General features: G+C 67.7%; 50 protein-coding genes, 2 tRNA genes and 2 pseudogenes (1 of these 54 only partly in view). 27 read left to right on the top strand and 27 right to left on the bottom strand.

From position 1 onward, the window contains the following. Positions 1-93: 93 nt before the first annotated feature. The 6 genes and pseudogenes from AC5Y7D_RS11650 to AC5Y7D_RS11675 all read right to left on the bottom strand — a co-directional run bounded on the left by AC5Y7D_RS11650 (position 94) and on the right by AC5Y7D_RS11675 (position 7,145). Positions 94-732, bottom strand: a pseudogene (locus tag AC5Y7D_RS11650) (NAD(P)H-dependent oxidoreductase). Positions 733-787: 55 nt separating this feature from the next. Continuing rightward, a complete protein-coding gene (locus AC5Y7D_RS11655; RefSeq protein WP_499924059.1) occupies positions 788-3,568 on the bottom strand; it encodes a PE family protein in 2,781 nt (926 codons plus the stop codon). A 333-nt stretch (positions 3,569-3,901) separates the two neighbouring features. Further along, positions 3,902-5,332 carry a phytoene desaturase family protein gene (locus AC5Y7D_RS11660; RefSeq protein ID WP_499924063.1) on the bottom strand — a complete coding sequence of 477 codons (1,431 nt, stop codon included), beginning with the start codon at positions 5,330-5,332 and terminating at the stop codon, positions 3,902-3,904. 43 nt (positions 5,333-5,375) lie between these two features. Further along, the gene (locus AC5Y7D_RS11665) at positions 5,376-5,678 is read right to left on the bottom strand and encodes a hypothetical protein (protein WP_499924066.1); all 303 of its coding nucleotides are present in this window, start codon (positions 5,676-5,678) and stop codon (positions 5,376-5,378) included. A 39-nt stretch (positions 5,679-5,717) separates the two neighbouring features. Beyond that, positions 5,718-5,987 carry a hypothetical protein gene (locus AC5Y7D_RS11670; protein ID WP_499924068.1) on the bottom strand — a complete coding sequence of 90 codons (270 nt, stop codon included), beginning with the start codon at positions 5,985-5,987 and terminating at the stop codon, positions 5,718-5,720. A 51-nt stretch (positions 5,988-6,038) separates the two neighbouring features. Continuing rightward, complete coding sequence (locus tag AC5Y7D_RS11675; protein WP_499924069.1) at positions 6,039-7,145, bottom strand: tetratricopeptide repeat-containing glycosyltransferase; 1,107 nt, start codon at positions 7,143-7,145, stop codon at positions 6,039-6,041. Between the two features lie 304 nt (positions 7,146-7,449). On the opposite strand from AC5Y7D_RS11675, the gene serA reads away from it, so the two are divergent. Both serA and AC5Y7D_RS11685 read left to right on the top strand, forming a co-directional pair. Further along, entirely contained in the window at positions 7,450-9,036 is a 1,587-nt protein-coding gene (gene serA, locus AC5Y7D_RS11680; protein ID WP_499924070.1) for a phosphoglycerate dehydrogenase, read from the top strand. Then, on the top strand, positions 9,033-10,043 hold the full coding sequence (locus tag AC5Y7D_RS11685) for a 3-isopropylmalate dehydrogenase (protein ID WP_499924073.1): 1,011 nt from the start codon (positions 9,033-9,035) through the stop codon (positions 10,041-10,043). The genes serA and AC5Y7D_RS11685 overlap by 4 nt, the downstream gene beginning before the upstream one ends. On the opposite strand, the gene AC5Y7D_RS11690 is transcribed toward AC5Y7D_RS11685, so the two are convergent. Beyond that, entirely contained in the window at positions 10,040-11,278 is a 1,239-nt protein-coding gene (locus AC5Y7D_RS11690; protein ID WP_499924077.1) for an MFS transporter, read from the bottom strand. The two genes, AC5Y7D_RS11685 and AC5Y7D_RS11690, sit on opposite strands and share 4 nt — an antisense overlap. Positions 11,279-11,360: 82 nt before the next feature. Then, positions 11,361-12,680 carry an MFS transporter gene (locus AC5Y7D_RS11695; protein WP_499924078.1) on the bottom strand — a complete coding sequence of 440 codons (1,320 nt, stop codon included), beginning with the start codon at positions 12,678-12,680 and terminating at the stop codon, positions 11,361-11,363. 431 nt (positions 12,681-13,111) lie between these two features. Here AC5Y7D_RS11695 and AC5Y7D_RS11700 point away from each other — a divergent pair, with 431 nt between their 5' ends. From AC5Y7D_RS11700 to AC5Y7D_RS11715, 4 genes are all read left to right on the top strand, one after another. Beyond that, positions 13,112-13,906, top strand: coding sequence for a fumarylacetoacetate hydrolase family protein (locus tag AC5Y7D_RS11700; protein ID WP_499924079.1), 795 nt, complete (start codon positions 13,112-13,114; stop codon positions 13,904-13,906). After that, positions 13,906-15,378: a glutamate--tRNA ligase gene (gltX, locus tag AC5Y7D_RS11705; RefSeq protein WP_499924081.1), complete on the top strand. Its 1,473-nt coding sequence runs from the start codon at positions 13,906-13,908 to the stop codon at positions 15,376-15,378. Before AC5Y7D_RS11700 ends, gltX begins: the two co-directional genes overlap by 1 nt. A gap of 136 nt (positions 15,379-15,514) precedes the next feature. Beyond that, positions 15,515-15,589, top strand: a tRNA-Gln gene (locus AC5Y7D_RS11710). A 69-nt stretch (positions 15,590-15,658) separates the two neighbouring features. After that, positions 15,659-15,731: transfer RNA gene (locus AC5Y7D_RS11715), tRNA-Glu, on the top strand. 18 nt (positions 15,732-15,749) lie between these two features. Here the strand turns inward: AC5Y7D_RS11715 and AC5Y7D_RS11720 are convergent. Both AC5Y7D_RS11720 and AC5Y7D_RS11725 read right to left on the bottom strand, forming a co-directional pair. Next, positions 15,750-16,262, bottom strand: a complete 513-nt coding sequence (locus AC5Y7D_RS11720; protein ID WP_499924082.1) for a PPOX class F420-dependent oxidoreductase — start codon at positions 16,260-16,262, stop codon at positions 15,750-15,752. Between the two features lie 120 nt (positions 16,263-16,382). Then, positions 16,383-17,084: an IclR family transcriptional regulator gene (locus AC5Y7D_RS11725; RefSeq protein ID WP_499924083.1), complete on the bottom strand. Its 702-nt coding sequence runs from the start codon at positions 17,082-17,084 to the stop codon at positions 16,383-16,385. A gap of 80 nt (positions 17,085-17,164) precedes the next feature. Here AC5Y7D_RS11725 and leuC point away from each other — a divergent pair, with 80 nt between their 5' ends. From leuC to AC5Y7D_RS11740, 3 genes are all read left to right on the top strand, one after another. Then, a complete protein-coding gene (gene leuC / locus AC5Y7D_RS11730; protein ID WP_499924085.1) occupies positions 17,165-18,592 on the top strand; it encodes a 3-isopropylmalate dehydratase large subunit in 1,428 nt (475 codons plus the stop codon). Positions 18,593-18,628: 36 nt separating this feature from the next. Continuing rightward, positions 18,629-19,225 (top strand): 3-isopropylmalate dehydratase small subunit, encoded by a 597-nt coding sequence (gene leuD, locus AC5Y7D_RS11735; RefSeq protein ID WP_499924087.1) that lies wholly within the window; start codon positions 18,629-18,631, stop codon positions 19,223-19,225. Positions 19,226-19,437: 212 nt separating this feature from the next. After that, a complete protein-coding gene (locus tag AC5Y7D_RS11740) occupies positions 19,438-20,094 on the top strand; it encodes an HU family DNA-binding protein (protein WP_499924088.1) in 657 nt (218 codons plus the stop codon). Positions 20,095-20,151: 57 nt separating this feature from the next. Here the strand turns inward: AC5Y7D_RS11740 and mutT1 are convergent, their stop codons facing one another. From mutT1 to cofC, 3 genes are all read right to left on the bottom strand, one after another. After that, positions 20,152-21,108 (bottom strand): 8-oxo-(d)GTP phosphatase MutT1, encoded by a 957-nt coding sequence (gene mutT1, locus AC5Y7D_RS11745; protein WP_499924090.1) that lies wholly within the window; start codon positions 21,106-21,108, stop codon positions 20,152-20,154. 72 nt (positions 21,109-21,180) lie between these two features. Further along, positions 21,181-23,379 carry an RNA degradosome polyphosphate kinase gene (locus AC5Y7D_RS11750; RefSeq protein ID WP_499924180.1) on the bottom strand — a complete coding sequence of 733 codons (2,199 nt, stop codon included), beginning with the start codon at positions 23,377-23,379 and terminating at the stop codon, positions 21,181-21,183. A gap of 80 nt (positions 23,380-23,459) precedes the next feature. Then, on the bottom strand, positions 23,460-24,107 hold the full coding sequence (cofC, locus tag AC5Y7D_RS11755; RefSeq protein WP_499924092.1) for a 2-phospho-L-lactate guanylyltransferase: 648 nt from the start codon (positions 24,105-24,107) through the stop codon (positions 23,460-23,462). Positions 24,108-24,219: 112 nt separating this feature from the next. On the opposite strand from cofC, the gene AC5Y7D_RS11760 reads away from it, so the two are divergent. From AC5Y7D_RS11760 to AC5Y7D_RS11770, 3 genes and pseudogenes are all read left to right on the top strand, one after another. Next, entirely contained in the window at positions 24,220-25,227 is a 1,008-nt protein-coding gene (locus tag AC5Y7D_RS11760; protein ID WP_499924093.1) for an NAD(P)H-dependent glycerol-3-phosphate dehydrogenase, read from the top strand. 94 nt (positions 25,228-25,321) lie between these two features. Next, positions 25,322-26,431: a D-alanine--D-alanine ligase family protein gene (locus AC5Y7D_RS11765; RefSeq protein ID WP_499924095.1), complete on the top strand. Its 1,110-nt coding sequence runs from the start codon at positions 25,322-25,324 to the stop codon at positions 26,429-26,431. 328 nt (positions 26,432-26,759) lie between these two features. Next, positions 26,760-28,259: pseudogene (locus tag AC5Y7D_RS11770) on the top strand (hypothetical protein); the annotation flags it as partial. A gap of 44 nt (positions 28,260-28,303) precedes the next feature. On the opposite strand, the gene AC5Y7D_RS11775 reads toward AC5Y7D_RS11770, so the two are convergent. Then, complete coding sequence (locus AC5Y7D_RS11775; protein ID WP_499924096.1) at positions 28,304-28,846, bottom strand: DUF3515 domain-containing protein; 543 nt, start codon at positions 28,844-28,846, stop codon at positions 28,304-28,306. Positions 28,847-28,931: 85 nt separating this feature from the next. Here AC5Y7D_RS11775 and AC5Y7D_RS11780 point away from each other — a divergent pair, with 85 nt between their 5' ends. From AC5Y7D_RS11780 to AC5Y7D_RS11795, 4 genes are read left to right on the top strand one after another with little or no spacing between them, the layout of a single operon-like run. Then, positions 28,932-29,903 carry a thiamine-phosphate kinase gene (locus tag AC5Y7D_RS11780; RefSeq protein ID WP_499924097.1) on the top strand — a complete coding sequence of 324 codons (972 nt, stop codon included), beginning with the start codon at positions 28,932-28,934 and terminating at the stop codon, positions 29,901-29,903. A gap of 7 nt (positions 29,904-29,910) precedes the next feature. Further along, a complete protein-coding gene (locus AC5Y7D_RS11785) occupies positions 29,911-30,201 on the top strand; it encodes a DUF1330 domain-containing protein (RefSeq protein WP_499924099.1) in 291 nt (96 codons plus the stop codon). Then, on the top strand, positions 30,198-30,881 hold the full coding sequence (locus AC5Y7D_RS11790; protein ID WP_499924102.1) for a uracil-DNA glycosylase: 684 nt from the start codon (positions 30,198-30,200) through the stop codon (positions 30,879-30,881). Before AC5Y7D_RS11785 ends, AC5Y7D_RS11790 begins: the two co-directional genes overlap by 4 nt. A gap of 5 nt (positions 30,882-30,886) precedes the next feature. Next, complete coding sequence (locus tag AC5Y7D_RS11795) at positions 30,887-31,819, top strand: NADP-dependent oxidoreductase (RefSeq protein ID WP_499924181.1); 933 nt, start codon at positions 30,887-30,889, stop codon at positions 31,817-31,819. A 182-nt stretch (positions 31,820-32,001) separates the two neighbouring features. Here the strand turns inward: AC5Y7D_RS11795 and AC5Y7D_RS11800 are convergent, their stop codons facing one another. From AC5Y7D_RS11800 to rpmB, 6 genes are all read right to left on the bottom strand, one after another. Continuing rightward, complete coding sequence (locus AC5Y7D_RS11800) at positions 32,002-32,172, bottom strand: hypothetical protein (RefSeq protein ID WP_499924103.1); 171 nt, start codon at positions 32,170-32,172, stop codon at positions 32,002-32,004. Positions 32,173-32,286: 114 nt separating this feature from the next. Next, positions 32,287-33,117, bottom strand: a complete 831-nt coding sequence (locus tag AC5Y7D_RS11805; protein ID WP_499924104.1) for an oxidoreductase — start codon at positions 33,115-33,117, stop codon at positions 32,287-32,289. Between the two features lies 1 nt (position 33,118). Continuing rightward, a complete protein-coding gene (locus AC5Y7D_RS11810) occupies positions 33,119-34,363 on the bottom strand; it encodes a DUF1214 domain-containing protein (protein WP_499924106.1) in 1,245 nt (414 codons plus the stop codon). Continuing rightward, positions 34,360-35,526: a sulfotransferase family protein gene (locus AC5Y7D_RS11815; RefSeq protein WP_499924107.1), complete on the bottom strand. Its 1,167-nt coding sequence runs from the start codon at positions 35,524-35,526 to the stop codon at positions 34,360-34,362. Before AC5Y7D_RS11815 ends, AC5Y7D_RS11810 begins: the two co-directional genes overlap by 4 nt. Next, on the bottom strand, positions 35,526-35,969 hold the full coding sequence (locus AC5Y7D_RS11820; protein ID WP_499924109.1) for a nuclear transport factor 2 family protein: 444 nt from the start codon (positions 35,967-35,969) through the stop codon (positions 35,526-35,528). The genes AC5Y7D_RS11815 and AC5Y7D_RS11820 overlap by 1 nt, the downstream gene beginning before the upstream one ends. Before the next feature lie 186 nt (positions 35,970-36,155). Then, the gene (gene rpmB, locus AC5Y7D_RS11825; protein WP_036354526.1) at positions 36,156-36,350 is read right to left on the bottom strand and encodes a 50S ribosomal protein L28; all 195 of its coding nucleotides are present in this window, start codon (positions 36,348-36,350) and stop codon (positions 36,156-36,158) included. 261 nt (positions 36,351-36,611) lie between these two features. Between rpmB and AC5Y7D_RS11830 the strand changes: the two genes are divergently transcribed. The 3 genes from AC5Y7D_RS11830 to AC5Y7D_RS11840 are packed head-to-tail and all read left to right on the top strand — an operon-like array spanning position 36,612 to position 41,187. Further along, positions 36,612-38,261, top strand: a complete 1,650-nt coding sequence (locus AC5Y7D_RS11830) for a DAK2 domain-containing protein (protein ID WP_499924111.1) — start codon at positions 36,612-36,614, stop codon at positions 38,259-38,261. After that, positions 38,261-40,477, top strand: a complete 2,217-nt coding sequence (gene recG / locus AC5Y7D_RS11835; protein ID WP_499924113.1) for an ATP-dependent DNA helicase RecG — start codon at positions 38,261-38,263, stop codon at positions 40,475-40,477. The genes AC5Y7D_RS11830 and recG overlap by 1 nt, the downstream gene beginning before the upstream one ends. After that, positions 40,474-41,187, top strand: a complete 714-nt coding sequence (locus AC5Y7D_RS11840) for an HNH endonuclease family protein (RefSeq protein WP_499924115.1) — start codon at positions 40,474-40,476, stop codon at positions 41,185-41,187. The genes recG and AC5Y7D_RS11840 overlap by 4 nt, the downstream gene beginning before the upstream one ends. A gap of 69 nt (positions 41,188-41,256) precedes the next feature. Here AC5Y7D_RS11840 and AC5Y7D_RS11845 read toward each other — a convergent pair whose 3' ends face one another. Continuing rightward, entirely contained in the window at positions 41,257-42,105 is an 849-nt protein-coding gene (locus AC5Y7D_RS11845) for an aldo/keto reductase (RefSeq protein ID WP_499924117.1), read from the bottom strand. A 314-nt stretch (positions 42,106-42,419) separates the two neighbouring features. On the opposite strand from AC5Y7D_RS11845, the gene AC5Y7D_RS11850 reads away from it, so the two are divergent. From AC5Y7D_RS11850 to coaD, 6 genes are all read left to right on the top strand, one after another. Beyond that, complete coding sequence (locus tag AC5Y7D_RS11850) at positions 42,420-43,538, top strand: alpha/beta hydrolase (protein ID WP_499924119.1); 1,119 nt, start codon at positions 42,420-42,422, stop codon at positions 43,536-43,538. Between the two features lie 74 nt (positions 43,539-43,612). Next, positions 43,613-44,380 carry a DsbA family protein gene (locus AC5Y7D_RS11855; protein ID WP_499924120.1) on the top strand — a complete coding sequence of 256 codons (768 nt, stop codon included), beginning with the start codon at positions 43,613-43,615 and terminating at the stop codon, positions 44,378-44,380. 4 nt (positions 44,381-44,384) lie between these two features. Further along, positions 44,385-45,008 carry a vitamin K epoxide reductase family protein gene (locus AC5Y7D_RS11860; protein ID WP_499924121.1) on the top strand — a complete coding sequence of 208 codons (624 nt, stop codon included), beginning with the start codon at positions 44,385-44,387 and terminating at the stop codon, positions 45,006-45,008. 13 nt (positions 45,009-45,021) lie between these two features. After that, the gene (locus tag AC5Y7D_RS11865) at positions 45,022-48,417 is read left to right on the top strand and encodes a pyruvate carboxylase (RefSeq protein ID WP_499924122.1); all 3,396 of its coding nucleotides are present in this window, start codon (positions 45,022-45,024) and stop codon (positions 48,415-48,417) included. After that, on the top strand, positions 48,414-48,968 hold the full coding sequence (gene rsmD / locus AC5Y7D_RS11870; RefSeq protein ID WP_499924182.1) for a 16S rRNA (guanine(966)-N(2))-methyltransferase RsmD: 555 nt from the start codon (positions 48,414-48,416) through the stop codon (positions 48,966-48,968). The genes AC5Y7D_RS11865 and rsmD overlap by 4 nt, the downstream gene beginning before the upstream one ends. Positions 48,969-48,991: 23 nt before the next feature. Beyond that, complete coding sequence (gene coaD / locus AC5Y7D_RS11875; protein WP_499924124.1) at positions 48,992-49,471, top strand: pantetheine-phosphate adenylyltransferase; 480 nt, start codon at positions 48,992-48,994, stop codon at positions 49,469-49,471. Here the strand turns inward: coaD and AC5Y7D_RS11880 are convergent. Continuing rightward, the gene (locus AC5Y7D_RS11880) at positions 49,468-50,421 is read right to left on the bottom strand and encodes a metallophosphoesterase (RefSeq protein ID WP_499924125.1); all 954 of its coding nucleotides are present in this window, start codon (positions 50,419-50,421) and stop codon (positions 49,468-49,470) included. The genes coaD and AC5Y7D_RS11880 overlap by 4 nt on opposite strands. Positions 50,422-50,446: 25 nt before the next feature. After that, positions 50,447-50,632, bottom strand: a complete 186-nt coding sequence (locus AC5Y7D_RS11885; protein ID WP_499924126.1) for a hypothetical protein — start codon at positions 50,630-50,632, stop codon at positions 50,447-50,449. 183 nt (positions 50,633-50,815) lie between these two features. On the opposite strand from AC5Y7D_RS11885, the gene AC5Y7D_RS11890 reads away from it, so the two are divergent. Then, entirely contained in the window at positions 50,816-51,877 is a 1,062-nt protein-coding gene (locus tag AC5Y7D_RS11890; protein ID WP_499924127.1) for an NAD-dependent epimerase/dehydratase family protein, read from the top strand. A gap of 4 nt (positions 51,878-51,881) precedes the next feature. Here the strand turns inward: AC5Y7D_RS11890 and purU are convergent, their stop codons facing one another. The 3 genes from purU to AC5Y7D_RS11905 form a co-directional block, all read right to left on the bottom strand. After that, positions 51,882-52,754, bottom strand: coding sequence for a formyltetrahydrofolate deformylase (gene purU, locus AC5Y7D_RS11895; protein WP_499924128.1), 873 nt, complete (start codon positions 52,752-52,754; stop codon positions 51,882-51,884). A gap of 67 nt (positions 52,755-52,821) precedes the next feature. Next, on the bottom strand, positions 52,822-54,150 hold the full coding sequence (locus AC5Y7D_RS11900) for an HNH endonuclease signature motif containing protein (protein WP_499924129.1): 1,329 nt from the start codon (positions 54,148-54,150) through the stop codon (positions 52,822-52,824). A gap of 125 nt (positions 54,151-54,275) precedes the next feature. Continuing rightward, positions 54,276-55,463: a permease gene (locus AC5Y7D_RS11905; protein ID WP_499924131.1), complete on the bottom strand. Its 1,188-nt coding sequence runs from the start codon at positions 55,461-55,463 to the stop codon at positions 54,276-54,278. A gap of 225 nt (positions 55,464-55,688) precedes the next feature. Here AC5Y7D_RS11905 and AC5Y7D_RS11910 point away from each other — a divergent pair, with 225 nt between their 5' ends. After that, a complete protein-coding gene (locus AC5Y7D_RS11910) occupies positions 55,689-56,387 on the top strand; it encodes an LppX_LprAFG lipoprotein (protein WP_499924132.1) in 699 nt (232 codons plus the stop codon). Here the strand turns inward: AC5Y7D_RS11910 and AC5Y7D_RS11915 are convergent. Then, positions 56,295-57,671, bottom strand: the 3' portion of a protein-coding gene (locus tag AC5Y7D_RS11915) for an MMPL family transporter (protein WP_499924134.1). It continues 1,215 nt past the right edge of the window; the window shows 1,377 of its 2,592 coding nt (coding positions 1,216-2,592); its start codon lies off the right edge, out of view; it ends in the stop codon at positions 56,295-56,297. The two genes, AC5Y7D_RS11910 and AC5Y7D_RS11915, sit on opposite strands and share 93 nt — an antisense overlap.

A 57,671-nucleotide genomic window follows, 5' to 3' on the forward strand; every position in this document is an offset into this window, starting at 1 on the left:
TGTGACGGGTCGGTTTTGTTCGATCACGCCGGTCAGCGGTCACGCAATTGCGAGGTTTGTGGGTTGTCCGACAAGGAATTCTCGACGCTGACGTCAAGTAATTCCCCTCCCCGGGCGGCGTGGCTGCCGGGCGCCGGCCCCGCACATATGTTCGCTCTTGATCGGTGGAAAACGGCGGACGAAAGGGCGCCAACTAGCGGTCGCGTCGTCGAATGCGGTGATGTTGTCGTGAGTGGAGACCAGGCTTACTCCGTAGGGATTGCCGTCGACGAACGTCAGCGGGTCGGTGTAGCCCGGTGGCACGATGATGCTGCCGAAATGCATCAGCGTGACGTACGGGGTGAGCAGGGTGGTCTGCTGGTCGCCGTGCAGGGTGTTGCTTGTGTATGCCGCATACACCTTGTCGGCAAGCGTGCCCGCTGCCCACAGCCCGCCTAGCGAGTCGAGGAAGTCCCGCAACTGCGAGGCAACCGAACCGAAGCGGGTGGGGGAGCCGAAGATCACCGCGTCGGCTCAGACGATGACGTCGCCGGTGGCCACGGGCAGGTCTTTGGCCGCTTCGTAATTCGCTGTCCAAGCCGGGTTGCTCGCGAACGACGCGGGGTCACGCGTCTCAGCAACCGGTCGCACGCGGACTTCGGCGCCCGCGGATTCGGCCGCCGCGGCGACGCGTTTCGCCATCGAGGTGTTATGCCAGGTTGCCGAGTAGTAGCTGATCGCGAGTTTCGTCATGGGTCAGCCTCGGTACGTTGCCGACGGCGAACTCGCGGGCGCAGTGCCCGGGCGGTCAGGGCAACCCGGTCAGGCCGTTCTGGCCGAGCAGCGGCCCGCCGGTGCCGCCGGTGCCGGCCGTGCCCGCGGGCGTGCCGGTTCCGCCGTTGCCGCCGTTGCCGCCGTTGCCGATCAGCACGGCGCCGCCGCCAATCCCGCCGCTACCGCCGGTGTTGCCGACGCTATCCCCGCCGGCGCCACCATCACCGCCAGTGCCGATCGGTCCTGACTTGCCGCCGGTGCCGCCGTTGCCTCCGTTCCCGGAGATGTCGCCGCCAGCCCCGCCAGCGCCTCCTGCCCCCCCTGATCCGGTGAGCATGCCGGCATTGCCGCCAGCCCCCCCTTGCCCCCCGTGACCGCCGAGTAGGTTGGCGCCACCAGCGCCTCCCGCGCCGCCGAAGCCGAAGAGCAGGCCGGCGTTGCCGCCGGCCCCGCCAGCCCCGGCGGTATTGCCGCCGCCGCCGGCGTTGCCGCCGGGGCCGCCGGCGCCTCCGGTGGCCCCGAGGGCGAGCATGCCCGCGTTGCCGCCGGCTCCTCCTTGTCCGCTGGCGTTGTTAAAGGTGAAGCCGCCGGCGCCGCCGGTGCCGCCGGCGCCGAACAATCCGCCGCCGCCGCCGGCCCCGCCGGTGCCGCCGGCGCTCCCGTTGCCGGCGCCGCCGGTGCCGCCGGCACCGCCGGCGCCGAACAGCCCGCCGGTTCCGCCGGCCCCGCCCGCCCCACTGTTGTCGCCACCAGCTCCGCCGCTCGAACCGCCGACTCCGCCCGCCCCGCCGCTGGCGAACAGCCCGCCGGCCCCGCCGCTGCCACCGGCCCCGCCCGAGCCGCCGCCGCCGAATCCGGGCGTGCCTGAGCCGCCAGCCCCGCCGGCTCCGCCGCTGTTGAACAATCCACCGGCGCCGCCGGCACCGCCGGTTCCGCCGGTAGTACCGGGCATCAGTACGGCCCCGCCGGCCCCGCCGACGCCGGCGGGGCCGAAGAGCAACGCCGCCCCGCCCACGCCGCCAGCCCCGCCGCTACCGGCCGTTGAGCCTCCGCCGGCCCCGCCGGAGCCGCCGGCGCCGAACAACATCCCGCCGGCCCCGCCCGCCCCGCCGCTGGCGCCGGCCGCTCCAGACCCGCCGTTCCCGCCGTTGCCGAATAGCCACCCGCCGGCCCCGCCGTCAGCCCCGGTCCCCGGAGTCCCGTTGAGGCCGTTGCCGATCAGCGGGCGCCCGGTCAAGGTCTGGGTGGGCGCGTTGATCGCGGTGAGCACTTGTTGCTGCAGGGTGTGCAGCGGCGAACTACTGGCCGGAGCGTTGGAGCCGTCGAGTCCCAACAGCAGTCCGCTGACGCCGCCAGCGCCGATGCCGCCTAGGGTCGTTCCCGTCCCGCCGTTGCCTCCGTTGCCGCCGTTGCCGATGAGCACGCCGTTGCCGCCGACCCCGCCCGCACCGCCGGTACCGGTCGCCGACCCGGCCCCGCCGGTGCCGCCGTTGCCTCCGTTGCCGATCAGCCCGGCCTTGCCGCCGACTCCGCCGTTACCACCGGATGTGGCTCCCAAGAGGCCGCCAGCGCCGCCGGTTCCGCCGGAGCCGCCGGAGCCGAACAGCAGACCAGCGTTGCCGCCTGCCCCCCCGCCGCCGCCCCCTCCAACAAAAGGGTTGCCGGCCGCCGCGCCGGCTCCGCCGGAGCCGCCGGAGCCGAACAGCAGACCGGCGTTGCCGCCTGCCCCGCCCGTCCCGCCGGTTCTTCCGGCTCCGCCAGCGCCCCCGGCGCCGCCGTCACCGAGGCCGAGCATGCCGGCGTTGCCACCCGCCCCGCCGACTCCGCCGGTCACGTTGCCGGCCCCGCCGGTGCCGCCGTTGCCGCCGGCCCCGAACAGCCCGCCCGCCCCGCCGGCTCCGCCTGTCCCGCCAGGGTCGGCACCGTTGGTCAACCCGCCGGCTCCGCCGTCGCCGCCGGCGCTGAATAGTCCACCAACACCGCCAGCCCCGCCCGCCCCGCCGGGGGCACCAGTGCCCTGCCCGCCGATCCCGCCGGTCCCCCCGGAGCTGAAGAGCCCACCGGCGCCGCCGGCACCACCGGCCCCGCCGGCGCCACCGAGGAACGATGTCATCCCGCCGCCTCCGCCGGTCCCTGCGGCCCCGGCCAGCAAGCCGGCGGCCCCGCCGGCGCCGCCAGCCCCGCCAGCACCGGCCGAGGAAACCCCGCCGGCCCCGCCCGCCCCGCCGGAGCCATACAGCCAGCCGGCCCCGCCGGCCCCGCCGGCCCCGCCGACGCCGACTGTGGATGACCCGCCGGCCCCGCCGGCCCCGCCGGCACCGATCAACCCGGCCGCACCCCCGGCACCGCCGGCCCCGCCGGTACCGGCCGCTCCCGATCCGCCGGCTCCGCCGTTGCCGATCAGCCATCCACCCGCTCCGCCAGCCGCCCCAGAACCGGGTGCCCCGTTGGCACCGTTGCCGATCAGCGGGCGCCCGGTCAGTGCCTGCACCGGCGCATTGACTGCGTCCAGCAGGCTCTGCAACGGCGAGGCCGCCGCGGACTCGGCGGCCGCATACGACCCCGCGCCCGCCGACAGCGCCGCCACAAATTGGGAATTAAAGGTCGACGCCTTCGCACTGATTGCCTGAAAGCCCTGCCCGTGGGCAGAAAACAACGCCGCGATGGCCGCCGAGACTTCATCCTGGGCGGCGGCCAACACCCCCGTCGTGGAGGCCGCCGCGGCCACCCCGGCTGCGTCCAGCATCGAACCCACACTGGCCAAGTCCGCCGCCGCAGCACCCAGCACCTCTGGCAGCACGATCACAAACGACATTTCCGACCTCCCGATAGGTCCCGACGATCCGGCTTCGGAGCGTATCGGATCGTGCCATTCGCAGAGCGGTTTTTGCGCAATTGATCGACCAAACTGGAGTCGAAGTTCCCTGATAGCCGATAAAGGCCAGATGAATGATTACCCTGAATTACAAACTTGTTCAAAGCACCAGCGCTGCAGAAGATTTCGTACATTTTGAACGTACGCGCCGACCCCGTTAGCATGGCAGAAGAATTGAACGTTTCCGCTCTGGTGTCGAACGGCTTTACAGGGTGTCGAATGTGTCGTAGCCGTTGGTTCCACAATGGCGTAATCGGGACCTCTGCGCCCCAGCTATGGCGCCAGCGAGGGCATCTCCCTGATGCCGAACTCGCGGCGCAGCAGTGTGCGCGCGGCGTAGTAGCCGGCCATCCCATGCACGCCCGCACCCGGCGGGGTGGCCGCCGAACACAGATACACCTTGGGAATCGGTGTACTCCAAGGGTTTACCCGCGGAGTGGGGCCGGCGAGTGCGCGCAAAGCCGAGTTGCCGCCCACGCTGATGTCTCCGCCGACGTAATTGGCGTTGTGGTCGGTCATCCGCGCGGCGGGAACGCTGCGTGCCGCCACCACGATGTCGCGGAAGCCCGGCGCGAATCCTTCCACTACGCGGGTTATCGCTTCGGTTGCGTCATCTGTCGATCCGGGGGGCACATGCGCGTAGGTCCAGAACGGCCGTCGCCCTTGGTCGTCGATCCGGCCGGGGTCGGTGATGTGCGGCAGTGCGCCGAGGATCATTGGTGCGGCGGCGTGACGTCCCGCCGCGATGTCCGCCTCCGCCTGCACCATCTGCTGGCGCGTGCCGCCGAGATGGAGGGTTGGCGCTTGGTTGAGCCGCGGATCCGACCACGGTATGTCCTCGCTCAGGACGAAATCCACCTTGGCTGCTCCGGAGCCAAATCGATAGCGGCGCAACGCATTAGCGTACCGGTCTGGAATCGAGTGACGGTAAACGTCTAGCAGGGTGGTCGGCGCGGTGTCGTAGACAGCGACGCCGTCGGGCGCCTCGGTGACTTCCACGCCTGCCGTTATATCACCGCCGTGCGCGCGCAGGTCGGCGACGAGCGCGTCGGAGATCATCTGAGTGCCACCCACCGGAATCGGCCAGCCCACCGCGTGGGCGAGCGTCGCCAGCATCAGTCCCGCACCTGCCGAGGCCAGCGAGGGCAGCGGTGTAATCGCATGCGCCGCAACGCCGGTGAACAAGGCGCGGGCATCCTCGCCGGTCAGTGCGCCCCATGCCGGGGTGCCCTGCGTCAGCATCCGCAACCCGAGACGGACAACCGTCGGCAAATCTCTGGGCAACGATCGTTTGTCGCCGAGCAGGAAGGCCACGACCGCGTCCGCGTGGGACACGAGCGGCCCGAGAAAGCGCCGCCATGGCTCGCCGGCGTCCAGTTCAGCGCAGGTTCGTTCTAAATCTCGGTACGCGATGGCCGCCGGTCGTCCCGGCAACGGGTTCGCGTAGGAGATCTCGGGCACGGCCAGCTGGATCCCGCGTGCGGTGAGGTTGAATTCGGCGAAGAACGGTGACGCCAGTGCCAGCGGGTGCACGGCCGAGCAGACGTCGTGCAGAATCCCGGGGAATTCGGAATCGGCCGCGCTGCGTGCGCCCCCGCCAAACGTGGGCTGGGCCTCAAGGACCTGCACTTTCAATCCCGCGCGGGCACAAGTGACGGCCGCGGCGAGCCCGTTGGGTCCGCTGCCGACGACGGTGACGTCCATCTGTGAATTACAGCCGACGACGTCGTCGAAGGGAACTCCGCACCTAGTTCAGGCCGGACGTGATGCACAGCACCTCGTCGAGGCTGGCGGTCGCGAGCCCGGCCCCGGCGGCCCGCCGGCCCAGCTCGGCGAGGGGATCGGGCGCGTTGGCATGAATACCCCCGACGCGATCGAGTAGGGCGGTCTCGAACATTGCCGGGCCGTGCGCCACTTGCCCGCTACGTACGTAGCGTCCGGCGCCGGGCGCGCGTGAGGCCATCTCGTCGGTCGCACTCGTACCGATCAGCCCGTCCGCGTCGGCGAAGTTGACCGCCACCTGGTAGACGTTCTGCTCAGCCTCGAACACGCTCGTCAGGCGGGTGATCAAGCGCTCCTGGGCATAGAATTACCCGCCGCGCCCCAGGTGCAGCCAGAACCGTCCGTAGATCTGGTCGCGGATCTGAGACAAAAGGGCTCCCGCAGACTCTCTGTCGGTGATCGGACAGAACTCCAGAAATGGATACCGTTCCAGCATTTCCGCGCGATCGGCCGCAGGCAGGCCCGCATCGACCACCAGATAGCGGCCGATCCGCCAGAAGTCGTTGCAGCAGTTCAGAAATGAGTTCAGCGTCACCTCGGTGCGGTCGCGATCCGGCCCGGCGACCAGGCTGAGCACCACCTCGGCGTCGCGGCGGTGGCCTGCCAGGTGCAGCGCCAGCTCACCGGGTTAAGAAGCGGCGGTTTCGAAAGTCCTCGGCGCGCTGTTGTCGCAGTTGGCGGCGATCCGTTGCCGATCCTCGGCGGGCAGGCCGGGCCGGGCCAGGGCTCGCCGCCAGAGCGCGACCGCCTCGGCGTGCTCGCCGATCCACGATGCGCAGACGGCAGCCTCATAGAGCGCGCCCCAGGTGTAGGTATCCGCACTGACAAGAAATGTGTCCTCAGTGGGAAACGGGATCTCGGCGGCGTGCTTGGCGAACAGATAGCCGAGCCGGTATCGCTCGTCGAGACGGTAGCGATAGGCGATGGCGTACAACGGTTCCGCGCGGGTCGGCCGGAACTCCCAGGCCCTCAGATAGGCGCTCTCTACCTCCGGCCAGGGCGCACCCATCGACCACATCGACTCCGCGACGCGGTACATCGATTGGTAGGTCTCCTCGGCCCACCCGCCCATGTCGACGCGGCGCTGATACCACCTGCGGGCGTTCTCGAAATCGCCTAAGTCGAAGTAACTTTGCGCCAGATAGAACACCGACCGCGGATCATCAGGATTGCGTTCGATCTCGGCCAGGAGCAGGTCGCGGTCGCTCTCGTATTTCTGCTGCGGATTCCGGTTGCGCGCTCCGAGGCGGCGGGAATCGATGTAGTACTCACCGCCGAGTCGGTCATGACTGAAATCGGTGTCGACGACGACGTCTTCATGGACCACGCCTTCGTAGCGGACCGGTAACCCGTCGCGGAAGAGGTTCGGCCGCCAGAAAACGTTAGAAGTTTGGCGATAACGGAGCTGGTAGAGATCTTTGTCCAACTGGCCGAAATCGAGGTTGCCCACGACCTTGTCGTCGGCGTCGAGGACCCAGATGTAGTCGCCGTGGCCCTGTGCGAGGGTCAACGCCTCGGACCGGTTGTGCCCGAAATCGCGCCATTGGCGCTCGTGCAGCTCCCCGTGAATGCCAAGGCGGGCCATGTGATCGCGGATGACGGCCTGGGTCCCGTCGTCGGAGCCGGTGTCCACGATCACCCAAGCACTGATGTACCGCGCGATGTCGTTGAGGGTCTCCTGGATGATCGCCGCCGCGTTGCGGACGATCATGTTGACGCAGATCGCCGGGCGCACGAGGGAGGACACGGCCGGATCGTACTCAGCGGCGCCGGTTGTGGCTAAGGGATTGCCCCGAGTGATGGGTGCCCGCGCTGCGGGACGTGGCAGCGCCCGGCTCCGCCGCGCTCGCGATCCCCGCGGGCCCTGATGGCGGGGACCCGCTTCGCCCGGCTCCGCCGCGTTCGCGATCCCCGCGGGCCCTGATGGCGGGGACCCGCTTCGCCCGGCTCCGCCGCGTTCGCGATCCCCGCGGGCCCTGACGGCGGAGCTCCTCAGCGGGCCCGAACGGCCCGCATCGTCGCACCGCTAGGCTGTCCGCGTGAACTTGCCTGTTGTATTGATCGCCGACAAACTCGCCCAATCAACCGTCGCTGCCCTGGGAGACCAGGTCGAGGTGCGCTGGGTAGATGGGCCGGACCGGGAAAAGCTGCTCGCCGCGGTGCCCGAGGCCGACGCGTTGCTGGTCCGGTCGGCCACGACGGTCGACGCCGAGGTACTGGCCGCGGCGCCCAAGCTCAAGATCGTCGCCCGCGCCGGCGTCGGGCTGGACAACGTCGACGTCGACGCCGCGACCGCGCGCGGCGTGCTCGTCGTCAACGCCCCTACCTCCAACATCCACAGTGCCGCCGAGCACGCGATCGCCCTGCTGCTGGCCGCATCCCGCCAGATCCCGGCCGCCGACGCCACGCTGCGCGAACACACCTGGAAGCGGTCGGCGTTCTCCGGCACCGAGATATTCGGCAAGACCGTCGGGGTGGTCGGACTGGGACGGATCGGGCAACTGGTCGCCCAGCGCATCGCCGCCTTCGGCGCTCACCTCGTCGCCTACGACCCGTATGTGTCGCACGCCCGCGCCGCCCAGCTCGGCATCGAACTGCTGCCCCTTGACGAACTGCTGGCCCGTGCCGACTTCATTTCGGTGCACCTGCCCAAGACGCCGGAGACGGCTGGGCTGATCGGCAAGGAGGCGCTGGCCAAGACCAAACCCGGCGTCATCATCGTCAACGCCGCCCGCGGCGGCCTCATCGACGAGGCCGCGCTGGCCGAGGCCATCACCAGCGGTCATGTGCGCGCAGCGGGCCTGGACGTGTTTGCCACCGAACCGTGCACCGACAGCCCGCTGTTCGAACTTCCCCAGGTGGTCGTCACCCCGCACCTGGGAGCGTCGACGACTGAGGCGCAGGACCGGGCCGGCACCGACGTTGCCGAGAGCGTGCGGCTGGCGTTGGCCGGCGAGTTCGTGCCGGACGCGGTCAACGTCGGCGGCGGTGTGGTCAACGAAGAGGTTGCGCCATGGCTGGACCTGGTACGCAAGCTCGGTGTGCTGGCAGCCGCACTGTCCGACGAGTTCCCGGCATCGCTGTCGGTGCAGGTGCGCGGTGAACTGGCCGCCGAAGACGTCGAGGTGCTGAAGCTGTCGGCGCTGCGCGGATTGTTCTCCGCGGTCATCGAGGAGACGGTCACCTTCGTCAACGCCCCGGCGCTGGCGGCCGAACGAGGGGTCTCCGCTGAAATCAGCAAGGCCACCGAGAGCCCCAACCACCGCAGCGTGGTGGACGTGCGGGCCGTCGGTCCGGACGGCTCGGTCGTCAATGTCGCGGGCACCCTGACGGGGCCGCAGCTGGTCGAGAAGATCGTCCAGATCAACGGCCGCAGCTACGACCTGCGCGCCCAGGGCATCAACTTGGTGATCCACTACGCCGATCAGCCCGGCGCACTCGGCAAGATCGGCACCCTGCTCGGTGCGGCCGGGGTGAACATCCAGGCGGCGCAGTTGTCCGAGGACACTGAGGGCCCGAGCGCCACCGTCGTGCTGCGGCTGGACCAGGACGTCCCCGCCGAGGTGCGGTCGGCGATCACCCAGTCGGTGGGCGCCAACAAGCTCGAAGTGGTTGATTTTTCGTGAAGCTCGCCGTTATTGCCGGCGACGGGATCGGACCGGAGGTCATCGCAGAGGCGATCAGGGTCCTCGACGTCGTGCTACCCGGGGTCGAGAAAACCGAATACGACCTGGGCGCCCGACGATTCCATGCGACCGGCGAAGTGCTGCCGGAATCGGTGGTGCCCGAACTGCGCCAACACGACGCCATCCTGCTCGGCGCGATCGGCGACCCCTCGGTGCCCAGCGGTGTGCTGGAACGAGGCCTGTTGCTGCGCATGCGTTTCGAGCTCGACCACCACGTCAATCTCCGCCCTGCCCGCCTCTATCCGGGGGTGACCAGCCCACTCGCCGGCAACCCCGAGATCGACTTCGTCGTGGTGCGCGAGGGAACCGAGGGTCCCTACACCGGAAACGGTGGCGCAATCCGCGTCGGGACGTTGCACGAGGTGGCCACCGAGGTCAGCGTCAACACCGCCTTCGGGGTACGCCGCGTGGTCACCGACGCGTTCGAGCGCGCCATGAAGCGCCGCAAGCATCTAACGCTGGTGCACAAGACCAATGTGCTGACGTTCGCCGGGGGACTCTGGCTGCGGACCGTGCAGGAGATCGGCGAGCAGTACCCCGACGTCGAGGTCGCCTACCAGCACGTCGACGCGGCGACGATCTTCCTGGCCACCGACCCCGGACGGTTCGACGTGATCGTCACCGACAACCTGTTCGGTGACATCATCACCGACCTGGCCGCGGCCGTGTGCGGCGGTATCGGCCTGGCCGCCAGCGGCAATATCGACGCGACGCGGACCAACCCGTCGATGTTCGAACCGGTGCACGGCAGCGCGCCCGATATTGCCGGACAGGGCCTCGCCGATCCGACCGCGGCGATCATGTCGGTGGCGTTGCTGCTGGCCCATCTTGGCGAGGACGAGGCGGCTGCGCGGGTAGACCGGGCGGTTGCCGCTTACCTGGCGACTCGCGGGGACGAACGGCCTGCCACCAGCGTTGTCGGCGAACGGATTGCAGCCGGGCTCTAGGCTGCTTGGGGGTCCAGGTCGGGCCGGTGGGCCGGCGCGTCGCGCGGCGGATTGTCGGCGACACGGTGAGCAAGGATGTGTGCCGGCACGATGGGCAATGCCAACAAGGGGAGCAGCCCGCACAACGAGAACGCCAGCGGATACCCGGCGAGCTCAATCACCTCGCCGAACACCGGGGGTCCGGCCGCCGCGGCAATAGTTTGCGTGGTGTTCTGCGTAGCCATCGCCCGTCCACTCCAGAAGCGACCGGCGAATTCCGCAATGGCGGTGAATGCCAATCCGTTGTCGAGAACCGTGATGACGGATGCAGCCACCATGAGCGCAATCGCAACAGGCGAGTGCAGCCGATCCATGAGTGCCATCAACAAGATAACAATGGCCGCCGCCGCGGCGATCCTGCGTATCGGCGTGGTACGCGAGCCCAATCGATCAGACCACCGGCCCACGACGATGCGGCCGAGAGCCCCGACCAGCTGCGACACACTCACCAGGGCGCCCGCCGCCGCGACTGACCAACCCCGGGCCTCGATCAGCCACACCAGCATGAAAGTGAAGACCACCGTCTGCGGCACCATCAGCAGTGCTGACGCGAGGTGTATGCGCCAGAGCACGGACGTACCCCGGTAGGGGCTTACGCCGTCGCCCTGAGGTAGGCCCAACGTCTCCGGCCAGGATGGGTTCCGCACCGCGACGGCGCACAGCAGTGCGGCCGAACCGCACAGCGCGCCGCAGAACATGAGTGCCCTCGATATACCCTGCTCACCGAGCTCAGGAAGCGCGAACGCAGCGAGGGCCACCCCCAGCGGCGGAGCAGTTTGGCGGATCCCCATCGCCAGGCCGCGCTGGTGCGGCGGAAACCAGCCCGTCACCAGCGGACCGCTGGCTGTGTATGTACTGGCCGCCGACATCCCGCCGAGGAATAGACATAACCCCTGCGCAAACATTGTGGGCGGCACGAGTGCGGAGCCGGATGCGGCGGCTGCGGTCAACGCCAGACCCACCGTCAGTACGGTTCGCTCGCCGATTCGGTCCAGCAGATAACCCCAGCCGAGATGAGTAAGCAGCATTCCGGCCGCAGGCATCGCCGACAGCAATGCAGCTCCGGCGAGCGAAACATCGTGCTCGTGGTCCAAAACTGGGATAAGGAAGGCGATGCCCTTAACGAACACGGTGGCACTCAACGTAGCTGTGAGCGCGACGCCGAGCATCACCCACCGCCTCGTGGTAACGCTCATCTCGGCCGACACTGGCTGATGGTTACAGCAATCCTCTTAAGGGATGGTTTACAGAGCGCAAACAGGCGTCTACCGACTCCCCTCAACCTGGCGGCGCCGGTGCAGCATTACCGTCTTGACGCGGATGAGCCATACCGGGCTTGCGGTGCCTCTCGCGGGGACGAATGGCCTGCCACAGGCGTTGGCGGCGAACGGAGTGCAGCCGGGCTCTGGTCTCCAGTCCAGGCGGCAGCACCCGTGTGGGCACCAGCGGTGCCGCGGCGAGCGGGAACAAGCCACACAACCCCCAGGCCAGCGGGTAGGCGGCGGTACTGATCAACGCCCCGAACAACGGTGGACCGGCCGCCGCCATCAACCGCTGGGTGGTGTTTTGGATGCCGAGCGCACGTCCGCTCCAATACGGGCCGGCGAATTCCGTGATGGCCGTGGCCTCCAGCCCGTTGTCGAGCACCGCCAGCACCGAGACGGTGATCATCAGCAACACGTCGTAGCGCGAACCGACTCTGTCACTGAAGGCCAGCAGAAACAAGGCCAGCGCGGCCGCGACGGCGATGATGCGCACCGGTCGCATGCGTGAGCCGACACGATCTGACCAGCGGCCGACCAGGACGCGGCCCCCGGCGCCGATCAGCTGCGAAATGGTCACCAAACCACCGGCCGCGGCCACCGACCAACCATGGTGGTTGATCAGCCACACCAGCATGAAGGTGACCGTCACCGTCTGGGGCATCATCAGCAACCCCGACGCCGCATGGATTCGCCACAAGGTCGATGAATCGCGATAGGGATTGGCCAGTTCCTCGTCGGTAGCCGCCCACCGGGATTTGCGGGGCGGGTCGACCACGCCGATGAGGCTGACAACCGCCGCGGTTCCGCACATCACCGCGGGAAACATCAAACCCGCGTGTACACCATCTTCGGCCAGCTCGGGTATCACCAACGCACCCAACGCGATCCCGAGTGGTTGTGCGGTTTGGCGGATACCCATCGCCAGACCGCGCTGCTCCGGCGGAAACCATCCCGAAACCAATCGGCCGCCAGCCGCGTTGCAGCTGGCGGCGGCCATCCCGCCCAGAAACAGCAAGACGCCCATCATCAGCAGTGAATGAACCGAGGCGGCACCGTATGCCGCGGCGGCCGTCAACGCCGAACCGGCCGTCAACACGATGCGCTCGCCGACGCGGTCCAGGACATAACCCCAGGCGACCAGCGTGATCACCATGCCCCAACTCGGCATCGACGCCAAAAGACCAGCCTCGGCCAGCGGAGTTCCGCGCGCCGCTACCAACCGGGGGATGAGGAAAGCGGTGCCGTTGATGAAGAGGAAGGAACTCGTCGTCGCGACCAGCGATACCGCGACGATCGACCAGCGCCCCAGCGCACTGGTCGGGTTCCTGAGCACTTAGTCATGCTCGCACAGGGCCGGAGGTGCGCGGGGCGGCGAACAACGGCTCACCGGCCGCGTTGGCGTCGTCGAGCCTGTATTTTCGGAGGCCGTTACTCGCACTTTGGCTGCAGACTTACAGGCTGGGCGCGAGGGGATTGGCTGGATTGCTCGGGCCCGCAGCGCCCGGCTGCGCCGGGCTCGCGACCCTCGCGGTGCTGGATTGCTCGGGCCCGCAGCGCCCGGCTGCGCCGGGCTCGCGACCCTCGCGGTGCTGGATTGCTCGGGCCCGCAGCGCCCGGCTGCGCCGGGCTCGCGACCCTCGCGGTGCTGATTGCTCGGGCCCGCAGCGCCCGGCTGCGCCGGGCTCGCGACCCTCGCGGTGCTGATTGCTCGGGCCCGCAGCGCCCGGCTGCGCCGGGCTCGCGACCCTCGCTAGGCTGATCCAAATGCGCCTTGGACGAATCGCCAGCCCGGACGGAGTCGCTTTTGTCAGCATCGAAGGAGATCTTGACGACCCCGACGGCATGACGGTCCGCGAGATCGCCGAGCATCCGTTCGGCACCCCGAGTTTCACCGGCCGCTCCTGGCCGTTGGCCGACGTCCGGCTGCTGGCCCCGATACTTGCCAGCAAAGTCGTCTGCATCGGCAAGAACTACGCCGACCACATCGCCGAGATGGGCGGTCAAGCGCCGGCCGACCCGGTGATCTTCCTCAAGCCCAACACCGCGATCATCGGGCCCAACGTGCCGATTCGCCTGCCCGCCAACGCATCCCCGGTCCACTTTGAGGGAGAGCTGGCAGTGGTGATCGGCCGGGCGTGCAAGGACGTCGACGCGACCCAAGCCGCCGACAACATCCTCGGCTACACCATCGGCAATGACGTGTCGGCGCGCGATCAGCAGAAATCCGACGGCCAGTGGACCAGGGCCAAGGGACACGACACCTTCTGCCCGGTCGGGCCCTGGATCGTCACCGACTTGAGTCCTCTAGATCCGTCCGATCTGGCCTTGCGCACCGAAGTCAACGGCGAAGTCAAACAGAATGCCCGCACCTCGCTGATGATCCACGACGTCGGCGCCATCATCGAATGGATCTCGGCGGTAATGACCCTGCTGCCAGGCGATCTCATTCTTACCGGCACTCCGGCCGGCGTCGGTCCGATCGAGCACGGAGACACCGTCTCGGTCACCGTCGAGGGCATCGGCACCCTAACCAACCCCGTTGTCCGCAAAGGAAAGTAGTGACTACCGCAGATCATGTTCGGGTTCGGTTCTGCCCGTCTCCCACCGGCATACCCCACGTCGGGATGGTTCGCACCGCCCTGTTCAACTGGGCCTACGCCCGGCACACCGGCGGCACCTTCGTCTTCCGCATCGAGGACACCGACGCCGAACGGGACAGCGAGGAAAGCTATCTGGCTCTGCTCGACGCCCTGCGCTGGCTTGGCCTGGACTGGGATGAGGGTCCCGAAGTGGGCGGTCCGTACGGCCCGTACCGGCAATCCCAACGCCGTGATCGCTACCGCGATGTCGTGGCCCGGTTACTGGAGGCGGGTGAGGCCTACTACGCGTTCTCCACACCGGAGGAGGTCGAGGCCCGGCATGTCGCCGCCGGCCGCAATCCCAAACTGGGGTACGACAACTTCGACCGCCAGCTCACCGACTCGCAGCGCGCGGCGTACCTGGCCGAGGGACGACGTCCCGTGGTGCGGCTGCGCATGCCGGACGAGGATCTCACCTGGCAAGACCTCGTGCGCGGCCCGATGACGTTCGCGGTCGGCACGGTACCGGATTTCGCCTTGACGCGCGCCAACGGAGATCCGTTGTACACGTTGGTCAATCCGTGCGACGACGCGTTGATGAAGATCACCCACGTGCTGCGCGGTGAAGACCTGCTGCCCTCAACGCCTCGCCAGCTCGCGCTGTATCAGGCATTGATTCGGATCGGGGTAGCGGAGCGCATCCCGGAATTCGGTCACTTCCCGCCCGTGCTGGGGGAGGGCACCAAGAAACTGTCCAAGCGCGATCCCCAGTCGAATCTGTTCCTGCACCGCGACCGCGGCTTCATCCCCGAAGGCCTGCTGAATTACCTTGCCCTGCTTGGCTGGTCGATTGCCGACGACCACGATCTGTTCAGTCTCGACGAGATGGTCGCCGCCTTCGACGTCGTCAACGTCACCTCCAATCCCGCCCGCTTCGACCAGAAGAAGGCCGATGCGATCAACGCCGAACACATCCGGAGACTGACCGTCGACGACTTCACCCGCCGGCTGCACGACTACCTCGCGGCGCACGGCCATCAACTCGACTTGGACGACGCGGGGTTCGCCGCGGTCGCCGAGCTGGTACAGACCCGGATCGTGGTGCTCGGTGACGCGTGGGACCTGCTGAAGTTCCTCAACGACGACGACTACGCGCTCGACCCCAGGGCCGCCGCCAAGGAACTCGGGGCCGATTCGGCTGCGGTACTGGACGCCGCCATCGCCGCGCTGGACGGCATCTCGGACTGGACGACGGAGCACATCGAGATCGCGCTCAAAGGCGCCCTGATCGAGGGCCTGGCGCTGAAACCACGCCGGGCCTTCGGTCCCATCCGGGTGGCCGCCACGGGCACCACCATCAGCCCGCCGTTGTTCGAGTCGCTTGAGCTGTTGGGCCGTGATCGCAGCCTGGGCCGGCTGCGCTCGGCCCGGGAGCAGGTGGGGTCGGCGTAGGCGTGCGTGGGGCGCCGGAAGTCTTTGGTAGTCTGCACTGCGGCTTTGAAAGGCTTACAGCGGCTGACCTCAGCGGCGCCAGGACGCGGGTGCTAACCCGGGAAATGCGTGCTGACCAGCTGTTTTAGGTCGTCAATGGGGTATGGTGTAATTGGCAACACAGCTGATTCTGGTTCAGCCATTCTAGGTTCGAGTCCTGGTACCCCAGCCAAGCTCCACCTGATTTAGCGATTAGGCGGGGTATCCGGGTTGAGCTATGCTGACTGCTCGGATCGTTTCTGGCCCCGTCGTCTAGCGGCCTAGGACGCCGCCCTCTCACGGCGGTAGCGTGGGTTCGAATCCCATCGGGGCTACAAAAACGAATTCTGCGGCTACTGGCCGCCGCCTTTCGCGGCCGGCGCAGTGGTACCCCCCACCGGCATGCTCGGCAGGCCGAGCTTGCGGTGGTCCCAGGACCGAGACCGCCGGCTGACGATGCGGACGCCGACGCGCTTGTTCATCATCTGGTCGACGAAAGGCTTCATGTCGTCGCTGTAAGGGCCGGTATAGCGCTCCCACACGCTGACTCCGACCCGGTGCAGCGCGTCGGGGTCGTCCACGATCTCGGCCACGCCCTCGAACGAGACTCCGCGCAGGGTGTCGTACGTGTCGCCGTCTTCGAGCAGGAAGCTGACCCGCGGGTCGCGTTTGAGGTTGACCGCCTTCTGGGACTTGGCCTTGGTTTCCAGCCAGATCTCGCCGTCCACCACCGCGTACCACATGGCCGTCAGGTGCGGCTGTCCGTCCGGCCCGATGGTGGCCAGCGTCCCGGTCCGACTGTTGTTGACGAAGTCGGTGATCTCGTCCTCCGACATGACGATGCTCGCGCGCTGATTCGTTCCCATGGCGTCAGTGTGTCAGGCCCCGAAATCGGGTCTGCACCGGCGGCGCTGAGCCTGTGCTCAGTGCGCGAGAGTGCCGTGGTCGCTGGCCCTGGATGCAGCCTGGGCGCGGCAGGCGAGTCCCTACAGCCTCCGCGTCAGCGCATCGGCGGCGGCCAGAAGGTCAGCGGCCCAACGCGCGCCGGGTCGCCGTCCCATCCGATCGATCGGACCGGACACCGAGATCGCCGCCACCACAACGCCGCGTCCGTCGCGCACCGGCGCCGACACGCTTGCCACGCCCGGTTCCCGCTCGGCGACGCTCTGCGCCCATCCTCGCTTGCGCACCTCGGCCAGCACCCGGTCGGTGAACATCGCCTTGGGCAGCACCGCCTTCTGGGTGGCTGGGTCGCTGTGGGCCAGCAGCACCTTGGCCCCCGAGCCCGCGGTCATCGGTAGCCGCGCGCCTACCGGAACCGTATCGCGAAGCCCCGCAGGTGGTTCCAGTGCGGCGATACAGACCCTGGAGGTGCCCTCGCGCCGGTACAACTGGACGCTTTCGCCGGTGGTCTCTCGCAGTTGGGGAAGCACCGCGGCGCTCGCGGCCAGTAGCGGGTCGCTGACGTGGGCCGCGAGTTCGGTGACCGCGGGCCCGAGCCGCCAGCGGCCGTCCTCGTCGCGGCCGGCCAAGCGGTGCACCTCGAGCGCGGCCGCCAGGCGGTAGGCGGTGGCCCTGGGCAGCCCGGTGCGTTCGCACAGTTCTGCCAGCCCACAGGGTGATTGCGCGATCGCGTGCAGTATGCCGACGGCTTTGTCCAGGACGCCGATGCCGCTATGCTGTCTCACAGAGAGATACTAGCGTCTCGTATAGTGAGATTCCAGCCCGGATCGAGCGGCGAGCCGTAGATGAGCGAATCGAGGCAAGGATGTCAGTCGACACAGATGCCGCCCGGCCGCGGACCATGGCCGAGAAGGTGTGGGACGACCATGTTGTGGTGTCCGGCGGCAGCGAAGCACCGGACCTGATCTACATCGATCTGCATCTGGTGCACGAGGTCACCAGTCCGCAGGCATTCGACGGTCTACGGTTGGCCGGCCGGCCGGTACGGCGCACCGATCTGACGATCGCCACCGAAGACCACAACGTCCCGACCATCGACATCGACAAGCCGATCGCCGACCCGGTGTCACGCACGCAGGTCGAGACCTTGCGGCGCAATTGCGCGGAATTCGGTGTCCGGCTGCACCCGATGGGCGATATCGACCAGGGCATCGTGCACGTCGTCGGACCGCAATTGGGCCTCACCCAACCGGGGATGACGATTGTGTGTGGCGACAGCCACACCTCTACCCACGGTGCATTCGGTGCCATTGCAATGGGTATCGGCACCTCTGAGGTCGAACATGTGCTTGCCACCCAGACGCTGCCGCTGCGCCCGTTCAAGACGATGGCGGTCAACGTCGACGGTGAACTGCCTGCCGGCGTGACCGCCAAAGACGTCATTCTTGCGTTGATCGCCAAGATCGGCACCGGCGGCGGGCAGGGGCACGTCATCGAATACCGGGGCAGTGCCATCGAATCGCTGTCCATGGAAGGCCGGATGACGATCTGCAACATGAGTATCGAGGCCGGCGCACGGGCCGGCATGGTGGCGCCGGACGAGACGACGTTTGAATTCTTGCGTGGCCGTCCGCACGCGCCCACTGGCGCGGACTGGGACGCCGCTGTGGCGTACTGGCGGCAGCTGCGCACCGATCCCGGAGCGGTTTTCGACACCGAGGTATACCTGGATGCGGCCTCGCTGAGCCCGTTCGTCACCTGGGGCACCAATCCGGGCCAGGGTGTGCCGTTGAGCGCCGCCGTGCCCGACCCGGAGCTGATGACCGACGACGCGCAGCGCCAGGCCGCCGAGAAAGCGTTGGCATACATGGACCTTCGGCCCGGAATGGCGATGCGCGACGTTGCGGTCGACACCGTGTTCGTCGGGTCCTGCACCAATGGCCGGATCGAGGACCTGCGCGTGGTGGCCGATATTCTGCGTGGTCGCAAGGTGGCTCCGGGTGTGCGGATGCTCGTGGTGCCCGGCTCCATGCGGGTTCGGGCGCAGGCTGAAGCAGAGGGGCTCGGTGACATCTTCACCGCCGCGGGCGCGCAGTGGCGGCAGGCCGGGTGCTCGATGTGCCTGGGGATGAACCCCGATCAGCTTGCGCCCGGGGAGCGGTGTGCCGCGACATCCAACCGCAATTTCGAAGGGCGGCAGGGCAAGGGCGGTCGCACGCACCTGGTTTCTCCGGCGGTCGCTGCCGCCACCGCGGTGCGCGGCAAGCTTTCCGCGCCGACGGATTTGAACTAGCCGAGATGAATTCACATCCAGAATTAGGGGAAGAGCATGAAAGCCTTTGACACCCACACCGGAATCGGCGTGCCGCTGCGGCGGTCCAATGTCGACACCGATCAGATCATTCCCGCGGTCTACCTGAAGCGGGTCACCCGAACCGGTTTCGAGGACGGCTTGTTTGCGAGCTGGCGCTCGGATCCGTCTTTCGTGCTCAATATGAGCCCCTTTGATCGTGGCTCAGTCCTGGTTGCCGGACCGGATTTCGGCACGGGATCCTCGCGCGAGCATGCGGTCTGGGCGCTGATGGACTACGGATTCCGGGTGGTTATCTCGTCTCGGTTCGGTGACATTTTTCGCGGCAACGCCGGCAAGGCCGGGCTGTTGGCGGCCGAAGTTGACCAGGACGGTGTCGAACTTCTCTGGAAGCTCATCGAGCAGAGTCCGGGGCTGGAAATCACTGTCAATCTTCAGGATCGAAATATCACCGCGGGAACGACGGTGTTGCCGTTCAGGATTGACGATCACACCGCTTACCGATTGCTTAACGGACTGGACGATATAGGCCTTACGCTGCGGAAACTCGACGAAATCGAAGCATTCGAGGTGGCTCGTCCGGCTTGGAAACCGCGCACAGTGCCGACCTCCTGAAGGGTCGGACGGCGCCGAATTCGTGCGCCAAACCGGGGCCATTTCGCGTCGGCACCACGGGCCAAGGGCGGCAATCGGATTGCGAGAATGGCGGCCTACGGACGGCCATTGCGGTCTGAAATTGCGCGTGGCTCTTGGCAATTTGCCAGCCTAGGGTTTACCGTAGAGCACTAGTCGGTTCCAAACGAGGACCACTGGCTTCGGAGGGTTGGATGAATAAAGCAGAGCTCATAGATGTGCTCACACAGAAATTGGGCTCAGATCGTCGGCAGGCGACCGCCGCAGTCGAGAATGTCGTCGACACGATTGTGCGCGCGGTCCACAAGGGTGACAGCGTCACCATTACCGGTTTCGGTGTCTTCGAACAGCGTCGGCGCGCGGCTCGCGTAGCCCGCAACCCGCGCACCGGTGAGACGGTGAAAGTGAAGCCCACGTCTGTCCCGGCGTTCCGTCCAGGAGCTCAATTCAAGGCGGTTGTGGCTGGCGCACAAAAGCTCCCGGCCGAGGGCCCTGCGGTGAAGCGCGGCGTGGTGGCGAGTGCGGCCAAGAAGGCTGCGGCCAAGAAGTCGCCGGCCAAGAAGGCGGCGACCAAGGCGCCGGCCAAGAAGGCCGCGACCAAGGCGCCGGCCAAGAAGGCTGCGACCAAGGCGCCGGCCAAGAAGGCTGCGACCAAGGCGCCGGCCAAGAAGGCTGCGACCAAGGCGCCGGCCAAGAAGGCCGTCACCAAGGCTCCGGCCAAGAAGGCCGTCACCAAGGCTCCGGCCAAGAAGGCCGTCACCAAGGCTCCGGCCAAGAAGGCTGCGACCAAGGCTCCGGCCAAGAAGGCTCCGGCCAAGAAGGCTGCGAGCACACGGCGCGGCCGCAAGTAGTTCCCCTACGCAGATACCCTCCGGCGGGCAGCACTGCCCACGGAGGGTATTCGCTTGTCAGGCGCGTACATTCGCGGCCAGCGCACCGCCGATGTGGTCGGCGGCGATAAGCCGGCCCGACGAGAGCGACAGCACCCAGGTGCTGCCCTTGAGGTTGCGCGACTTGTCGGGACGCACTCCGTCGCGGTCGCACCACCAAGCGATGAGGTCCGGAATAACCTTGCCCTGCGTGCAGATCACGGGTGTGCCGGCCCGTTCGGCGATTTGCAACATCCGCTGCCGACCACGCTTGGCGTTCTTGGCGTAGGCCTCTTCAGTCAGGTTGGGTTCGTTACGAATATCGACGCCCAGCTCCGCGGCCAACGGCTCAACCGTCTGATGGCATCGCACCCGGTCGGCCGCGTATACGCGGTCGGCGCCGAACGCCAGCAACTGGGCCACCAGTGCCTCGGCCTGCGCGCGTCCCTTCTTGTCCAACGGGCGTTTGGTGTCGTCACCGCGGTAGCGTGACTTGCTGCCCGCGGTGCCGTGTCGCACCACCAGCACCGTCTTGGTGTCCGGAGGCTGTTTGACAAACCGCCGCAGCACCTTTCGGTCCTGCCCATAGTCCAGCTTCTTCATGGCCTCGGCGACCGGCAGCCAGGTGAGCTCGTCGACCTCGTGCCCGGGTGCGAATTGGCCACCGGTGCTGCGTGCCGCCCAGTAGTGCACTCGCTTGACGCCTTGGTCGACCGGGTAGGTGATGGTGGACAGGCGCCTGCCCAGATGACTGTGGTGCCCGGTCTCTTCCAGCACCTCGCGCACGGCAGCGACCGGTGACGTCTCGCCCGGGTCGACTTTGCCTTTGGGCAGCGACCAGTCGTCGTAGCGGGGCCGGTGGATCACGGCGACCTCAACCGGTCTGGATCCCGATTTCGCCCGTGTTCCCCGACCGGGCCGCCACAACACCGCGCCGGCCGCGTACACGACCCGGTTTCCCGGGCGTCGACGGTCCGACGAGTTCTGGATCGGCACCTTCACTCCTGCAGGTCAATTCGGCCAGGCCGCTCGTGCTGGTGGATGTGGTTCCGCGGAGACGCCAGAGTGTTATGGGCTGCGATGCCGCTCCATCAGAGAAGCCTGGTGGTCGCGTACGCTCTCGCCTTCCTGCGGCGCCGCCGTCCACTGTCCGTCGGAACCGAGTTCCCAGCACCGGGTGGACGGGTCGAGCGCCGACTCGAACAGATCACCCAATTGTGCGGTCAACCGCGGGTCTTTGACCTGAGCCATGACCTCGACGCGCCTGTCCAGATTGCGGTGCATCATGTCGGCACTGCCGATCCAGAACTCGTCGATGGCCTTGAAATGCAGAATTCGCGAATGTTCCAGGAAACGGCCCAGAATGGAGCGGACGAAGATGTTCTCGGAAAGACCTTCGGCACCCGGGCGCAGGGCACAGATGCCGCGCACCACCACCTCCACCCGCACCCCGGCCTGCGACGCACGGTAGAGCGCGTCGATGACCTGTTCGTCGACGAGGGCGTTCATCTTCAGCCGGATTCGGCCGTCGTTGCCCCGGCGGTGCGCTTCGATCTCGCGTTCGACCCGCTCGATGATGCCGGTGCGGATGCCGTGCGGCGCCACTAACAGGTTGCGGTACGTCAATTTTCGGGAGTAGCCGGTCAACGTGTTGAACAGGTCGGTCAGGTCGGCACCGATGTTGGGGTCGGCGGTCAGCAGCCCCACGTCCTCGTAAAGCCGTGCCGTCTTGCCGTTGTAGTTGCCCGTTCCCACGTGGCAGTAACGCCGAATATGGGGTCCTTCGCGACGGACCACCAGGCAGGTCTTGCAGTGTGTCTTGAGCCCGACGAACCCGTACACGACATGCACGCCCGCCTGCTCAAGGGTCCGCGCCCAGCGGATGTTGGCCTGCTCGTCGAACCGCGCCTTGATCTCAACCATTGCCACTACTTGCTTTCCGGCTTCGGCGGCGTCGATCAGTGCCCGCACGATCGGGGAATCCCCGGAGGTGCGGTACAGCGTCTGCTTGATCGCGAGCACGTTCGGATCGGCTGCGGCCTGTTCGATGAACCGCTGCACGCTCGTGGAGAACGAGTCGTAGGGGTGGTGCACCAGCACATCGCCTTCGCGCAGGGTGGCGAAGATGCTCTTGGGGGTCTCGCGGTCGGCGAAGGCCGGGTGGGTGGCGGGTACGAAGGCCCGGTCCTTGAGCGCGGGCCGGTCGACGCCGTAGATCTGCCACAACGACGACAGATCCAGCAGCCCAGGAACTTCGATGACATCACCGGGATGGACGTCGAGCTCGCGTAGCAACAGCTCCAGCATGCCTTCGGTCATGTCGTCGGCCACTTCCAGCCGCACCGGTGAACCGAACCGCCGCCTGGCCAATTCACGCTCGAGCGCCTGCAACAGGTCCTCGTCGCGATCCTCTTCCACCTCGAAATCGGCATTGCGGGTGATCCGAAACGCGTGGTGCTCCACGATTTCCATACCCGGGAAGAGCACCGGCAGGAAAGCCGCGATCAGCTCCTCCATCGGCAGGAAGCGGACGGCCACCTGATCCTCATCCTCGTCGCCGTCGGGTTCGAGTTCGACGAACCGGCCCACGTTGTCGGGCACCTTGACGCGCGCGAAGTGCCGGGTGCCGTCCTCGGGTTGCTTCACCGTGATCGCCAGGTTCAGGCTCAGTCCGCTCACGAAAGGGAAGGGGTGGGCGGGGTCGACGGCCAGCGGCGTCAGGACGGGAAAGACCTGTTCGTGGAAATAGGTCGATAAATGCTCTCGCTCAGCCTCGTCCAGGTCGGCCCACGTGACGATATAGATGCCTTCTTCCTCGAGTGCGGGAACGACCGAATCGAGGAACACGCGCGCGTGCCGGCTGGCGAGGTGTTGGGTCTGCTCACCGATGCGGCGCAGCTGTTCGCGCGGCGTCAACCCGTCTGCTGAGCGGACCGACAGCCCCATCTCGTCGCGGCGTTTCAGGCCGGCGACTCGAACCATGTAGAACTCATCGAGATTGGAGGCGAAGATCGCCAGGAATTTGGCGCGCTCGAGCAGCGGCATCGAGTTGTCGTCGGCGAGCGCGAGAACCCGCGCGTTGAAATCGAGCCAGCTCAGCTCCCGGTTGAGGTAGCGCTCTTCGGGCAACGCATTCTTGATCGCGGCGGGGGTCGCTGCGGGCGGCGCCGTCAGAGCCGAGTCCCCAGCGTGCCAAATGTGGTCGTCGGGACGGGCCTCTGCCTCTGGGGTGGCTTCGATTTCGGTCACCCTGCGATCATTGCCTATTGCGTGGCGATGCTGCCAGCGGTCGGCGCAGATCTATCTGGCGTTGGCACGCCATTCACCGCCCGGTCGCCTTAGATCCCTCACCTCGCGTAGCGGTTCGCGATGGCGCGTGCGGTCGCAGGTCCCACGCCGAGCCGGCGGGCGGCCGCCAGGTCGGCCGGTGTGTCGACATCGCAGCGCAGGCCCGGCCAGGCTCCGGTCAGCTCGATAGCGCCCGAACGCCGGTGTCGTGCGGCTGAATCCGACCCGAATCGGGGGTCGAGCGCGGTGCCGAACGCGCACAGCACCGAGGTGCCGGTGCCCAGTCTGTCCGCGACGAAGCTGCGCTGGTGGTGACGGGCGGCCGAGATCGCCTCGGTGAGTTCTTGCGTCTGCAGGGCGGGCAAATCTCCTTGCAAGACAACGATATTCGGGACCGAATCGGTCACCGCCCGGGCTGCGGAGGCGATGGCGCTGTTGAGCGGATCGGGGTCGTCCGCCGGTGTGGGGTCCGGCATGACCTGCGCTCCGAGGTCGCCGGCCGCCGCCGCCGCCGTTTCGTCGGGGGTGATGACGGTGATCGAGCGCAGCGAACTCACCCGCGTTGCCGCGCTGAGCGTGTCGATCAGCATCGCCAGCACCACACTCTCTCGCGCCGGCGCGGAAAACACCGGAGCCAGCCTGGTCTTGGCGGCGGCCAGTCGCTTGACGGCGATGATCAGTCCGACATCCCCGCGTGCGCCGCCCATGCGCTCATCCTGCCAGCGTCGCTTCAGCGCGGACACGCGGACGTGACGGCGGCCGGTGGCTGGGTCTAATGTTTATCGGCTGCAGTTGCCGCAACGACAGTGGGGGTGGTGGATGGCCGGTACGGGGACCGTCGCGGTGATGGGTGCCGGTGCATGGGGCACGGTGCTGGCAAAGGTGCTCGCCGACGCCGGTGGCGAGGTCACGCTGTGGGCGCGGCGCAAGGACGTCGCCGACAAGATCAATTCCACCCGGTACAACCCCGACTACCTTCCCGGTACGTTGCTTCCGGCCGGCATCCGCGCGACCAACGACGCGGAGGAGGCCCTCTCCGGCGCGACGACGGTGCTGCTGGGGGTGCCGGCCCAGACCATGCGGGCCAATCTCGAACAGTGGAACGGCATGTGGGCGGACGGGGCGACGCTGGTCAGCCTGGCCAAGGGCATCGAGCTGGACACGTTGATGCGAATGAGTCAGGTGATCGTGTCGGTCACCGGAGCGGACACCTCTCAGGTTGCGGTGATCTCGGGGCCGAATCTGGCCAGTGAGATCGCGCAGAGCCAGCCCGCCGCCACCGTCATCGCCTGCAGCGACTCCGGACGCGCCGTGGCGCTGCAACGGTTCTTGAACAGTGGCTACTTCCGCCCCTATACCAACTCCGACGTGGTGGGCACCGAGATCGGCGGGGCATGCAAGAACGTCATCGCGCTGGCGTGCGGCATGGCGGTGGGCGTCGGTCTGGGGGAGAACACCGCGGCGGCCATCATCACCCGCGGTCTGGCGGAGATCATGCGACTGGGGCTGGCGCTGGGTGCCAAGGGGACCACGCTGGCGGGCCTGGCCGGAGTCGGCGACCTGGTTGCAACCTGCACGTCTCCGTATTCGCGCAACCGGTCGCTGGGCGAGCGGCTGGGCCGCGGCGACACCATGGAAACGGCCCTGCACGGCAAGGACGGTCACGTCGTCGAAGGTGTGACGTCGTGCGAGTCGGTGCTGGCGCTGGCGTCCAGCTACGACGTCGAAATGCCGCTCACCGACGCCGTGCACCGCGTCTGTCACAAGGGGCTGTCGGTGAACGAGGCGATCGCCCTGCTGCTGGGCCGTAGTCCCAAACCTGAGTGATCTGCGACGCCGGACCCTGCGACGGCACCGAATGCCGCCGCTCGAGGTCGCCGAACCGGCCGTCGCGCCCCCGACCCGGTAGCCTCTCTAGGTTGTGACTGCCAGCAACCGTGTTCGCGTCGCCGTTGTTTTCGGCGGGCGCAGTAACGAGCACGCCATCTCGTGCGTGTCAGCGGGCAGCATACTGCGCAACCTGGATCCGCATCGGTTCGACGTCGTCGCGATCGGCATCACGCCGGAAGGCTCCTGGGTGCTGACCGACGGCGATCCCGCCGCGCTGGCCATCACCGACCGTCGATTGCCCGCAGTGAGCGCCGATTCGGGGACCGAGCTGGCGTTGCCGGCCAGCCCCCAGCGGGGCGGGCAGCTGATCTCGTTGGCCCCCGGCGCCTCCGAGATATTGGACTCCGTCGACGTGGTGTTCCCGGTGCTGCACGGCCCCTATGGTGAGGACGGCACCATTCAGGGGCTGCTCGAACTCGCCGGTGTCCCGTATGTGGGCGCCGGCGTACTGGCCAGTGCCGCCGGGATGGACAAGGAGTTCACCAAGAAACTGCTCGTCGCCGAGGGACTTCCGGTCGGCGCGTACACGGTTCTGCGGCGCTCCCAATCAACGCTGCACCCCGAGGAACGCGAACGGTTGGGCCTGCCGGTGTTCGTCAAGCCCGCGCGGGGCGGATCGTCGATCGGCGTGAGCCGGGTGGCGGCCTGGGATGATCTGCCTGCCGCGCTCGCCGCGGCCCGTCGCCACGACCCCAAGGTCATCGTCGAGGCGGCCGTCCACGGCCGTGAGCTGGAATGCGGTGTCCTCGAAATGCCGGACGGCGCCATCGAAGCCAGCACGCTCGGGGAGATCCGGGTGGCCGGCGTACGCGGGCGCGAAGACTCCTTCTATGACTTCGAGACCAAATATCTGGACGACGCGGCCGAATTGGACGTGCCCGCCAAGGTCGACGACGACGTCGCGGATACGGTGCGCCAGTTGGCAATTCGTGCGTTCGGCGCCATCGACTGCCAGGGTCTGGCCCGCGTCGACTTCTTCCTCACCGATGCCGGCCCGGTGATCAACGAGATCAACACGATGCCGGGGTTCACCACCATCTCGATGTACCCGCGGATGTGGGCGGCCAGCGGCGTGGATTACCCGACGCTGCTGGCAACGATGGTGGAGACCGCCCTGGCCCGCGGCGTGGGTCTGCGCTAGTAGTTCGCTGGCAGGCGGTCCGCAGCCGATCGGCAACGCCGCGATGGTGCCATCGACGACCGGGAGAACTCCTGACGCCTGACCGCGCTGATTTTCTTGTGGCATCGGCGATTTGCGTTTTGGGTGTGGTGGGTGAGCGCGGGGCGTAGGGTCCACGTATCGAGTAATCGGGCTGTACCTTCTCCCGCTAATTCGCCGCTCATTTGTTGCAGGCACTTTGCTGGGAGTTGATCATGTCGTCTTTTGTTGTAGTGGCACCGGAATTCTTGTCGGCGGCGGCCTCGGACTTGCGTGGGATCGGGTCCGAGGTGAGTGCTGCCGGGTCGGTTCGATCTCGGGTGACGGCGGCGACGGCGGCAACGGCGGCGACGCCGGGGCCGGCGGCAACGGCGGGGCGATCGGCAACGGCGGCAACGGCGGCCGCGGCGGCAACGGCGCGACCGGTACTGCCGGCGGTCAAGGCAGCGATGGGGCCGGCACCGTCGGCGGCGCCGGCACCTCGGGCGGCGCCGCCGGCGTAGGCGGGTCCGGCGGCGACGGCGGCATCGGTGGCCAAGCCGGCGGTCTTTCCCTCCAAGGCCTCGGCGGTACAGGCGGTGTCGGAGGCAACGCCGGTGATGGCGGCCTCGGCGGCCTTGGCGGCGCCGGCGGCGCCGCCCTGAACTCAGGCAACGGTGGGCTCGGCGGGACCGGCGGAGTCGCCGGTGACGGCGGCAACAGCGGTCATGGCGGCACCGGCGGGGGCGCCGGCGGAGGCAATGCTGGATTCGGCGGGGGCGCCGGCAACGCCGGCCATGGCGGCGCAGGCGGCGCCGGCGGGATCGGCGGCGCGGCCAACGGGTCAGGCAACGGCGGTGACGGCGGCGCCGCCGGCCGCGGCGGGATCGGTGGCAACGCCGCCAATGGTGGTGACGGTGGCGATGCCCAGGCCGGCAAAGGCGGCGATGGGGGTAAAGGCGGTGCCGGCGGCAACGCCGGTGCCGGCGGTGCCGGCGGTGGCGGCGGCGCGGCGCTGGGGTCGGGCAATGGCGGTGTCGGCGGGGCCGCCGGTGACGGCGGCTACGGCGGTGCCGGAGGCAATGGCGGTGTCGGCACTTACTCCGGCGACCAAACCGGCGATAACGGCGGTAGTGGCGGTAAGGGCGGTTCCGGCGCCGCCGGTGGCAATGGCGGTGTCGGCGGTAGCGCCACCACGGGCTCCGGCGGCAACGGCGGAGCGGCCGGTGACGGCGGTTATGGCGGTGCGGGTGGTGCCGGCGCAACCGGGGGCTCGCCCTTCGGTGCGGCCGGCAACGGTGGCGATGGCGGTTCCGGAGCCGCGGGTGGCAACGGTGGTGCCGGCGGTGCCGCTATCTCCGGCTCCGGCGGAGATGGTGCGACCGGGGGCAACGCCGGGGCCGGTGGTGAAGGCGGCAAGGCTGGAGACGGCTCCGGCAGCACGATCGGCGGTGTCAATGGCGGGTTTGGCGGTAACGGCGGTGCCGGCGCCGCCGGTGGCAGCGGTGGTACCGGCGGCAGCGCCAGCGCCCTCTCCGGCTCGGGCGGCAACGGCGGCAACGGCAGCATCGGCGGTGCCGGTGGCATCGGCGGCGCCGGAGGATTCACCGACCCCTTCTATGGGGACCCCGCAGGCAACGGTGGCAATGGCGGCAACGGTGGTGCGGGTGGCATGCACGGCGACGGCGGCCCTGGTGGGGACCCCGACGGTACTCCCGGGGATCCCGGTACGCCTGGTGACGGCGGCGTCGGCGCTGCCGGCGGCCCGGGTGGCACCGGCGGCGCCGGCACGCCGGGCGCCCACGGCCAGAATGGCCCTGACGGCACGTGATGTCCGGCTCGGCCGCCAGCTTCAGCGCCGGATCCAGCCAAACTTCACCGAACCGGCGCCGGGTCGATCGGTACCGCGGCGATTGTGCGGTCGATGACAGCGGAAAGTTCTTGAATCGGTTCGGGGCCTGATCCCGCCGGCAACGTCAGGGCGACGTACACCGAACGATCCACCGTGTACCAGGTGGACGTGCCCGCGTCACCGGCCGACTGCGAAGCCACCCTGAACCACTGCACCCGGTCGACGCCCTGGATCGGCGACCCCACCACGAATTCGTCCGGCCGTTTCATCCCGCAGCGCATGATTAACGGCTCTTTGTCGGCCGCCGACCGCCAGGCGAACGCACCTTCGGGCACCGGTTGCGCCACCGCGGCGCGCTCGAAGTCCCCCAGTCGTTGCGGCAAAGCCGCGATCAGCGCCTGGCAGGCCGGGTTGGCGGCCTGCGGCGCGGGCTGAGCGGGCACGACAACCGGTTGCCGCGGTGACTGGCGGGCGACCGCGAAGACCAGAATTCCTCCGATTGCGGCCACGGCCAGCCCAAGCGCCGCGATCAGTACCGAGCGGGGCGGGCCGTCCGGGTCGGACACCTGCCACCTCCCATCTCATACACTGGCGCGGGCAGGGACCAACTTATCGCAGGCCGGACGACCCGACTGCGGCCTTGGAGGTGGCGTGCGCGACGACGCGTCGGGGGAATCGCCAACCCTGGAGCAATCCGGTGAGTTCGCAGTGATCGAGCGTTTGGTACGGGACCGTCGGCAACCCGCAGCAGTCACACTCGGCCCCGGCGACGACGGCGCGGTGGTGTCGGGCAGCGACGAACGCACCGTGGTGTCGATCGATATGTTGGTGCAGGATCGGCACTTTCGGCTGGACTGGTCGACCCCATACGACGTCGGACGCAAAGCGATCGCCCAGAATGCCGCCGACATCGAAGCGATGGGTGCCCGGCCCACCGCCTTCGTGGTGGGGTTCGGGGCGCCCGGCGCCACGCCGACCGATCAGGCGATCGCGCTGGCCGACGGCATGTGGGACGAAGCGGAAAGGGTCGGTGCCGGTATCGCCGGGGGTGATCTGGTCAGCTGTCCGCAGTGGGTCGTGTCCGTCACGGTGCTCGGCGATCTCGAGGGTCGGGCGCCGGTGTTGCGGTCCGGTGCGCGGCCCGGCTCGGTGGTTGCCGTGGCCGGTGAGCTGGGGCGCTCTGCTGCTGGATATGCCCTGTGGCACAAAGAAATCGACGATTTCCAGGGGCTTCGCCACCGGCACCTGGTGCCATTGCCGCCGTACGGCGAGGGGGCGGTGGCCGCCGCCGGCGGGGCGATGGCGATGATCGACGTCTCCGACGGGCTGGTGGCCGACCTGCGACACGTCGCCGAAGCGTCCGGGGTGGGAATCGACCTGTCCACCGAGGCACTGGCTCTTGACCGCGACGCGGTGGCACAGGCTGCCGACGCCGTCGGCGCGGACCCCTGGGCGTGGGTGCTCGGCGGCGGCGAAGATCACGCCTTGGTGGCATGTTTCGCCGATACGGTTCCGCCCGGTTGGCGGACGATCGGTCAGGTCCTCGACGGTCCGGCCCGAGTGCTCATCGACGGTCGGGATTGGGAAGGATACGCGGGTTGGCAGTCGTTCGAGGGAGGGTAAGCCGACGATGACCGTCTACGCGATCGCTCAGCTTCGATTCACCGATCGAGCGGCCTACGACCGGTATCAGGCAGGATTCATGGGCGTCTTCCGCCGTTACTCCGGAACGGTGCTGGCCGCCGACGAGGCACCCCAGGTGGTCGAAGGGGACTGGGGCCGCGAGAAGGTGGTGCTCATGTCCTTTCCCGACGAGGCGGCCTTCCGGGCGTGGGCGCAATCGCCGGAATACCAGGAGATTTCGAAGGACCGGCGGGCCGGCGCCGATAGCGTAGTGCTGCTGGTGAAGGGACTGCAATGACCGCGCGCCCGTTGAGCGAACTCGTCGAACAGGGCTGGGCGACGGCGCTGGCGCCGGTGTCCGAGCAGGTGGGCCAGATGGGACAGTTCCTGCGCGACGAGATCGCGGCCGGCCGACGGTACCTGCCGGCCGGGCCGAACGTATTGCGCGCTTTCACTTTTCCGTTCGACAACGTCAGGGTGCTCATCGTCGGACAGGATCCCTATCCCACACCCGGTCACGCCGTCGGCCTGAGCTTCTCGGTGGCGCCCGAGGTCCGTCCGTTGCCGCGCAGCCTGTCCAACATTTTCGACGAGTACGCCACAGACCTCGGGTTCCCGCAGCCTTCCTGCGGTGACCTGACGCCCTGGGCGCAGCGCGGCGTGATGCTGCTCAACCGAGTGCTCACGGTGCGGCCCGGCACTCCGGCGTCGCATCGGGGCAAGGGCTGGGAAGCGGTGACGGAGTGCGCGATTCGGGCGCTGGCGGCGCGCGAGCAGCCGCTGGTGGCGATTCTGTGGGGGCGCGACGCGTCTACTCTCAAACCGATGCTGGCGGACGGAAACTGTGTTGCCATCGAATCGCCGCACCCCTCGCCGCTGTCGGCTTCGCGCGGCTTCTTCGGGTCGCGGCCGTTCAGTCGCGCGAACGAACTGCTCGTCGACATGGGCGCCGATCCGGTCGATTGGCGGCTCGCGTGACCCAGATGACGGCGCTGCGCGCACAACATCGCGGTGGCCCGGAGGTGCTGACCGTGGACACGGTGCCGGTGCCGGTGCCGGCAGCGGGCGAAGTGTTGGTGGCCGTGCATGCCGCTGCCATCACGTTCGACGAATTGACCTGGGAGGAGACCTGGACGCGGGATGGTCTGAGTCGGGCGCCGTCCATCGTGTCGCACGAGGTATCGGGCGTGGTCGCCCAGACGGCACCGGACGTCACGGATCTGCGGGCCGGTGACGAGGTCTACGGGCTGGTCGGGTTCGAGCGTGACGGCGCCGCAGCAGAATTCGTTGCGATGCCGGCGGCCGATCTTGCCGCCAAACCGTCCACCGTGACCCACGCCGTCGCGGCGGCGTTGCCGTTGGCGGGGTTGACCGCGCTGCAGGCTCTGGTCGAGCACGCGGCGGTGCGGCCCGGGGAGGCAGTGCTGGTGCACGGCGGGGCCGGTGGCGTCGGGGCCCTGACCGTGCAGCTTGCGGCGCGACTCGGCGCCGACGTCACCGCCACCGTGCGCAGTGACACCGCAGGACTGGTCGGAGAACTTGGCGCCGGCCGTGTCATCGATACGCGCACAGCGGCATTCGACGACGCGGGGGCCGGCTACGACGTCGTGATCGACACCGTCGGCGGCCAGACCCTGGACCGCTCCTACGGAGTCCTGCGCCGGGGTGGACGGCTGGTGACCCTGAGCGCGCCACCGCCACCCGGCAAGGCCGACGAATTCGGCGTGATCGCAACGTTCTTCATCGTCACAGCCGATCGGGGCCAGCTCACCGAACTCGCTGCCCTCGTCGACGGCGGCCGACTGCGCGTCGAGATCGCCCGGACCTTTCCGCTCGCGCAGGGACGGGAAGCGTTCGAAAGCGGTCTGCGCCCGGGCCGGCGGCCCGGCAAGACCGTCCTCGTCGTCCGCGACTGACGACGCTGTCAGGTTGGAGGGCGTGTACGACCTCGAGGAAACCATTCGCCGGCGCCGGTCCACCCGCATGTTCCTGTCTCAGCCGGCGCCGCGAGCCCTGGTCGAGCCCGGTCCGAGCCGCCCAGGGTTCCGCAACTGCCGCCCGGCTTCGCCCACCTGCGGCGTGAACTGGGCGCGAAAGTCTACGGCGCGATGGGTATTGCCCGCGACGACGCCGCCGGGCGCGCGGAAGCCGTGCTGCGCAACTGGTAGTTCTTCCGCGCCCCGCTGGGCGGTGTCGTGTCGGGATGTTCCTGCAGAACCTGCTGCTGGCCTTGACCGCTCGCGGACTCGGTGGGCATCGCCGCTGACATGCGCATCCTGTGCGGACTCGCGGTGGGCTATCCCGATCCGGATTTCCCGGCCAACTCGCTGCGCATCGACCGCGACAGCCCGGACAAGCACGTGGTGTTCCTCGACGAAATGACCTAACTGCCCGGGAAATTCACATCTTTCGTCACGGCCTTCCATTCCTCGATCGAGGCCGACAGCGCGGAGATCTTGTCGCGCATCGCTTTGAGCACGTCGCGGCCCAGCAGCAGCCGCAATGGGGGATCGTCGAGTTGGGTGACCATGAGTACCGCCTCGGCGACCTTGCGCGGATCGCCCGGCAGGTGATCGGCGAACTGCTTGATGAGGTCCTTGCGCGCGGCGACGTCGGCGTAATCGGCGATCGGTGTGCCGGTCTCCTTCATCGACCGGCTCGCCCAGTCGGTGCGGAACGCTCCGGGTTCGATGGCCGTCACCTTGATCCCGAGCGGGCGGACCTCGGCGGCCAGGGCTTCGGTCACCGCTTCCAGCGCGAACTTCGTAGACGAGTAGTAGGCGTTGGGCGGGTTGGCCACCAGGCCGGTCATCGACGAGATGTTGACGATGTGGCCGGCACGACGGGCGCGCATCGCCGGCAGTACGGCCTTGATCATGTCGACTGCCCCGAAGTAGTTGACGTCGAACAGCTTCCGCACCTCGGCGTCCTCGCCCTCCTCGACCGCCGACAGGTAGCCGTGGCCGGCGTTGTTGACCAGCACGTCGATCCCACCGAAAGCGCGCTCGGCGGCGTCGACCGCGGCCGTGATCTGGCCCGCGTCGGTCACGTCGAGTGCCAGCGCCAGTGCGCGACCGCCGAACTCGTCGGCGAAGTCCTGCACCGCCTCGGCCCGTCGTGCTGTGACCGCCACGCTGTGGCCCGCTTCCAAAGCGCCACGGGCGATCTCGCGGCCGAACCCGGTGGAGCACCCCGTCACCAACCAGCGTGCCATCTCAGGCCGTCCCTTCCGGAAGCCGCCGGAGATACGCTGCCCGCCGGTCAGCGAGTTCGGCCGCCCGCTGTTCGGAGCTCACCCGCGGCAGGTGCGACACCTCGGCGTCGAGGCGATCCAGCTTCACCACCCGACCGTGCGCGCCGAGGCCCGCACGTGGTCCGGTCTCGCCGAATTCGGCCATCCGCAGCGTCAGGATGGCCTCGCGCAGTCCGTCGGTGTCGATCCAGTTGGCCACGCCGGGATCCTCCGGTGCGATCACGTAGGTGTAGGTCCCGTCCTCATTCGCCACCGACTGTGCCTTGTTGAGGCTGCCCGTGCGGTCGATGATGTCCAGCGTTGTGCCCCAGATGTTGCTCAGCGGCACCGTGAAGTACTCGGCGCCGCCATCGTTGAGGTCCACTACGAACGCCTCGTCCGGTGCCAGGTCGAAGCGGCCCATGACATAGAACTGGTTGCGCATCGCGCCGTCGGTGTCCGCGGACCAGGCCAGGTCGAACTGGTTGGCCGGCATCTTGTACACGCCGTGGCTGAGCTTGCCGGTGAAGTTCGCGAAGTATGCCATCATCGATGCCGTCGACTCCGCCTGCTCGTCGCGGGTGCGGGCCGGCGTCGACGGGGCGCCGCCAAGGCGCTTTATCTCAACGTGATTGGGGTTGTCGCGCTCCCAGTCCAGTAACACGTCGCGAATATAGAACTCGTGTGCCTGCGGGGTGCTGCGCACATGGTTGGGCCGGCCGTTGGCCGGGTCGGAGTCGACGGTGATGGTGAAGCTGCCGTCGGAGTCGAGGCGCATGGTGCGGCCGTTGAGCACGTCGACCGTGCCCATGTGCGCGTCCCACAGCGTGAAGTAGTTCTCGGTCATCCGGTGCTCACCGACCCGGCCGTAGATCTCGTAGCGCTCGTCGCCGGAGATCGGGATCACCCGGTATACGCTGTCCGGATTGTCGATGCCCCAACGGGATCCGGGAATGCGCCGGCCCTCCACGGGGTGCGCCAAGCGGGTGATGCAGCTGACCTTCGGGCGCAGCTTGTCCTGATTGGACGACCACACCGCCGCCGAGAACATCACCTCGGCGAACGCGTCGTCGAACCGCTCGCGCATCGCATCCGATGCCCTGGCGCGGCCCAGCCACGTCTGCGCGACGTCGCCGTAGGCGGCCTTGACGGTGGGGTGCTCGATCAACTCGAGTGCGGCCAGTTCCTGTTCGTGCTGGGCTGCCGTGGCGACCGGGTGGTCGGTCATACGCTGCTCCTGTCTCGAAAGCGCTTGTTGTACTCCGCGAATCGTTCGTCGACCTGCTCGGGGCGCAGGCCGAAGTCGGCCAGCCGGTAGGGCGGCCGCGCGCCTTCGCGCGGGCGCACCTCCAGCCAGTGCCGCATAGCGTCCTGCGCGTGGCTGGTCAGCGGCACATCGATGGCGTCGTAGACGCGGGCGACCTGCCCGATCGGATCGGCCACCGCGTCGTCGAAGTGAATGTCGGTGACACACCCCGGGTCCCATCCGTCCCGGCTGGCCATCGCCCGGTCGTTCGTCCACCCCATCCGTTGCAACCACTGGGCACCCACCCGGTGCGGGTCGACCGTGTCGGCGTGCATCGCGTGCAATGTCGCGTTCAGGCTGGCCCCTGAGGCGATCGTGGTGCGCGGGTCACGGTGCATGTGAACGAGGTGCAGGTCGGGAAACCTGGCCCGCAACAGATCCAGATACCCCAGATGCGCAGGTGACTTCAGCACCCAGCGTTGGCCCGGCACACCCCGTTGCCGCTTCTGCCACTGCAGGAACTGCAACATGCGGTGCAGGTAGTCGTAGGCCGGCGCGAAGTCCTGCTCGTCCAGCCAACTCCGGTAATGCGGCAGGTGTGCGCCCGACTCGGGGACGTGGGACAGGAACGCGTCGGCCAGGAAGACGATCTCCTCCTCGGCTTCCCGCGCGTACATCGGATGGATGGTGAACAGGTCGGGCGCGAGTTCTCGCGACTTCGCCTCGCGCGCTTCGCTGATCGCGATTCGGGGGTCGGTGGCGGTGAACGTCTCGCCGAGCTTGGGCGCGACCTCGACCACCTCCCAGCCGTAGGCGCACAGGAAACGCGGGTCGGCCGCCAGCAGCCGTTGTACGAGAGTGGTTCCGCTGCGCATCATTCCGACGACGACGATCGGCGCCGCGACCTGCTCGTCGAGGATTTCGGGGTGGCGACGGATCCATTCCTGAGTCCGCAGCCGCATCCGCAGGCTGTGCACGATCCCGGAGCGCAGGATGTGCATGCCGACGGCGTTGAGCTCGGCTTGCGCATAGTCATTCAGCAGCACGGCGAGCGGACGCTCGAATTCGCCTGGGCCCCAGTCGGTCAGCGACTCCCTGCGTTGCGCCTCAGCCAGCACCGCCGCGGCGTCGAACGGCGTCACCACTAGAACTTCAGATGCTGGCTGACGTCGCCAACCTGGTCGACGAACATCGTGCGGCTGTCGAACCACCACACGCCGTCGAGCCGGTGGAAGGTGTCCTTGTAGTGGCCGGTGACGATCACCTGCAGCGGCAGTTCGGGGGTGGCCTGCGTAACGCAGTAATACGACGTGCTGTTTGCGGTTCCCGCGGCCTCATCGATGTGCAGCTGCACGTTGGTGGTGTTGTGCTTGGTCTTGGGGGTGCCGTCCTCGTAGATCCGCGTGGCCATCTCATACATCTGGCGCACCCGGCCGGATCCGGCGAACACCGTCTCAGGCGGGCCGTCCTCCACTCCGCAGATGCGGCCATGCTCGAAGAGCCGGGCTACCCCGTCCAGGTCGCCGCCGTCGAGGAGTTGGGCGTAGGTGTAGATCAGGTTGGTGATCGCTAATGCGCTATCACTCACGTGGAACCACCTCGGCTGCACTCCATTGTTGACGCCAGACGGTTGGTGACGTTACTTGCACGCCGAGCCGGCGGTACACGGCGACCCGCGTTTCATCGAGCCTGCGTTTTTGGTGGGCTCTACTCGCACTTTCGCGGCAGATTTGCAGGCTCGACAAGCCCGCGCCTGCGCCGCGCGCCGGGCTATCTAGCCGCGGGTGACCTTGCCGGCCTTGATGCACGACGTGCAGACATTGAGACGCTGCTTGTTGCCGCCGGGACGGGTCACGGCGTGCACGGTCTGAACGTTGGGGTTCCACCGGCGGCTGGTGCGGCGGTGGGAGTGCGACACCGACTTACCGAAGCCGGGGCCTTTCCCGCAGATATCGCACACAGCGGCCATGGTTCAAACTCCTCAAGTCTGTTGCTGGGGCCCGGCGACTCCGCGAGCGGGTCGGCCGGACTGAGCCGGAATAGCCCAGGTTAGCCCAGGGGAATCCCAGGATACCGACTGCGGTCGGCAACCACCAAAACGCCTCCCGGCACCTGTCGCCCCCGCTGACTAGGCTCTTGCACGGTTACGCTGGCGCGCACCGGGGGCCTGCAGAAGCCTGGGAGAGCCCGCAAGAGTCTGCGAGAGCCTGCAAAAGGAGGTGGGGTCGGGTTGGTCACGTCGGATCGCCGGTTGGACGGCCCGGCCCTGCGGGATTGGGCGCACACCGTCGTCAGCGACCTGATCACCCACATCGACGAGATCAACCGGCTCAACGTGTTCCCGGTGGCCGATTCCGACACGGGCGCAAACATGCTGTTCACGATGCGTTCAGCGCTGGCCGAGGTGGAGGGTGTGCGGCAGGGCGATGTGGCCGCCGTGGCCGCCGCCCTGTCGGCAGGTGCCGTGACCGGCGCGCGTGGCAATTCCGGGGTGATCCTGTCCCAGATTCTGCTGGGCATCGCCGAGGTCACCGCGAACGCGGCCGACGAAACCGGCGGCGTCCCGCCCGCCATCGACGCGGCGACTCTCGCTGCGGCCCTGTGGCGCGGCGTCGAACTCGTCGTGGCTTCGATGGGCGGCGAAGAGGTGCCGGGCACCATCGTCTCGGTGCTGCGGGCGGCAGCCGTCGCCGTCGAACAGTCCGCGGCGGCCGGTGACACGCTATCGCGGGCCGTCGTCGATGCCGGTGACGCGGCGGTGGTAGCCCTGGAGAAGACCACCGAGCAGCTCGATGTGCTCGCCGACGCCGGTGTGGTGGATGCCGGGGGACGTGGGCTCCTGGTCATGCTGGACTCGCTGCGTTCGACCATCACCAGCAACGCGCCCGTGCGGTCGATCTACGTGCCGTCGCCGCAGTCGCACCCCGCCGATAGCGTTGCCCGGCGCCCGGCCCCTGAATTCGAGGTGATGTACCTGCTGGCCGGGTGCGGTGCGGCCGCGGCGGACAAGCTGCGCGAACGGCTCGGCGAACTGGGTGATTCGGTGGCGATCGCGGCGGCCGGGCCGGAAAGCTGTTCGGTGCACGTCCACACCGACGACGCCGGCGCGGCCATCGAGGCCGGTATGGCAGCGGGACAGTTGAGCCGGATCGTGGTCTCGGCGCTCAGCTCCGGTGCCACCGGCCTGCCGGCGGGCAGCTGGACCCGGGATCGCGCGGTACTGGCCGTCGTCGACGGTGACGGCGCCGACGAGTTGTTCGCCGCCGAAGGTGCCAGCGTGCTGCGGCCGGATCCGGGCGCCGACATCACCGCCCACCAGCTGGTTCGCGCCGTCGTGGACACCGGCGCGGCCCAGGTGATGGTGCTGCCCAATGGATACGTGGCGGCCGAGGAATTGGTGGCGGGCTGCACTGCCGCGAACGGCTGGGGCGTCGACGTCGTTCCGGTACCGACCGGATCGATGGTGCAGGGGTTGGCTGCGCTGGCCGTCCACGACCCGGGTCGCCAGGCGGTCGACGACGGCTACTCCATGGCTCGCGCCGCCGGCGCCGCTCGGCACGGATCGGTGCGGATCGCCACCGAGAACGCGCTCACCTGGGCGGGCACCTGCAAGCCGGGCGACGGGCTGGGCATCGCCGGCGACGAGGTGCTGATCGTGGCCGACGACGTGGCGGCCGCGGCCATCGGCCTACTGGATCTGCTGTTGGCGTCCGGCGGCGACCTGGTGACGGTGCTGACGGGCGACGATGTGACCGACGCCGACGTCGCGGCGCTGGGCGAAGTCCTCGAGCGACACATGCACGACCGCCATCCGGGCAGTGAGCTGGTGATGTACCGCACCGGGCACCGCGGCGACGTGCTGCTGATCGGGGTGGAGTAGTGGGCGTCGGGTTGGGCGATCGGCTCGACCTGGTCATCGGGGCGAAGTCCGCCGACCCGCTGGACGAGGTGTTCGGCATCAAGACCGTCGGTGACCTGCTGCGCCACTATCCCCGAACCTATGTCGCGCGCACCGGGAGGAGCGGCGTCGAGGACGAGCGGCCCGAGGAAGGCGACCACATCACCATCGTCGACGTCATCACAGAGACGAAGTCGGCGCCGATGAAGAAGACACCCAGGAGGAAGTTCCTGCGGATCACCGTCGGATCCGGCCCCGGAAAGGTGACCGCCACCTTCTTCAACGCGGACTACATCATGAAGACCCTCACCAAGGGCACCAAGGTCATGCTGTCCGGGGAAGTCGAGTACTTCCAGAAGGCGATGCAGCTCACCCACCCGGCGTTTCTCGTCCTGGATTCCGCCGACGGGAAGAACGCCGGCAGCGCCTCGCTGCGAAGCATCGCCGACGCCTCGCGGAAGTCGCGCGGCGAGGTGGCGATGGACGAATTCGAGCGTCCCTACTACCCGATCTATCCGGCCAGCGCCAAGCTGCAGACCTGGGAGATCTACTCGTGTGTGCTGCAGGTCCTCGCGGTCCTCGACCCGGTTGCCGATCCGCTGCCCGAGGCCCTGCGTGACAAGCACAACCTGATCGCCGAAGACGAGGCGCTGCGCGCCGTACACCTCACCGATGACGAATCTCTGCGGGAGCAGGCCCGCCGCCGCCTGACCTTCGACGAGGCCGTTGGTCTGCAGTGGGCGCTGGTGGACCGCAGGCACGGCGAGTTGTCCGATTCGGGACCGGCGGCGCCTTCCCGGCCCGACGGCCTGGCCGCCGAGATGTTGCGGCGGTTGCCTTTCGAGCTGACGGCGGGCCAGCGCGAGGTTCTGGCGGTGATCTCCGGCGACCTCGCCGCGACGCGCCCGATGAACCGCCTGCTACAGGGCGAGGTCGGGTCGGGCAAGACGATCGTCGCGGTGCTGGCGATGCTGCAGATGGTCGATGCGGGTTATCAGTGCGCATTGCTCGCGCCGACCGAAGTGCTTGCCGCGCAGCATCTTTCGTCGATCAATAATGTGCTGGGCCCGCTGGCGATGGCAGGTCAGCTCGGCGGCGAGGACAAGGCCACCCGGGTGGCGCTGCTCACCGGGTCGATGACGGCCGCGCAGAAGAAGAAGGTTCGGGCCGCGATCGGCGGCGGCGAGGTCGGCATCGTCATCGGCACCCACGCACTGTTGCAAGAGGCCGTCGAGTTCCACAAGCTGGGCCTGGTGGTGGTCGACGAACAGCACCGGTTCGGGGTCGAGCAGCGAGATCAATTGCGCGCCAAGGGTCCTGCCGGAATCACCCCGCATCTGCTGGTGATGACCGCGACCCCGATACCGCGCACGGTCGCCCTCACCGTGTACGGCGATCTGGAAACGTCCACCCTGCGTGAACTGCCGCGGGGGCGTCAGCCGATCACCAGCAACGTGATCTTTGTCAACGACAAGCCGGCGTGGCTCGAACGCGCCTGGCATCGCATCCGGGAGGAGGTGGCGGCCGGTCGCCAGGCCTACGTGGTCACACCCCGGATCGACGAGAGCGAGGCCGACGCCAAAGAGGGTGCCCGGCCGTCGGCCACTGCCGAGGGCACGTTCGCGCGGCTGAAGGCAAAGGAGTTGGCCGGCCTGCGTCTGGGTCTCATGCACGGCCGGTTGCCCGCCGACGAAAAGGACGCAGCGATGGCGGCTTTCCGGGCCGGCCAGGTCGATGTGCTGGTGTGCACCACCGTGATCGAGGTGGGCGTCGACGTCCCCAACGCCACGGTGATGCTGGTGCTGGATGCCGACCGGTTCGGCATCAGCCAGTTGCACCAGCTGCGTGGCCGCATCGGTCGCGGACAGCACCCGAGCCTGTGCCTGCTGGCCACCTGGACCTCGGCGGGGTCGCAGGCCGGTCGACGATTGAAGGCGGTTGCCGCGACGATGGACGGATTCGCGCTCGCCGACCTGGACCTCAGGGAGCGCAGGGAAGGGGACGTGCTGGGCCGCAACCAGTCCGGCAGGGCGATCACGCTGCGGCTGCTGTCGCTGGCCGACCACCTGGAGTTCATCGAGGCCGCCCGGGAATACTGCCTGACCGCATACGCGGAGAACCCCGGTGACCCCGGCTTGGCGCTGATGGCGGCGCCATTCACCGATACCGACCGCATCGAATACCTGGATAAGTCGTGAAACCGCGGACGTGGTGGTGGCTGGTGGCGGTCACGGTGCTCGCGCTGGTGGTCGCCTACCAGACGCTGGGATCGTCGGCGGCCCGGCACGCCGACGAATTCGCCGCCCGTGCAGACGTTCCCACCGTGGCTCCCGGTGTCGACGTGTTCGTCGGCATCGCCGTCGTTCCACAGCGCCTGCACCGCTACGACTATCTGCGGTCGGCGTTCGGCGACGCATGGACCGACGACAACGACGCCCCAGGCGGCCACAACGGCTGCGACACCCGCGACGACATCCTCAACCGTGATCTGGTGGACGTCACGCACGTGTACACCAAGCGCTGCCCCGAGGCCGTGGCCACCGGCGTCTTGCACGATCCGTACACCAGCACCATCATCGCCTTCCAGCGCGGCGCAAAGGTGGGTGAGTCGGTCCAGATCGACCACCTGGTGCCGTTGGCCTACGCCTGGGACATGGGTGCCAACGGTTGGCCGGTCGCCGAGCGGGTGCGTTTCGCCAACGATCCGGCCAATCTGCTCGCCGTGCAAGGGAAGGCCAACCAGGACAAGGGCGATTCGCCCCCGGCGTTGTGGATGCCGCCCAACGGCTCCTTCGCGTGCCAGTACGCGGTGCAGTTCATCGCCGTGCTGCGCGGCTACTCGCTGCCGGTCGATCAGCCGTCCGCCGAGGTGCTGCGCCGCGCCGCGGCCACCTGCCCGGCCGGTTGACGGCTCGAGTGTGTGAATCGCGCGACGCGACACCCCGCCGCGGCGTCGCGTAGTTCAACTCTCGGCGGTCTACGTGCCGGCGTACGTCTCCGGATCCGGGCGCAGCCGAGTGCCGTCGTTGAGCCCGTTCAGCGCATTCATGTGCTCAGTGGCCAGCTCGAAGTCGAACACGTCCAGGTTGCCGGCGATGTGCTCGGCATTGGCCGAGCGGAACACCACCGAGTTGCCCAGTTGGATATTCCACCGCAACAGCACCTGCGACGCCGTCTTGCCGTACTCGCCCGCGATCGAGGTGACGGTCGGGTTGTCCGCCAACTGGCCGAGCGCCAGCGGGGTGTAGGCCTGCGTGACGATCTGGTGCCCCGCGTTCGCCTTGCGCACGTCCTCCTGATTGAGCAGCGGGTGCAGTTCGATCTGGTTGATCGCCGGCGTGACGAACGTCAGGTCGATCACCATCTCCGTGTACTCCGCGGTGAAGTTGGACACCCCGATGGAGCGCGCATGTCCTTCACCGCGGGACTGGATCAGGCCACCCCAGGAGTCCACGTACTTGCCCTGCGACGGGGCCGGCCAGTGGATCAGGTACAGGTCGATGTAGTCGAGACCGAGTCGCTCCAGGCTGGCGGTGCAGGCGTCCTGTGCTCCCTGGAACCCGTGGTTCTCGGTGGCCAGCTTGGTGGTCACGAAGAGTTCTGCGCGGGGGATGCCCGACGCGGCGATCGCGCGGCCCACCGCGGCCTCGTTGCCATAAGCGGCCGCGGTGTCGATGAGTCGGCAGCCCATCTCGAGTGCGGCCGACACCGCGCGTTCCGTCTCGTCGTCCGAGAGATCCGCGGTGCCGAGACCGAGTACCGGGATCGTGTTGTCGTCGTTGAGTGCTATCGAGGGGATGGCCGCGGCACCGGACTCGCCAGTCACGTGATTTCACCTACCTGTCTGAAGTGAATGCTCTCGGTCATTCGGTGACGCTCGCCATTCGCAGCGGGGTGACCGACTCGGGGAACACGATATTACCGAAGTTGGATATGCCACCTAATCAACACCGGCGCGGGTGTCCGGCCACGGCCGCAAAGCCCCCTCGTCTGAATCAGCCTGATCGGTCACGTCGTAGAGTTGGTCGCAGGGTAGGCCGGCATCGGAGATCGCGCGACGGGCGCGCAGGGCGGCTACCGCGGGGTCAAGAATTGATTGGCGTCGTTGCGTGTGACAAATGTTCGGGTAGGGAGCGGCTGATGACCGAAAGTCTGCAAGACACGCCAGACGTCCATTCCGCAACGCCGCACGGGCCGACCGGTTGGCTGGCGCGCATCCAGAACACCGTCACCACCGTGGGCGTCAAGGTCATTCCGTGGATCCCGAACCCTGCCAAACGGCTGCTGACGCGGGGCCGTTCGGTGATCATCGACGGCAACACCCTGGACCCGACGCTGCAGTTGATGGTCACCGGTCTGCGGGCCGCCGGCATCGACGGCCTCGTCATCAACGACGATGCCGCCGCCTCGCGGGCCATGATGCGGCTGAACATGGACTCGATGCCGGGTCCGCAGATTCACGTCGACGTTCGCGAACTCTCGCTGCCCGGCAAGGCGGGACCCATCCGCGCCCGCCATTACCGCCCGCCCACACCGGGTCCGGCGCCGTTGCTGGTCTTCTATCACGGCGGCGGCTGGGTGATCGGCGATCTGGACACCCACGACGCGCTGTGCCGGTTGACCTGCCGCGACGGTGCCATTCACGTGCTGTCGATCGACTACCGGCTGGCCCCGGAGCACGGCGCGCCCGCGGCCGTCGAGGATGCCTATGCCGCCTTCGAGTGGGCCTGCGAACATGCCGAGGAACTCGGCGCCACGCCGGGACGCGTTGCCGTCGGCGGCGACAGTGCGGGCGGCAACCTGGCGGCCGTGGTCAGCCAGATGGCCCGCGACAACGGTGGGCCGGCCCCGGTGCTGCAGTGGCTGATCTACCCGCGGACCGACTTCACCGCACGGACCCGATCGCTGAGCCTGTTCGGCCGCGGCTTCCTGCTGACCAAGCGCGACATCGACTGGTTCACGGCGCAGTACCTCCGCAAGTCCGGGATCGACGCGAAAGACCCGCGGGTGTCGCCGGCCCTGGCCGAATCGCTGTCGGGACTGGCGCCCGCGCTGATCACGGTCGCGGGATTCGACCCGTTGCGCGACGAGGGACAGGACTACGCGGCCGCGCTGCGGGCCGCGGGTACCGACGTGGACCTGCGCTATATGCGTTCGCTGACACACGGCTTCGCCAGTCTGTTTCCGCTGGGAGGCGGGAGCGCGGAGGGGACGGCCGAGCTCATCTCGGCGTTGCGCGCGCACTTGAGCCGGTGCTGACCGGCCGCACCAGTGCCGTCGGTAGTCTAGAGGCGCCCGAGGAGCGGGTGTAGTGAACGAAACGTGAGGATCTCGTGGCCGACAAACCCAAGCGCCCCGCGCGACTCGACCTGAAGTCCGGTGACGGCAAGTTCGGCAGGCTCATCCAGATCGGCGGCACCGCGGTGGTGGTCATCTTCGCCGTCGTCCTGGTCTTCTACATCGTCACGAACCATCACAAGAAGACCGCGGCCGGCGGCGAAGGCGCGGTTCGGGTGACGTCGAGCAAGTTGGTCACCGACAACGGCCAGCCCAATGGCAAGCCCAAAGCCGTGGTGGGCTTCTACGAGGATTTCCTGTGTCCGGCGTGCGGCAACTTCGAGCGCGGCTTCGGGCCAACCGTGTCCAAGCTCATCGACATCGGGGCCATCGCCGCCGACTACTCCATGGTGACGATTCTCGACAGCCCGCGCACCCAGAACTATTCCGCGCGTGCGGCCGCGGCGGCCTACTGCGTCGCCGACGAGTCCATCGAGGCGTTCCGCCGGTTCCATTCCGCGCTCTACAGCCAGGACATTCAGCCTGCGGAGACCGGCACGAAATTCCCCGACAACGCGCGGCTGATCGAGATCGCCCGCGAGGCGGGCGCGGCGGGTCAGGTTCCGGAGTGCATCAACAGCGGTAAGTACATCTCGAAGGTCAACGGCCTGGCGGCGGCCAGCAACATCCGCGCCACCCCGACCGTCCGGATCAACGGAAGCGAGTACGACCCGACGACACCCGACGCGCTGGTCGCGAAGATCCGAGAGATCGTCGGCAACGTCCCCGGCATGGACGAGGCCGCGGCCGCGGCGAAGACCTGACGACGTGTCCGTCGACGTTGCCACCGAGGAGGCCGGCGCGCTGAAACCGACCGGCGTGTGGGTGCCGGTGCTCAGCGCCTGGTGGGTGCTGATCGGCGGGGTGATCGGCCTGCTCTCCTCGATCACGCTGACCGTGGAAAAGATCGAGTTGCTGCGCAACGCCTCATACGTGCCGACGTGCAACATCAACCCGATCGTGGCGTGCGGCTCTGTGATAGTGACCAAACAGGCATCGGTGTTCGGCTTCCCCAATCCCCTGCTGGGCATCGCGGGATTCACCGTGGTGGTGGTCACCGGGGTGCTCGCGGTAACGAAAGTGCCTCTGCCCCGGTGGTATTGGATCGGCTTGGCGGTCGGCCTGGCAGCCGGTGCGGTGCTCGTGCACTGGCTGATCTTCCAGAGCCTGTACCGCATCGGGGCGCTGTGCCCGTACTGCATGGTGGTCTGGGCCGTCACCATCACGATGCTGGTGGTGGTGGCGCACATCCTGGTGCGTCCGGCGCTGCCGGACCGCGCGGCGTTGCGGTTCCTGTTCGGGTGGCGCTGGTCGCTCGTCACGTTCTGGTTCACCGCCGTCTTCCTCTTGATTCTGGTGCGCTTCTGGAGCTATTGGTCGACCCTCATCTGAGTTAGAGTCGGGCGTGATTACCAAGGTGCTGGTGGCCAATCGCGGCGAGATCGCCATTCGCGCTTTCCGCGCCGCCTACGAACTGGGTGTGGGCACAGTCGCCGTCTATTCCTACGAGGATCGCAACTCGCTGCACCGGACGAAGGCCGACGAGTCCTATCAGATCGGTGCAGTCGGCCACCCCGTGCGCGCCTATCTCTCCGTCGACGAGATCGTCGAGACCGCCCGCCGCTGCGGCGCCGATGCCGTCTACCCGGGTTACGGATTCCTTTCGGAGAACCCCGATCTCGCCGCGGCGTGCGCGGCCGCGGGCATCACCTTCGTCGGCCCGGGCGCCGAAGTCCTCGAGCTGACCGGCAACAAATCCCGGGCGATCGCCGCGGCGCGGGAAGCCGGGCTGCCGGTGCTGGAGTCCTCGACACCGTCGTCGTCGGTCGACGAACTGGTCGCTTTCCTCGATCAGAAAGCGCAGGCGATGCGATTCCCGTTGTTCGTCAAGGCGATTGCCGGCGGCGGCGGACGGGGGATGCGCCGCGTCGCCGACAGCGCCGCGTTGCCCGAGGCGATCGAGGCCGCGAGTCGGGAAGCCGAGTCGGCTTTCGGGGATCCGGCGGTGTACCTGGAGCAAGCCGTGCTCCGCCCGCGCCACATCGAGGTGCAGATCCTGGCCGATACGCAGGGCAACGTGATCCATCTCTACGAGCGCGACTGCAGCGTGCAACGGCGCCACCAGAAGGTCATCGAACTGGCGCCGGCGCCGAATCTGCCTGCGGAACTGCGGGAAAGGATGTGCGCGGACGCCGTCGCCTTCGCCCGCCATATCGGGTACAGCTGCGCCGGCACCGTGGAGTTCCTGCTCGACGAGAACGGCGACTACGTCTTCATCGAGATGAATCCCCGGATTCAGGTGGAACACACCGTCACCGAGGAGATCACCGATGTCGACCTGGTCTCCAGCCAACTGCGCATCGCTGCCGGCGAGACGCTCGGCGATCTGGGCCTGTCGCAGGACGCGGTCCGGCCACATGGCGCAGCGCTGCAGTGCCGCATCACCACTGAGGATCCGGCCAACGGCTTCCGCCCCGACACGGGACGGATCAGCGCATTGCGCACACCGGGGGGCGCCGGCATCCGGCTGGACGGCAGCACTAACCTGGGCGCCGAGATCAGCGCACATTTCGACTCCATGCTCGTCAAGCTGACCTGCCGGGGCCGGGATTTCCAGACCGCGGTCAACCGGGCGCGCCGGGCCATGGCGGAGTTCCGGATTCGCGGGGTGTCGACGAATATCTCTTTCCTGCAAGCGGTTCTGGACGATCCGGATTTCCAGGCCGGTCGCGTCACCACCTCGTTCATCGACGACCGCCCGCAGTTGCTGACCGCGCGCAGCTCGGCGGACCGCGGCACCAAGATCCTGAACTACCTGGCTGACGTCACCGTGAATCAGCCACACGGCGCCCGGCCGTCGACGGTGTATCCACAGGACAAGCTGCCCGATATCGACCTCAACGCCGCTGTGCCGCCCGGGTCGAAACAACGGCTGATCGAGTTGGGCCCGGAAGGATTCGCGCGCTGGATGCGGGAGTCGCCGGCGGTGTTGGTGACGGACACCACTTTTCGCGATGCTCACCAGTCGCTGCTGGCCACCCGGCTGCGCACCAGCGGGTTGTTGATGGTGGCACCATATCTGGCGCGGACGATGCCGCAGTTGCTGTCCGTCGAGTGCTGGGGCGGCGCGACCTACGACGTGGCCCTGCGATTCCTCAAGGAAGATCCCTGGGAGCGGTTGGCCGCACTGCGTGAGGCGATGCCCAACATCTGCCTGCAGATGCTGTTGCGGGGCCGAAACACCGTCGGCTACACGCCCTATCCGGAGGTGGTGACGTCGGCGTTCATCGAGGAGGCGACGGCCACCGGTATCGACATCTTCCGGATCTTCGACGCCCTCAACAACCTGGACTCGATGCGCCCGGCCATCGACGCGGTACGCGAAACCGGTTCGGCCATAGCCGAAGTCGCGATGTGTTACACGGGTGATCTGGCCGACCCGGGGGAGCGGCTGTACACGCTGGACTACTACCTGGGGTTGGCCGAGCGGATCGTCGACGCCGGTGCGCACGTGCTGGCCATCAAGGACATGGCCGGGCTGTTGCGGGTGCCGGCCGCCCTGAGGCTGATCAGTGCCTTGCGCAGTCGCTTCGACATCCCGGTGCACGTGCACACCCACGACACGCCGGGCGGCCAACTGGCCAGCTACCTGGCCGCCTGGCAGGCGGGTGCCGACGCGGTCGACGGTGCTGCCGCGCCGATGGCGGGCACCACCAGTCAGCCCGCGTTGAGCTCCATCGTGGCCGCTGCCGCCCACACCGCTCACGACAGCGGCCTGTCGCTGGACGCAGTATGCGCGCTGGAGCCGTACTGGGAGGCGCTGCGAAAGGTGTACGCGCCGTTCGAATCCGGGCTTCCGGGTCCAACCGGGCGGGTCTACCGCCACGAGATCCCCGGCGGCCAGCTGTCCAACCTGCGGCAGCAGGCGGTCGCGTTGGGGCTCGGGGACCGATTCGAGGAGATCGAAGAGGCCTACGCCGGGGCCGACCGGGTGTTGGGCCGGTTGATCAAGGTGACCCCGTCGTCGAAGGTGGTCGGCGACCTGGCGCTCGCGCTGGTCGGTTCGGGTCTGACCGCCGACGAATTCGCAGCGGAGCCAAGCCGATTCGACATCCCGGATTCGGTGCTGGGTTTCCTGCGCGGTGAGCTCGGCGATCCGCCGGGCGGGTGGCCCGAACCGCTGCGCAGCGCGGCGCTGCAGGGCCGCGCGCCGACCAAGCCGGCCCCGCAGCTGACGGCCGACGACGAGAACGCGTTGTCAGCACCCGGGCCCAAACGGCAGGCCGCTCTCAACCGGCTGCTGTTCCCCGGGCCCACAAGGGAATTCGAGGAGCACCGGGAAATTTACGGCGACACATCGCAGTTGTCGGCCAACCAGTTCTTCTACGGACTGCGCCAGGGCGAAGAGCATCGGGTGAAGCTGGAGCGCGGCGTTGAGCTGCTGATCGGGCTGGAGGCGATCTCCGAGCCCGACGAACGCGGGATGCGCACCGTCATGTGCATCATCAACGGCCAACTGCGGCCGGTGCTGGTGCGCGACCGCAGCATCGCCAGCGCGGTACCGGCCGCCGAGAAAGCCGAACGCGGGAACCCCAAGCACGTCGCGGCGCCATTCGCCGGTGTCGTCACCGTCAGCGTCTCCGACGGCGAACAGGTCAGTGCCGGCCAGACCATCGCCACCATCGAGGCGATGAAAATGGAAGCTCCGATCACCGCGCCGCACGAGGGCACCGTGCAGCGAGTGGCCGTGTCGAGCACCGCCCAGGTGGAAGGCGGGGACCTGCTGGTGGTACTGAACTGACCCGCATCATCGGCGGGACCGCCAGGGGCCGGCGGCTCACTGTTCCGCCGCGGGGGACCAGGCCCACCACCGATCGGGTGCGCGAATCGCTGTTCAACATCTTGGCGGCGCGACTCGACCTGACCGGTTTGGCGGTGCTCGATCTCTATGCGGGTTCGGGCGCTCTGGGCCTGGAGGCGCTGTCGCGCGGCGCGGCGTCAGCTCTGTTCGTCGAGTCCGACCCGCGCACCGCGGCCGTGTTGGCGCGCAACGTTTCCGCCGTGGGATTGCCCGGTGCTGTGGTGCGCCGCGGCGCGGTCGCCGCGGTCTTGGCGGGCGGCGCGTCCTCGCCGGCGGATCTGGTGCTGGCCGACCCGCCCTACGACGCGGCGACCGCTGATCTGAACGCGGTCCTGGAGTCGCTGGTTGGGCACGGCTGGGTGCGGGACGGGACCGTGGTCGCCGTGGAGCGTGGTGTCACCAGCGCGCCGTTGACCTGGCCGCTCGGCTGGTCGGTGTGGCCGGAGCGGGTTTACGGCGACACTCGTCTGGAGCTGGCCGAACGAGGTTAAGCCCGCTGATAGCGTGGTTGACCATGAGCGGCGCCGTATGCCCCGGGTCCTTCGACCCCGTCACGTTGGGCCACATCGACGTCTTCGAACGCGCCGCGGCTCAGTTCGACGAGGTTGTGGTTGCGATCCTGATCAATCCGGCCAAGAAGGGAATGTTTGAACTCGACGAGCGGATCGCGATGATCGAGGAGTCGACGACGCACCTGCCCAACCTGCGGGTGGCATCCGGCCAGGGATTGGTGGTCGACTTCGTCCGGTCCCAAGGGATGAACGCGATCGTGAAGGGCCTGCGCACCGGCACCGATTTCGAGTACGAGCTGCAGATGGCTCAGATGAACAAGCATGTGGCCGGGGTTGATACGTTCTTCGTCGCGACCGCTCCGCGGTATTCGTTCGTCTCGTCGTCGCTGGCGAAAGAAGTTGCGATGTTGGGTGGCGACGTGACCGAGCTGCTGCCCGGACCCGTGAACCGGCGACTTCGCGACCGGATCGCGCGCCGTTAACCGCTGGCCTGCCAGTAGTTCTCGGAGCGAATCGTGGTTTCGCCAGACCAGCGGTAGGCGGTCAACTTTCCGCCCTTTGCCGCGCTGAAGTCCACACATGCGCTGTATGCCGTCCAGTCCCGCGCGCGTTGCGGAGAACCTTTGCGCCAGTAGTGGCCGTAAAACACCGGCACTTTCTCGGTGTAGACGTAGGAAAGGTCTTGGGTAGAGATCTCGATGTCCGGCAGCGCGGGATAAGGCGTGCCGTCTGCGGCCGTGGAATTCTCTGCGATTTCGGCGATTTGGCGCAACGTGGTGGCGCGGTCGTCCCACCAGCGGATCCTTGCCGCACCGCGCAGGTGATCGTCCTTGTCCCGGAAGGGTGGAAGCTCGCGGGCCGTGAGGCTGATTTCGGGGCCCTTGAGCAACACCTCGACCGCCTCGTAGAGTTCGTGTCCCTCGGTGGAGGCGTCGACGATCTGGCCGACATTGCCGAACCGGTTCGAACCCAAAAGCCGTTCAACTCTTTTCACCGAATCCTGGTGCCAGCAGGCATGTACCACGCGGAGGTGACCGAGATCCAGCCACAGCGGAAGTGTCTTGAACCACTGCACATAGTGAGCCCGCTGGTCGTCGGTGAGCTGATCGAGGAACTGCTGGTGTTGCCTGGTGTTCTTCTCGCTGTGCTCCCGCAGGTGGCGTCCGTCCGGATGCTCGGTGGCATAGCCGATGGCGTTGAATTCGTGATTTCCCATCACAATTCGGGCGCTGCCGCCATCGACCATGCCCTGCACGACTTCCAGGACCTTCAGTTGCTCGCTGCCGCGGTCGACCAGATCGCCGACGAAGATCGCTTGCCGCTCTGGATGCTGGAGGGTGCCGTTGCAGTGCCGGTAGCCGAGCTCGGCCAGCAGCGTCTCCAGAGCGGAAGCGCAACCGTGGATGTCGCCGATGATGTCGTAACCCTGCACGACCCGATCTTCGCACCCCGCCCGGCTAGCTGGGATCGAAGCAGGTGTAGAAGGTCTGCGTGGCGTAGTCGTAGCAGGTGTAGGTGCCGTACTCGGGCTGGTGGCTCGGGGCGGCGTTGGCCGTGCCGGTCGCGGTTCCAAAGGCGGCCAGGCCGATGGCCGAGGCCAGCAGCGACATGGCGGCGAGAGCGCGGATGCGTGTGGTGGACATGGTGACCTCACTTCGTGTGGTGTTCTCCGAGGCGGCGGGATTGCCGTTGCCGCAAGACTGCCGGCGGCTTCTTGACGAAACCTTCTGGGATTCTTGGGGCGTCACGAGCGGTCTGGCGCATCGGCGAGCCATTGAGTTAGGGTCCTGCGCACACGATGACGTTCGACGGGATCGAGGCCTGCCATGTCGGGAACCGTGCTGATCACCGGTGCTTTCGGTTTAGTGGGCACCGAGACTGTCAAACGATTCGCGGCCGACGGCTGGCGGGTGATCGCCACCGCCCATCGCAAGTCCCACACCGGACTACCGACGCACGTGCAAACCCGGTGGACGGACCTGACCGATCCGGCTCGGGTGCGGGCGTTGGTCGCGGAGGTGTCACCGGATGTGATCGTCCACCTGGCGGCGGTGATCCCGCCGTTGGTGTACCGCGACGCCGCTTTCGCGCGGAAGCTGAATGTCGGAGCCACTGCCGCTTTGGTGGATGCCGCCGCGAATCAACCGACCCCCCCACGCTTTCTGCATGCGTCCAGCACCGCGGTGTACGGCTCCCGCAACCCGTATCGGCATCCCGAGCTGGTCAATCTGGACACTCCAGCTCGGCCGTGCGAACTGTACGGGGGACACAAACTCGAAGCCGAGCAACTCGTGCGCTCGTCGCATCTGGACTGGGTGGTGTTGCGGCTGGGCGGCGTGCTGAGCGTCGACCCGCGGGCCATGCCGATCACACGCGACATCATGTACTTCAGCAGTGCGCTGCCATCGGACGGTCGGGTCCATACCATCGATACCCGTGATGTGGCAGTGGCTTTCGCGGCAGCGGTGCACCAAGATGTCAGCGGCATGGTCCTGCTGATCGGCGGCGACGAGTCGCACCTGCTACGACAGGGCGACATAGCGTCGGCCATGGCGGGGGCCCAGGGAATGGTCGGCCTGTTTCCGTCGGGACGGCCGGGCGACCCCAACAGCGAAGACGGCTGGTACCCCAACGGGGAGTGGATGGAGGTGGACGCGGCCCAGCGGCTGCTGCAGTTTCAACACCATTCGTGGCCCGACATGCTGGGCGAGATGCGCGCGCAGGCCGGCTGGAAGCGTTATCCGAGAAGGTTCGTCGTCCCGCTGGCACGCCAGTTCGTCAAACGGGAAGCGGCGTACCGGAAATCACCCGGGCAGTATGCCGACGTGTGGTCAGCTCTGGGCGCCCGATTCGGCAGCACCGCGGTGGACATCGCCACGGCCGAGTAGCTGATCAGAAGACGATGGTCTGGTTGTCGTGCACGATGACGCGGTCCTGGCAGTGCCAGAGCACTGCGCGGGACAGTACGGCGCGCTCGACGTCGGCACCGACACGCACCAGATCGTCGACGGTGTCGGTGTGGCTGACGCGTACCACGTCCTGTTCGATGATCGGTCCCTCGTCGAGGATTTCGGTGACGTAGTGCGCGGTGGCACCGACCAGCTTGACGCCCCGCTCGCGAGCCCGCTTGTACGGCGCCGCACCGATGAAGGCCGGCAGGAACGAATGGTGGATGTTGATCAGCGGACAGCCGACGGCTGCCAGGAACTCCGGTGTGAGAATCTGCATGTAGCGGGCCAGCACCACCAGGTCGACATTGCCGCTGAGCAATTGGAGTTGGCGTTGCTCGGCCTCGGCGCGCGTGTCCCGGGTGGCGGGAATGTGGATGAACGGCACGCCGAAGGGACGCACCCGCTCAGCCAGGTCGGGGTGGTTGGCGATCACCATGGCGACTGACATCTGCAGTTCACCACGCCGGTTGCGCCACAACAGATCTAGCAGGCAGTGATCGTCCTTGGATGCCATGATCGCCACCCGTTTGGGCCGCGCGGCCTCGGTGAACCGGTAGTCGATTCCGAACTCGCCGGCTACCGTGTCGGCGAACTCGCGTTCCAATCCGTCGATCGCGGCGGTCAACCCCGGCAGGTGAAAGATGGCGCGCTGCAGGAATGTTCCATTCTCGGGCGCCGTCGAATGCTGATCCAGCGAGATGATGTTGGCCCCGGCCTGGGTGAGGAACGTGCTCACCGCGGCGATGATTCCCCGGCGGTCGTTGCAGCGAAGCAATAACCGTCCGATGTCGGCGGGCTCGTTCGGTGTTGACACCCAGGTCCCTTTCGCCTCGATTTCCGCAGGCCAGGATACCGCCGCCCAGAGGTAGGCGTGTCGGCAGCTATGGTTCGTCTTCGTCGTCGGGTGCGAACAGTTTCTCCGGGTGGTGGAAGGTGTTGATGCGGGGTTGGCCGTGGTCGAGATGGGCTGGCGGTAGCCATTCGGTGTCGCCGTGGGCGTTTTTGCGGGTGGTCCAGCCTTTTTCGGCGAGGCGGTTATCGCATCCGCAGGCAAGGGTGAGGTCGTGGATGTCGGTGCAGTGGGTGGTGGTCCAGCCGGTGATGTGGTGGGCCTGGCAGTGGTAGGCCGGCGCGTCGCAGCCCGGCCTGGTGCAGCCACCTTCTTTGGCCAGCAACATCATTCGCTGTGCGAGGTTGGCGAAGCGCTTGGTGTGGAACAGGGCCAGCGGCTTGGCGTGGTCGAAGATCGCTAAGTAGTGGTGGGCCTCGGCGGCCCAGCGGATCAGCTGGGACATCGGCACCCGGGTGCCGCCGCCGGTGCGGGCGCGGCCGGCGCCGGCTTCGAGGTCTTGCAGGGTGGTGGTGACGATGACGCTGACAGGTAGGCCGTTGTGGGTGCCCAGGGTGCCGGAGGCCAGCAGGCTCTGCAGCCCGGTGACCATGGCGTCGTGCTGGCGTTGGGGTTGGCTGCGGGTGTCGGGCTCGGCGGCTTGATCGTCGGGCTCGGTGGCGCCGGGGGCGGCCAGCTTGGCCCACGCCGCTTCGATCAGGGCCCGTAGCTCGGGGGTGATCAGGCCGTTGATGCGTGACATGCCGTCGTATTCCTGCTTGCCCAGGACCAGGCCGCGTTTGCGGGCGCGCTCCTCTTCGGTGTAGTCGCCGTCGGGGTGCAGCAGGGCCATGAGTTCGTGGGCGTATTTGGCGACCTGGTCGGGGCGGAAGTCACACGCCTTGCCGGCCAGGTCTTTTTCGGCGGCTTCGCGGGTGCCCGGGTCCACCTCGGCGGGCAGGTGGGCCAGGAAGCCGCGGATCACCTTCACATGCGCGTCGCCGATCCGGCCCTGGCGTTGGGCGGCGGCGGTTGCGGTCAAGGTCGGCGGCAACGGTTCCCCGGTCAATGCCCGTCGCTGGCCCAGGTCGTCGGCTTCGGCGATGCGCCGGTGGGCGTCGGCTTTGGTGATCCGTAGCCGGTCGGCCAGCGCCGCCGGGAGTTTGCCGCCGAGTTCTTCTTCGGTAGCTTGGGCGGCCAGCGCGTTGATCAGCGCGTGCCGCGGCACCCGCAACCGGCGCTCGACGGTCTCCAGCCGTTCCAGCGCCCGCATCCACTCCCGAGTGGTGAACGCCTCAAAGCTCAACGCGCACAACCGCTCCGCGACAGCATCGAGGGCGTCGAAGACCTCCACGATCTCTTCACGCGTGCTCGCTGCCATACCCGAATTCTACGAAGCACCACCGACAAATTCGGATCGCCGCCAAAGCCGAACCTGTTGATAATCAACGTGTTAGCGCGCTTCGCGGCCCCGTGCCGGCCGACCCGGCCAATCACCGGCTGACGTCAGTGGCACGCCGCCCCATGCCCACCGTGCTCGTGCTCGGCATCCGGCGAACCGCCCATCATCCGCAGCATGGGCATCCCGCCCGAGGTGAAGAACCGGGCGACGAGTGCCGCGGCGATCAGCAGGAAGAGGATGTTCAACCACGTGGTGTAGTTCCAGGAAATTCCTGCCGACATCACCATCGCGTTGCGCTGACTGGGAATGAGACCGGCCGTGCCGAACAATAATTCGACCAGGTACCCGGCCGCGACCATGGCGGCGTAGAAGGTGGCGAGCAACGTGAGCATCATCCTGGTGCCGTAGTACTTGCGGTAGATGTTCAGGATCGGCAGGATCAGCAGATCGGCGAAGATGAACGCGATCACCCCGCCGAAGCTGATGCCGCCGTTCCACAACACCGCGGCGAGTGGGACGTTGCCGATCGAGCAGACGAACGACACGATCGCCACAAGGGGCCCCACGATCGGTCCCCACACCACCGACCAGGTGGGGTGATCGGTCAAGAAGAACTCCTGCCAGAAGGTTTCGGGGACCCAGGCCGCGATCGCGCCGGCGATGAACAGGCCGATGACGAGGTCGCGCAGGATTGCCAGCCACTCCATGACGAACACGTGCGAGACCGAAGTCAGGCCCGGCCCGGAGAACAGCCGCTGCCAGAACGAGCCCTCGCCCTGAACCGACATGTCCATGGCCGCATGGCCTTCCATCGAGCCGGCCACACCCTTTTCGGCCTGCTCACGGGCGGCGTCGAGCAACCGCTGACGCACGAACAGCCGGAACAGCAGGGCCAGAACGATGATCATCAACGGTCCGCCGACGAACTCAGCCGCAGTGAACTGCCAACCCATCAGCAGGGCCAGAATGATGCCCAGCTCCACCACGAGATTGGTCGAACCGATCTCGAAGGCCATCGCGGCCGTGAAGTTGGCGCCCTTGCGGAACAGCGACCTGGCCAGCGCTACCGCGGCGTACGAGCACGAGGACGACGCCGCGCCGAGCCCGGCCGCTACGGCCAGGGTTCGCGGCCGGTCGTCGCCGAGCAGCCCCACTATCGTCGAGCGCCGCACCACCGCCTGCACGACCGCGGACAGGGCGAAGCCCAAGATCAGTGCCCACAGAATCTCCCAGGTCATCGAGCCGGTGAGTGCCAACGCGTGTCCGAGGGCACCTAGCGCTTTGTCTGCCATGAACATCTCCGATCGCTCTTGAGTGGCCTCAACATATACCCCATGGGGGTATATGTCAACAGTGTGTCGTGAGGCTAAAAGCGCAGATCAACACGCGATAAAGGCGGCAGGAGGGGCAATGGAACGGCAGCTTGGGGGGTCCGGCTCCGCCGGGGCCATTAAGCTTGGCGGTTCGTGCGCCGGGAGCGGGGCTCCCGATACCAGTCGGCTTGAGACGAGGAAACGATGAAATCCACCACACGGGTGCGTGCGGCGACGGCTGCGCTGCTGGCGTTCACCGCCTCGTTGCTACTTGGGGTATCCGGGTGCGCCTCTGCTCCAAAGGAATCCGAGAATCCTCCGGCCACGGGTACGACGGCCGATTCGCCCCTGATGGCCGAGATTCGCCAGTCGGTGGACGCCACCAAGCCATTGAGCAGCGCGCACCTGTCCGTTCGGACCAACGGTCAGGTCGACAGCATGCTCGGCATCACCAACGCCGACGTCGATGTTCGGGCCAACCCGCTCACCGCCAAGGGCTCGTGCACCTACAACGGTCAGGCTGACGTCCCGTTCCGGATCAAGAACGACACCATCTCGGTGAAACTGTTCGACGACTGGACCAACCTCGGCTCGGTGTCCGACCTGTCCGCCACCCGCTTGCTCGATCCCGCCAACGGCGTGGCGAAACTGCTCTCCGGTGTCAACAACCTGCAGTCGCAGGGCACCGAGGTGATCGACGGGGTGAACACCAACAAGATCACCGGAACCCTGCCGACCGACACGGTCAAGATCATTGATCCGGGTGCCCGGCAGTCCCGGCCGGCAACCGTGTGGATCGCTCAGGACGGATCACACCGCCTGGTGCGAGCCAGCGTTGACCTGGGATCCGGCTCCGTTCAGGTCACGTTGTCCAAGTGGAACGAACCGGTGAACGTCGACTAGTTGTGCAATCGCCGTCAGCACCGCCAGACCCACCAGTACGGCAGTCCCGATCTGAGCCAACGCGACCGACGAACCGAACAGCATCAGACCGGCGCCGAACGCTCCGCCGGCGGCTACCAGCGGCGCGGTGCCGCGTCCAATCGCCAACATCGGAACGCCGCAGGCCGCGATAACGGCGAACGATGCCGCGACGGCCTGGGCGTCCACCGAACCGTGCCACAGGTATCGCCCCACCCCGGCGGTGACGCCCAGCCCCGCCAGATAGCCGCCCAGCAGGCCTAGCCCGATCGACAGGCCGGCGAGCGTGCCACGCCGCATACCGATCAGCGCCGCCACCGCGAGCACCGTCATCGCGAGCAGGATCGCATCGTGCTTGAGCGCGGACCGGGCGTCTCCGGCCAACTGCGCGCCGCCGCTCACGCTGATCTCGCTGTCGACCAGGCTGCCGTACTTGCTCACGTTGCCGACGGCGGTGTTGATCTGCTCCACGCGCGACGCCGCGGCCAGATCCAGGCGGGTCTCGTCGGAGTACACCAGCAGCCGGGCCGCGGTTCCGTCGGGCGAGAACATGGTCTGACGTACGTGCTGGTACGACGGGTCGGCCAGCGCCTTGCGGGGCAGGTAGAAGCCGCCCTCGCCGGTGTCGGCGAAGTCGATGCTGAGGTTCTTCAAGAATGCGGACAGCTGGACGACCTGCGGGATCGTACTCTCGATGGTCGTCTGCAAGGACGGCACGAACGAGCGCAGTTGATCGAGCGCCGACCGCATCTCGGCCACCGCGCTCGGCGTCCCGGCCAGGGCGCTGGTGGTGCGGGCCGATCCGGCGGCCAGGCGTGTCGCGCCGTCGGAAAGCGCCGTGACGTCGGCGATCACCCGGTCGAACGGGTCGATCGCCTTGCGCGCGGCCGAACACAGCACATCGGCGGCACAGTCCGGGACACCGCCCATCCAGCCGCGCACCGGGTCCAGATAACCGGACACCTCGGCGGCGGTGTCCTTGATGTTCCGCGTGCCGGCCACCACCGTGTTGATGGCCTGCTGGAGCTGGGATAGTCCGCCGACGCCGGCGCGCACGCTCGCTTCGAGTTCGTTGACGGAGCCCGATACCTGGTCGAGCACCGAACCCAACGTCTTGATCGCGGTCACCTGCGGCACGAACGTCGCAGCCTGCCGGTCCAATTGATCGCTGAGCCTGCCGGCTGCCGAACTCAGCGAGGCGTCCGTCCACGGCACACCGCCCGGCCAGGCCGCCGACTGCACCTTGCGGACGCCGGGTATCTCCAT

It is taken from the genome of Mycobacterium sp. NGS49 (genome assembly GCF_059812565.1).

Excerpts from the sequence above, each read along its gene's own strand:
- AC5Y7D_RS11655 (WP_499924059.1), bottom strand. The coding sequence starts at position 3,568 with ATGTCGTTTGTGATCGTGCTGCCAGAGGTGCTGGGTGCTGCGGCGGCG.
- AC5Y7D_RS11660 (WP_499924063.1), bottom strand. The coding sequence starts at position 5,332 with ATGGACGTCACCGTCGTCGGCAGCGGACCCAACGGGCTCGCCGCGGCC.
- AC5Y7D_RS11690 (WP_499924077.1), bottom strand. The coding sequence starts at position 11,278 with ATGAGCGTTACCACGAGGCGGTGGGTGATGCTCGGCGTCGCGCTCACA.
- AC5Y7D_RS11700 (WP_499924079.1), top strand. The coding sequence starts at position 13,112 with ATGCGCCTTGGACGAATCGCCAGCCCGGACGGAGTCGCTTTTGTCAGC.
- AC5Y7D_RS11720 (WP_499924082.1), bottom strand. The coding sequence starts at position 16,262 with ATGGGAACGAATCAGCGCGCGAGCATCGTCATGTCGGAGGACGAGATC.
- leuC (WP_499924085.1), top strand. The coding sequence starts at position 17,165 with ATGTCAGTCGACACAGATGCCGCCCGGCCGCGGACCATGGCCGAGAAG.
- leuD (WP_499924087.1), top strand. The coding sequence starts at position 18,629 with ATGAAAGCCTTTGACACCCACACCGGAATCGGCGTGCCGCTGCGGCGG.
- AC5Y7D_RS11740 (WP_499924088.1), top strand. The coding sequence starts at position 19,438 with ATGAATAAAGCAGAGCTCATAGATGTGCTCACACAGAAATTGGGCTCA.
- cofC (WP_499924092.1), bottom strand. The coding sequence starts at position 24,107 with ATGGGCGGCGCACGCGGGGATGTCGGACTGATCATCGCCGTCAAGCGA.
- AC5Y7D_RS11760 (WP_499924093.1), top strand. The coding sequence starts at position 24,220 with ATGGCCGGTACGGGGACCGTCGCGGTGATGGGTGCCGGTGCATGGGGC.
- AC5Y7D_RS11785 (WP_499924099.1), top strand. The coding sequence starts at position 29,911 with ATGACCGTCTACGCGATCGCTCAGCTTCGATTCACCGATCGAGCGGCC.
- AC5Y7D_RS11790 (WP_499924102.1), top strand. The coding sequence starts at position 30,198 with ATGACCGCGCGCCCGTTGAGCGAACTCGTCGAACAGGGCTGGGCGACG.
- AC5Y7D_RS11795 (WP_499924181.1), top strand. The coding sequence starts at position 30,887 with ATGACGGCGCTGCGCGCACAACATCGCGGTGGCCCGGAGGTGCTGACC.
- AC5Y7D_RS11800 (WP_499924103.1), bottom strand. The coding sequence starts at position 32,172 with ATGTCAGCGGCGATGCCCACCGAGTCCGCGAGCGGTCAAGGCCAGCAG.
- AC5Y7D_RS11805 (WP_499924104.1), bottom strand. The coding sequence starts at position 33,117 with ATGGCACGCTGGTTGGTGACGGGGTGCTCCACCGGGTTCGGCCGCGAG.
- AC5Y7D_RS11810 (WP_499924106.1), bottom strand. The coding sequence starts at position 34,363 with ATGACCGACCACCCGGTCGCCACGGCAGCCCAGCACGAACAGGAACTG.
- rpmB (WP_036354526.1), bottom strand. The coding sequence starts at position 36,350 with ATGGCCGCTGTGTGCGATATCTGCGGGAAAGGCCCCGGCTTCGGTAAG.
- AC5Y7D_RS11850 (WP_499924119.1), top strand. The coding sequence starts at position 42,420 with ATGACCGAAAGTCTGCAAGACACGCCAGACGTCCATTCCGCAACGCCG.
- coaD (WP_499924124.1), top strand. The coding sequence starts at position 48,992 with ATGAGCGGCGCCGTATGCCCCGGGTCCTTCGACCCCGTCACGTTGGGC.
- AC5Y7D_RS11885 (WP_499924126.1), bottom strand. The coding sequence starts at position 50,632 with ATGTCCACCACACGCATCCGCGCTCTCGCCGCCATGTCGCTGCTGGCC.
- AC5Y7D_RS11890 (WP_499924127.1), top strand. The coding sequence starts at position 50,816 with ATGTCGGGAACCGTGCTGATCACCGGTGCTTTCGGTTTAGTGGGCACC.
- AC5Y7D_RS11900 (WP_499924129.1), bottom strand. The coding sequence starts at position 54,150 with ATGGCAGCGAGCACGCGTGAAGAGATCGTGGAGGTCTTCGACGCCCTC.
- AC5Y7D_RS11905 (WP_499924131.1), bottom strand. The coding sequence starts at position 55,463 with ATGGCAGACAAAGCGCTAGGTGCCCTCGGACACGCGTTGGCACTCACC.
- AC5Y7D_RS11910 (WP_499924132.1), top strand. The coding sequence starts at position 55,689 with ATGAAATCCACCACACGGGTGCGTGCGGCGACGGCTGCGCTGCTGGCG.